At 66.1% G+C, this 57,135-nt stretch carries 47 protein-coding genes, 2 tRNA genes and 2 pseudogenes; 16 read left to right on the top strand and 35 right to left on the bottom strand.

What is annotated here, in order from left to right; genetic code table 11:
• Nucleotides 1–130: 130 nt before the first annotated feature.
• The 7 genes from QNJ30_13305 to QNJ30_13335 form a co-directional block, all read right to left on the bottom strand.
• Nucleotides 131–946, bottom strand: a complete 816-nt coding sequence (locus QNJ30_13305; GenBank protein ID MDJ0944443.1) for a hypothetical protein — start codon at nt 944–946, stop codon at nt 131–133.
• A gap of 107 nt (nt 947–1,053) precedes the next feature.
• The gene (locus QNJ30_13310) at nt 1,054–1,647 is read right to left on the bottom strand and encodes a hypothetical protein (GenBank protein ID MDJ0944444.1); all 594 of its coding nucleotides are present in this window, start codon (nt 1,645–1,647) and stop codon (nt 1,054–1,056) included.
• Between the two features lie 7 nt (nt 1,648–1,654).
• Nucleotides 1,655–2,335: an SCO family protein gene (locus QNJ30_13315; GenBank protein ID MDJ0944445.1), complete on the bottom strand. Its 681-nt coding sequence runs from the start codon at nt 2,333–2,335 to the stop codon at nt 1,655–1,657.
• 4 nt (nt 2,336–2,339) lie between these two features.
• Complete coding sequence (locus QNJ30_13320; protein ID MDJ0944446.1) at nt 2,340–2,933, bottom strand: hypothetical protein; 594 nt, start codon at nt 2,931–2,933, stop codon at nt 2,340–2,342.
• A gap of 11 nt (nt 2,934–2,944) precedes the next feature.
• On the bottom strand, nt 2,945–3,403 hold the full coding sequence (locus QNJ30_13325; GenBank protein ID MDJ0944447.1) for a hypothetical protein: 459 nt from the start codon (nt 3,401–3,403) through the stop codon (nt 2,945–2,947).
• Nucleotides 3,404–3,629: 226 nt separating this feature from the next.
• Nucleotides 3,630–3,950, bottom strand: a complete 321-nt coding sequence (locus QNJ30_13330; GenBank protein ID MDJ0944448.1) for a hypothetical protein — start codon at nt 3,948–3,950, stop codon at nt 3,630–3,632.
• Between the two features lie 134 nt (nt 3,951–4,084).
• Nucleotides 4,085–7,471, bottom strand: coding sequence for an AAA family ATPase (locus QNJ30_13335; GenBank protein ID MDJ0944449.1), 3,387 nt, complete (start codon nt 7,469–7,471; stop codon nt 4,085–4,087).
• Nucleotides 7,472–7,779: 308 nt separating this feature from the next.
• Between QNJ30_13335 and QNJ30_13340 the strand changes: the two genes are divergently transcribed.
• Together QNJ30_13340 and QNJ30_13345 are read left to right on the top strand one after the other, a co-directional pair.
• On the top strand, nt 7,780–8,532 hold the full coding sequence (locus QNJ30_13340) for a hypothetical protein (GenBank protein MDJ0944450.1): 753 nt from the start codon (nt 7,780–7,782) through the stop codon (nt 8,530–8,532).
• A 1-nt stretch (nt 8,533) separates the two neighbouring features.
• On the top strand, nt 8,534–9,922 hold the full coding sequence (locus QNJ30_13345; protein MDJ0944451.1) for an MFS transporter: 1,389 nt from the start codon (nt 8,534–8,536) through the stop codon (nt 9,920–9,922).
• Nucleotides 9,923–9,932: 10 nt separating this feature from the next.
• Here the strand turns inward: QNJ30_13345 and QNJ30_13350 are convergent, their stop codons facing one another.
• From QNJ30_13350 to QNJ30_13380, 7 genes are read right to left on the bottom strand one after another with little or no spacing between them, the layout of a single operon-like run.
• Nucleotides 9,933–11,051: a YwqG family protein gene (locus QNJ30_13350; GenBank protein MDJ0944452.1), complete on the bottom strand. Its 1,119-nt coding sequence runs from the start codon at nt 11,049–11,051 to the stop codon at nt 9,933–9,935.
• Between the two features lie 49 nt (nt 11,052–11,100).
• Nucleotides 11,101–11,781: a fumarate hydratase C-terminal domain-containing protein gene (locus tag QNJ30_13355; protein MDJ0944453.1), complete on the bottom strand. Its 681-nt coding sequence runs from the start codon at nt 11,779–11,781 to the stop codon at nt 11,101–11,103.
• Nucleotides 11,742–12,707 (bottom strand): fumarate hydratase, encoded by a 966-nt coding sequence (locus QNJ30_13360; protein MDJ0944454.1) that lies wholly within the window; start codon nt 12,705–12,707, stop codon nt 11,742–11,744. Before QNJ30_13360 ends, QNJ30_13355 begins: the two co-directional genes overlap by 40 nt.
• Nucleotides 12,708–12,711: 4 nt before the next feature.
• A complete protein-coding gene (locus QNJ30_13365) occupies nt 12,712–14,445 on the bottom strand; it encodes an FAD-binding protein (GenBank protein MDJ0944455.1) in 1,734 nt (577 codons plus the stop codon).
• Between the two features lie 2 nt (nt 14,446–14,447).
• Nucleotides 14,448–14,786, bottom strand: a complete 339-nt coding sequence (locus tag QNJ30_13370) for a succinate dehydrogenase (GenBank protein MDJ0944456.1) — start codon at nt 14,784–14,786, stop codon at nt 14,448–14,450.
• A complete protein-coding gene (locus QNJ30_13375; GenBank protein ID MDJ0944457.1) occupies nt 14,783–15,112 on the bottom strand; it encodes a succinate dehydrogenase in 330 nt (109 codons plus the stop codon). The genes QNJ30_13370 and QNJ30_13375 overlap by 4 nt, the downstream gene beginning before the upstream one ends.
• Nucleotides 15,109–15,834, bottom strand: coding sequence for a 2Fe-2S iron-sulfur cluster-binding protein (locus QNJ30_13380; GenBank protein MDJ0944458.1), 726 nt, complete (start codon nt 15,832–15,834; stop codon nt 15,109–15,111). Before QNJ30_13380 ends, QNJ30_13375 begins: the two co-directional genes overlap by 4 nt.
• Nucleotides 15,835–16,181: 347 nt before the next feature.
• Between QNJ30_13380 and QNJ30_13385 the strand changes: the two genes are divergently transcribed.
• On the top strand, nt 16,182–17,165 hold the full coding sequence (locus tag QNJ30_13385) for an NAD(P)-dependent oxidoreductase (protein ID MDJ0944459.1): 984 nt from the start codon (nt 16,182–16,184) through the stop codon (nt 17,163–17,165).
• A 162-nt stretch (nt 17,166–17,327) separates the two neighbouring features.
• Entirely contained in the window at nt 17,328–18,254 is a 927-nt protein-coding gene (gene ccmI / locus QNJ30_13390; GenBank protein ID MDJ0944460.1) for a c-type cytochrome biogenesis protein CcmI, read from the top strand.
• Between the two features lie 151 nt (nt 18,255–18,405).
• Here ccmI and QNJ30_13395 read toward each other — a convergent pair whose 3' ends face one another.
• The 5 genes from QNJ30_13395 to QNJ30_13415 form a co-directional block, all read right to left on the bottom strand.
• Entirely contained in the window at nt 18,406–18,813 is a 408-nt protein-coding gene (locus QNJ30_13395; GenBank protein MDJ0944461.1) for a septal ring lytic transglycosylase RlpA family protein, read from the bottom strand.
• 171 nt (nt 18,814–18,984) lie between these two features.
• Nucleotides 18,985–19,767: an amino acid ABC transporter ATP-binding protein gene (locus QNJ30_13400; GenBank protein MDJ0944462.1), complete on the bottom strand. Its 783-nt coding sequence runs from the start codon at nt 19,765–19,767 to the stop codon at nt 18,985–18,987.
• A 49-nt stretch (nt 19,768–19,816) separates the two neighbouring features.
• Entirely contained in the window at nt 19,817–20,932 is a 1,116-nt protein-coding gene (locus QNJ30_13405; protein ID MDJ0944463.1) for an amino acid ABC transporter permease, read from the bottom strand.
• A 3-nt stretch (nt 20,933–20,935) separates the two neighbouring features.
• A complete protein-coding gene (locus tag QNJ30_13410; protein ID MDJ0944464.1) occupies nt 20,936–22,126 on the bottom strand; it encodes an amino acid ABC transporter permease in 1,191 nt (396 codons plus the stop codon).
• A gap of 120 nt (nt 22,127–22,246) precedes the next feature.
• Nucleotides 22,247–23,260 carry an amino acid ABC transporter substrate-binding protein gene (locus QNJ30_13415; protein MDJ0944465.1) on the bottom strand — a complete coding sequence of 338 codons (1,014 nt, stop codon included), beginning with the start codon at nt 23,258–23,260 and terminating at the stop codon, nt 22,247–22,249.
• Between the two features lie 365 nt (nt 23,261–23,625).
• On the opposite strand from QNJ30_13415, the gene metC reads away from it, so the two are divergent.
• Genes metC through modC form a run of 5 tightly spaced genes read left to right on the top strand, consistent with a single transcriptional unit; the run spans nt 23,626 to nt 27,978 of the window.
• Nucleotides 23,626–24,843, top strand: coding sequence for a cystathionine beta-lyase (metC, locus tag QNJ30_13420; protein ID MDJ0944466.1), 1,218 nt, complete (start codon nt 23,626–23,628; stop codon nt 24,841–24,843).
• 37 nt (nt 24,844–24,880) lie between these two features.
• Nucleotides 24,881–25,312, top strand: coding sequence for a phosphoribosyl-AMP cyclohydrolase (gene hisI / locus QNJ30_13425; GenBank protein MDJ0944467.1), 432 nt, complete (start codon nt 24,881–24,883; stop codon nt 25,310–25,312).
• A gap of 33 nt (nt 25,313–25,345) precedes the next feature.
• Nucleotides 25,346–26,134: a molybdate ABC transporter substrate-binding protein gene (modA, locus tag QNJ30_13430; GenBank protein ID MDJ0944468.1), complete on the top strand. Its 789-nt coding sequence runs from the start codon at nt 25,346–25,348 to the stop codon at nt 26,132–26,134.
• Between the two features lie 33 nt (nt 26,135–26,167).
• Entirely contained in the window at nt 26,168–26,848 is a 681-nt protein-coding gene (modB, locus tag QNJ30_13435; protein ID MDJ0944469.1) for a molybdate ABC transporter permease subunit, read from the top strand.
• Between the two features lie 11 nt (nt 26,849–26,859).
• The gene (modC, locus tag QNJ30_13440; GenBank protein ID MDJ0944470.1) at nt 26,860–27,978 is read left to right on the top strand and encodes a molybdenum ABC transporter ATP-binding protein; all 1,119 of its coding nucleotides are present in this window, start codon (nt 26,860–26,862) and stop codon (nt 27,976–27,978) included.
• 24 nt (nt 27,979–28,002) lie between these two features.
• On the opposite strand, the pseudogene QNJ30_13445 reads toward modC, so the two are convergent.
• Nucleotides 28,003–28,188: pseudogene (locus QNJ30_13445) on the bottom strand (OmpA family protein).
• 52 nt (nt 28,189–28,240) lie between these two features.
• On the opposite strand from QNJ30_13445, the gene QNJ30_13450 reads away from it, so the two are divergent.
• Nucleotides 28,241–29,560 (top strand): adenylate/guanylate cyclase domain-containing protein, encoded by a 1,320-nt coding sequence (locus QNJ30_13450; protein ID MDJ0944471.1) that lies wholly within the window; start codon nt 28,241–28,243, stop codon nt 29,558–29,560.
• Between the two features lie 6 nt (nt 29,561–29,566).
• On the opposite strand, the gene QNJ30_13455 is transcribed toward QNJ30_13450, so the two are convergent.
• The 4 genes from QNJ30_13455 to QNJ30_13470 all read right to left on the bottom strand — a co-directional run bounded on the left by QNJ30_13455 (nt 29,567) and on the right by QNJ30_13470 (nt 35,558).
• Nucleotides 29,567–30,337: a methyltransferase domain-containing protein gene (locus tag QNJ30_13455; protein ID MDJ0944472.1), complete on the bottom strand. Its 771-nt coding sequence runs from the start codon at nt 30,335–30,337 to the stop codon at nt 29,567–29,569.
• 463 nt (nt 30,338–30,800) lie between these two features.
• Entirely contained in the window at nt 30,801–31,472 is a 672-nt protein-coding gene (locus tag QNJ30_13460; protein MDJ0944473.1) for a hemolysin III family protein, read from the bottom strand.
• 439 nt (nt 31,473–31,911) lie between these two features.
• Complete coding sequence (locus QNJ30_13465) at nt 31,912–33,153, bottom strand: ABC transporter substrate binding protein (GenBank protein MDJ0944474.1); 1,242 nt, start codon at nt 33,151–33,153, stop codon at nt 31,912–31,914.
• The gene (locus tag QNJ30_13470) at nt 33,150–35,558 is read right to left on the bottom strand and encodes an MFS transporter (GenBank protein ID MDJ0944475.1); all 2,409 of its coding nucleotides are present in this window, start codon (nt 35,556–35,558) and stop codon (nt 33,150–33,152) included. Before QNJ30_13470 ends, QNJ30_13465 begins: the two co-directional genes overlap by 4 nt.
• A gap of 721 nt (nt 35,559–36,279) precedes the next feature.
• Between QNJ30_13470 and QNJ30_13475 the strand changes: the two genes are divergently transcribed.
• Nucleotides 36,280–38,928, top strand: coding sequence for a PAS-domain containing protein (locus tag QNJ30_13475; protein MDJ0944476.1), 2,649 nt, complete (start codon nt 36,280–36,282; stop codon nt 38,926–38,928).
• A gap of 40 nt (nt 38,929–38,968) precedes the next feature.
• Here the strand turns inward: QNJ30_13475 and QNJ30_13480 are convergent.
• A tRNA-Arg gene (locus QNJ30_13480) sits at nt 38,969–39,045 on the bottom strand.
• A 300-nt stretch (nt 39,046–39,345) separates the two neighbouring features.
• On the opposite strand from QNJ30_13480, the gene QNJ30_13485 reads away from it, so the two are divergent.
• Nucleotides 39,346–39,681 (top strand): hypothetical protein, encoded by a 336-nt coding sequence (locus QNJ30_13485; GenBank protein ID MDJ0944477.1) that lies wholly within the window; start codon nt 39,346–39,348, stop codon nt 39,679–39,681.
• A gap of 209 nt (nt 39,682–39,890) precedes the next feature.
• On the opposite strand, the gene QNJ30_13490 is transcribed toward QNJ30_13485, so the two are convergent.
• The 5 genes from QNJ30_13490 to QNJ30_13510 form a co-directional block, all read right to left on the bottom strand.
• Nucleotides 39,891–40,196: an ETC complex I subunit gene (locus tag QNJ30_13490; protein ID MDJ0944478.1), complete on the bottom strand. Its 306-nt coding sequence runs from the start codon at nt 40,194–40,196 to the stop codon at nt 39,891–39,893.
• A 52-nt stretch (nt 40,197–40,248) separates the two neighbouring features.
• Nucleotides 40,249–40,325: transfer RNA gene (locus QNJ30_13495), tRNA-Pro, on the bottom strand.
• Nucleotides 40,326–41,093: 768 nt separating this feature from the next.
• On the bottom strand, nt 41,094–43,304 hold the full coding sequence (locus QNJ30_13500; protein ID MDJ0944479.1) for a hypothetical protein: 2,211 nt from the start codon (nt 43,302–43,304) through the stop codon (nt 41,094–41,096).
• Nucleotides 43,305–43,935: 631 nt separating this feature from the next.
• Entirely contained in the window at nt 43,936–45,219 is a 1,284-nt protein-coding gene (locus QNJ30_13505) for an adenylate/guanylate cyclase domain-containing protein (protein MDJ0944480.1), read from the bottom strand.
• 478 nt (nt 45,220–45,697) lie between these two features.
• Nucleotides 45,698–46,342: an NAD(P)-binding domain-containing protein gene (locus tag QNJ30_13510; GenBank protein MDJ0944481.1), complete on the bottom strand. Its 645-nt coding sequence runs from the start codon at nt 46,340–46,342 to the stop codon at nt 45,698–45,700.
• Between the two features lie 95 nt (nt 46,343–46,437).
• Between QNJ30_13510 and QNJ30_13515 the strand changes: the two genes are divergently transcribed.
• Complete coding sequence (locus tag QNJ30_13515) at nt 46,438–47,337, top strand: LysR family transcriptional regulator (protein MDJ0944482.1); 900 nt, start codon at nt 46,438–46,440, stop codon at nt 47,335–47,337.
• 42 nt (nt 47,338–47,379) lie between these two features.
• Here QNJ30_13515 and QNJ30_13520 read toward each other — a convergent pair whose 3' ends face one another.
• Nucleotides 47,380–48,645, bottom strand: a complete 1,266-nt coding sequence (locus QNJ30_13520; protein MDJ0944483.1) for an adenylate/guanylate cyclase domain-containing protein — start codon at nt 48,643–48,645, stop codon at nt 47,380–47,382.
• Between the two features lie 1,960 nt (nt 48,646–50,605).
• On the opposite strand from QNJ30_13520, the gene QNJ30_13525 reads away from it, so the two are divergent.
• Together QNJ30_13525 and QNJ30_13530 are read left to right on the top strand one after the other, a co-directional pair.
• On the top strand, nt 50,606–52,927 hold the full coding sequence (locus QNJ30_13525) for a S8 family peptidase (protein ID MDJ0944484.1): 2,322 nt from the start codon (nt 50,606–50,608) through the stop codon (nt 52,925–52,927).
• A gap of 538 nt (nt 52,928–53,465) precedes the next feature.
• A complete protein-coding gene (locus QNJ30_13530; GenBank protein ID MDJ0944485.1) occupies nt 53,466–54,164 on the top strand; it encodes a winged helix-turn-helix domain-containing protein in 699 nt (232 codons plus the stop codon).
• A 36-nt stretch (nt 54,165–54,200) separates the two neighbouring features.
• On the opposite strand, the gene QNJ30_13535 is transcribed toward QNJ30_13530, so the two are convergent.
• From QNJ30_13535 to QNJ30_13545, 3 genes are read right to left on the bottom strand one after another with little or no spacing between them, the layout of a single operon-like run.
• On the bottom strand, nt 54,201–54,554 hold the full coding sequence (locus tag QNJ30_13535; protein ID MDJ0944486.1) for an antibiotic biosynthesis monooxygenase: 354 nt from the start codon (nt 54,552–54,554) through the stop codon (nt 54,201–54,203).
• A 2-nt stretch (nt 54,555–54,556) separates the two neighbouring features.
• On the bottom strand, nt 54,557–54,913 hold the full coding sequence (locus tag QNJ30_13540) for an antibiotic biosynthesis monooxygenase (protein ID MDJ0944487.1): 357 nt from the start codon (nt 54,911–54,913) through the stop codon (nt 54,557–54,559).
• Nucleotides 54,910–55,335, bottom strand: a complete 426-nt coding sequence (locus QNJ30_13545; GenBank protein ID MDJ0944488.1) for an NIPSNAP family protein — start codon at nt 55,333–55,335, stop codon at nt 54,910–54,912. The genes QNJ30_13540 and QNJ30_13545 overlap by 4 nt, the downstream gene beginning before the upstream one ends.
• Nucleotides 55,336–55,743: 408 nt before the next feature.
• Here QNJ30_13545 and QNJ30_13550 point away from each other — a divergent pair.
• Nucleotides 55,744–55,854: pseudogene (locus tag QNJ30_13550) on the top strand (integrase core domain-containing protein).
• A 20-nt stretch (nt 55,855–55,874) separates the two neighbouring features.
• Here QNJ30_13550 and QNJ30_13555 read toward each other — a convergent pair.
• Nucleotides 55,875–56,768, bottom strand: coding sequence for a hypothetical protein (locus QNJ30_13555; protein ID MDJ0944489.1), 894 nt, complete (start codon nt 56,766–56,768; stop codon nt 55,875–55,877).
• Nucleotides 56,769–57,135: the final 367 nt, after the last annotated feature.

Below are 57,135 nucleotides of genomic sequence, written 5' to 3' on the forward strand. Positions count from 1 at the left end.
GGATGACATTAAGCCAATCCGGCTTCATGTCTGAATCCCGCTCTACTTCAACAGTTTAGAGCACGATTCAGATATGAGGTTGGTTCAACCTCATATCATCGTGCTCTAGCAACGGCCGGGCTGGCCCGCCTCACTCCGCCAGGGTCAGCATCCAGTCGTAGCCCTCGCCGACCCACTCCGCGGGGATGGAGTGGCCGCCGGGGTGGAGGCAGAGCTCGAGGCTGCGGCCGCTGGCGCAGGAAGACCAGATCTCGCAGTCGTAGCGAGGGTGGCTCTCCTGGGCGCTCGCGCCAGCCGGGCAGCGGTTGAGGGCCTGCAGGATCGTCATGCCCTCCGGGATGGGCATGGAGTTGTAGATGCCGACCTCGTCCAGGGCGACGACCCTGTCGGCGCGGCCGTGGATGTGGCGCAGGTCGACCGGGCCGCCGGGGCAGCGCTCCGGGTTGCTGCGCCAGAAGCCGCCGGCGATGGGCAGGTAGGCGCGGAACAACGCGCCGTCGTAGCAGGCCAGGTTCCAGACCAAGGAAGCGCCGCGCGAGAAGCCCGAGGCGAGGCTGCGCGCCCGGTCCAGCGGCCAGCGCCGCGCCAGGTCGGCCAGCACCCGGCGGACGTAGGCCAACTCGTCGCGCCCGCCCTCGGCCCGGCCATTGCCGATCTGGCGCCAGTAGCCGGTCTGCGCCCAGGGCGCGACGAAGAGCGCGCCGCGCCGGGTGATGCCCTCGACCAGGGCGCGGTTGCGAACCATGCCCTCGGGCGAGGAATTCCAGCCGTGGAAGAAGACCACCAGCGGCAGCGGGCTCTCGCCGTCCCAGTCCGCCGGTGCCTCGGCCAGGTAGTAGCCCTCGGAGACCACGCAGCGCTCGCCCTCGCCGCAGCCGCCTTCGGCGCGGGCGGTCGCGGGGAGGGTCAGGAGGACGAGAAGCAGGGCCACGATCGCCGTTCTCATCTCCCTCGACCTCTCTTCTGTCGGCCGTCACCCCTGCTGTCATTGCCGGGGCGCTTACGCGCTCCGGGCATGACCGAGGAGAAGGCAGCAAGCGTTAGAATCACGGGCTAGGCGGCGCTGCGGTAGGGATGGAAGACATAGTACTTCGGCCGGGTGTCCAGGCGGAGGTGGAGCCAGGCGACGCCCAGGCCCGAGGTGCTGACCCAGAGCGGACGCTCGGACAGGAGCCGGATCACGGCCTCCCCGGTCTGCCGCCACAAGGCGGCTTTCTGCCCCGCCGGCGCGGTGCGCAGGAAGGCGGCGAGGTGCGGGTAGTCCCCGGCCTCAGGCAGGGGGCGCGGCGCGACCAGCCAGGCGTCGCGGCCGAGGTTCTCGAAGGTCACGGCCTCGTCCTCCGGCGCGGCGGCGAAGGCACGCGCGAAGGCCGCCGGCTCGGCCTCGAGACGGGCCAGGGCCGGGCTGTCGATCAGCACGCATTCGAAAGCCTGCCCGAGGGTGTAGGCGGTCACCGGCGGCGTCTCCCAGAAGAAGGCCGGAAAGGGCGCCGCGGCCAGGAGGTCGGAGAAGAAGGCGTTGAAGGCCTCGTCCCGCCGCCAGTTCTCGGCGACCTCAGCGTAGGACACGGCGGTGCCCGCCCGGAGAAGCGTGACCTTGCGGGCGCGCCCGCCGTCGAAATCCTCTGTCGCCGCCTGCCAGGTCACCGGGACCTTAGGACGCGCGGATGTACTTCAGGATCAGCTCGGCGATGCGGTCCTCGCCGAGGATCGGCGGCAGGACGGTCAGCACCTTGGCGTCGCCGTCCAGCAGGTAGATGAAGCTGCCGTGGCTGTAGACCGGCGTGCCGTCGACCATCTCGTGGAGCTTCTTGGCATCGACCTGGAAGGCGGCGCGGGCAGCGGCGAGCTCGGCCTCGGTCCCGGTCAGGCCGAGCAGACGCGGGTGGATCTTCGGCAGGGCCTCGGCCAGGGCCGCGGGCGTATCGTTGACTGGATCGACGGTGATCATGATCGGCTGGAGCGCGTCCGCCTTATCGCCCAGGATGTCGAGGGCACCGGCTAGCCGCGGCAGGGCGACCGAGCAGATCGCCTCGCAGGAGGCGTAGCCGAAGAAGATCAGCATCGGCCGGCCGGCGAAGTCCGTCTCGCTGCGCCGGGCTCCGGTCTGGTCGACCAGGTCGAAGGAAGCCTCGATCTCGATGGGGAAGGGCAGCGCCGGCGTCTCCGGCAGCGGCGACCGCGCCTCTGGCGCCTGCGACTGAGCGGCGTGGGCCGCAGCCTCCTCCGGGGTCTCGTGCTCGACCCCGTCGTGCGCCGCCGCCGGACCCGCGATCAGCAGGACCGCGGCGGCGAGGAGACAAGCGCCCCACGCCAAGCAAAGGCGGCGCCTCATCGGCTCATTCCTCGAAGAGGTACTTCTTGAAGGCCTCGTCGGTCTCCAGGCCCAGGCCGAGATAGCCGTCGCGTTCGATCAGGGCGTTGACCCGCGGGTCCTTGCGGAACCAGGGGCCCTTGACCTTGGCCGCCTCGGGGTTGGCCGCGGCCCAGTCCTTGGTCCAGCGGTTGGTCTTGGACCACTCGGCCTCGCCCTTCTTCCTGATCAGCTGCACCTGGTACATCTTGGCCGGGGTGTACTCCTCCAGGCCGACCAGCAGGCCGTCGACCTCGACCTCCTGGTTGCAGTAGGGCAGCAGGTCGAGGTTCGCGCCGGTGAAGGCCGGCTGGGTGTTCTTGTTGGCCAGGACCAGGACGCCGTCCGCCGCGCGCAGCAGGCCAAGCTGGCGGCGGCCGTCGCCGCAGTTCTCCGGACAGTCGCCGGCGACCTCGCAGAAGACGTCGACCACCTTGGCCTCGAAGCGGGCCTTCTCCTGGCCCAGAAGGTTCCAGTTCTTGGCCTGGCTGCCCTCGGAGAAAGGTCCTTCGTCCTCGGCCCGGGCCGGGCCCGAGGCCGCAATCAGCGCCAGGGCGGCGACCATAATAAGCTGCTTCATGGCGGCCTCCCCTACTTCTTGGGCTTGGGAATGGCGAAGGGCGGGATGACGTCGTAGTCCTCGTGGCTGAGGTTCACGATGCCTTCGTTGGCCGTCACCTTCTCGACCACGAGGTAGTTGATGCCGTCGCGCCGGTAGAGCAGGCCGTCGGCCGTTATCAGGTTGGACTGCACCTCGAGGATGGTGTCGCCGCCGGTGACGTGGTCGTCGCCCTCGTACTTGAGGACCATGTAGACCGTACCGTCCTCGGCCAGCACGCCGACCGGGATCCCGCCGGCCGCGCACCACAGCGCACAAGTGTGGTGCGCCGAGCCGACCACGGAGTCCGGGCCGCCCATGACGCCGGAGAAATAGCACCAGGTGTCGATGACCTCGCCCTTGATCTTCACCCTCTCGCCCGTGGCGGCCGCCGCAGCGCCCGCCGGGAGTGCCATCATGGCCAGCAGCAGACCGGTGATCACGCCGCGCATGCCCCGCCTCCTCTTCGATAAGGTTCGAGCCCCGGTCAAGAGATAGCAACTTTGCGGAAGCAGCGGAAGGAAACGGGGCCGGCAAAGCACGCCGCTCACGCAGACGTGTGCGGCCTGGCGCCAAGGGCCTCCGGCAAGGGACGGCGCGCGCCTGCCCGCAGCGGCAAAGCAAAAGGCCTCGGCAAAGCGCCGAGGCCTCAGCCGTTCACGACCTGCGAAGTCCCGTCTACTCGCTGATCAGGACGCAGTCGACGGAATCGATCTTGACCTCCAGCGGCTTGCCGTTGCCGTTCATGATGCCGAAGCTCCGGACCGCATCGGTGTGCATCCCGCCCGACTTGGAGCTGTCGATCTTGCAGCGCTCCATCTTGGGCCAGGACCGGACGCTCAAGCGGTTCGCGTAGAAGGACGCGCCGCTGTCCGGATCGGTCAGGCTGAAACGATAGACGGCCCGGATGATGGCTTCCGCGGAAGCGGGCCCTGCCGACACCACCAGGACGCCAAAACCCATAACCAGCAGGGCACAGAATGCCTTTACGCTCTTCACGATCACCCCCTGTGACGAGTTAGTGTCTAAAAAGTTTGGCAGAGCAAACAACTGGAGGTCAAGAGTTCGAGCTGTTGTACAACCGTCTTGTTCGGAGCCCGATAGAGGCTTCGTAGCGATGGAGTATCGAAGCGCTACACCATGAGGTCGAAGTTGCCCGCGAGCACGCGGTCGAGGCGGCCACTGCGCCAGTCGCGCCGGGCATCGCGGACCAGGGGCGTCGGCTTCTCGCGGTAGCGGCGGACCACTGTCAAGTCGCCCTCGCCCGCCCCCTGCAAGCACTCCTGCGCCTGGCGCAAGAGCGCACGGCGGTCTTCCGGCGGCGGACCGAGCGCTTGCGGCGCCACGCGGACATGAACGCCGACGCGCTCGAAGTTGCGCGGGCGTTCGGCAGGCCATTCGAAGAGATGAAGCCCGTGCTCGCCCGCCAGGAGGCTGTGGGCGCCGAAGCCCATGACCGCATAGACCTTGCGGAATGCGGGCTTGCTCTCTTCCTCGAGGCATTCCAGGCAGGTGAAGCGCATGCGGCGCGCGGTGGCCCAGGCCTCGTACATCGCCGCAAGCTTGCCGGCGAAGTCCCGACACGACGACCAGTCCTGCGTGCCGTCTGCGCTGGCCTCGACCATGAGAAAAGCCTCGGCGGGCCGCGCTTCCAGAATGTCGCGGCAGGCCTCGTCCAGCAGAAAGAGGTTCTGGGCCAGGACGCCGACCATGTTGGCCGGCACCTGGCCCCGGGGCGCATTGCCCTCCAGGCGCCGCAGCAATGAGCCGGCGCGGCGGCAGCCGGCCTGCACGCGGTCCAGGTATTCGGCCAGGCCGAGAGTCGCGAAGCGCTCGGGCAAGGACCAAAAATCCGGGCGCTCCATCTCCGCCATTGCGGTGTCCTTACGTGCCTGCCAGTCGGCCGAGGTCAGGATCGCGTCCAGCAACTCGTAGGCCTGGCGCAGGGCGGCGAGCTCCTCGGCCTTGCCTCGGGGGTCGAGCAGGATCGCCCGCGGGCTCAGTCGGGCCGGCGCCGCCTCGGCGGCCACATCCCCCTCGTCCTCCGGCGCCGGCGCCGGCGCGTCGGGATCGACGAAGGTCACCTCGAGCCGGTCCTCGCCGGACGAGACGAAGAGGAACTGGTCGCCCTCAGGAGCCTGGTGCCGGACGATGGTCACCGCCAGCGGCGAGAGCAGGTAGCGTTCGATCGCCCGCTTCAGCGGCCGCGCGCCGAGGTCGGGGGTAAAGCCCTTCTCCAGGAGGAACTCGATCGCGGTCTCGTCCCACTCCACGGCCCAGCTGCGGTAGCGCAGGCCGCGCCGCTGGAAGGCCGTGACCAGCTCCTTCTGAAGGATCTCGCGCATCAGCTCGCGGCTCAGCGGGCGGAAGACGACAACGCGGTCGAGGCGGTTGATGAACTCGCGCCGGAACTCACGGCCGACGGCGCGGCGCACCTCGCCGACGTCGAAGCCCGGATTGCCGGCACCGAAGCCCAGCGAGACGCCGGTCGGAATCCGCGCACCGAGATTCGAGGTCAGGATGATGATGGCGTGGCGGAAGTCGGCGACCTTGCCATCGCGGTCAGTGATCCGCGCGTCGTCAAAGACCTGAAGAAAGGTGTCCCAGACTTTGGGATGGGCCTTTTCGAACTCGTCCAGTAGGAGGATGGAGAAGGGCTGGCGCCGGATCTGGTCGGCCAGGGAAAGGCTGTGCTCCTTCTCCGACTGGCCGATCAGACGGTCCAGGCTGTCCGGGGTCTGGAACTCGCTCATGTCCATCCGGATCATCCGTCTCGGATCACCGAAGAGCCATTCGGCCAAAGTCTTGGCGAGCTCGGTCTTGCCGGTGCCGGTCGGCCCGGCGAAGAGGAAGACGCCGACCGGCCGGGTCGGGTCGGTGACTCCGGCCTTCAGCATCGCCACCCGTTCGACGAGGCAGTCGACGGCCTCGTCCTGGCCCATGACCTGGCCGGCCAGGAAGTCCTTGAGCCCGTCGAGGTCGAGGCCGCGGCGGTGGTCGAGCAGGCCGATCTGCAGGCCAGTCTGCCCGGCCAGGGTCGCGAGGACATCGTCCAGGCTCAGCCTCGGTCGCGCCTCGCCCGAGCCCCCCCGCAGCCGGTGCAGGGTCGCGTCCAGCAGGCCCAGGAGGTTGCCGGGCGCCGCCCGGTCGCCGAGGTACTGTTGGGTCAGGTCCCAGGCCTGAGTCACCAGTTCGGGATCCTCGGCCTCGACCTCCCGCTCCATCCAGAGCCGCCCGAGCGCCAGCGTGTCCGCCGGCGGCAGAGGCTGGACACGTAGCGCCGCCAGCGCGGTTACCGCCTTGGGCTGCTGCTGAAGCAGCCTCTCCAGGGCTGCGGGCTGGGTCTCGCCGACGATCTTCAGCTCGCCCTGGTCGATCAGTGGCAGGATCGCGTCGAGCGCCCCGGTCGGGCTGTACTTGTGGCGGCCCGAGACTGCGAGGGTGTGGAACTCCGGGATGAACCAGACGACGCGCCGGTCGCCGCGGAGCTGGGCGATGACCTCCTTCAGGCGCTCTTCGAACTGGCCGATGTAGATCTGACCGGCAACCAAGTCGTTGTGCCCCGAGGTGAAGATCACCCAGCCCTTCTCGTGCAGCCGGCTCGCCAGCTTGCGCAGGATCGTGGTCTTGCCGACCCCGGCCTCGCCGACGATCAGGCAGGACTGCGGCCGCTCGGCGAGCAGCGCCGCCTCGAGCTGTTCGACGGCATCGCGCAGCTGATCGTGCTCCAGGATCCCGGCCGCCGCCCTGCTGTCGGCCTCGTCCCAGATCTGCCCGGCCGAACGCAGCAGGCCCTGGTCGACCTGGCGCGCACGCCAGGTCTTGTAGTTTTCCAGCAGTGATGCCGCAAAGGGCGCATCGAGGCTCTCCAGGAACTGCTCGAGCGTCGCGCGGTCGTCGCCGTCGAGCTTGGCCCGGACGCCGTCGAAGCCGGGCGCCTCGCCGGCCTCGATCCGCTCCGCGCAGAAGTCCGTGATGAAGCCGCGGGACAAGCGATAGTCGAGATAGCCCGCGGTGCGGACCAGGACCTCGCCGACCAGCGGTCGCGTGCTCGGGGTCCGCCGGGCCAGGTAGCGCAGGGCGAAGTACTGCGGCCAGGCCGCGATGGTTCCGATGCAGCCGAGCACCAGGGCCTGCTGCCCGCCGGCATCCTCACGCCGGGTCATGGCCTCCAGCGCCATCGAGGACAGGATGGCGTTGTCGCCGGTGACGTAGGTCCCGAGGCCGGTCACCGGGATTTCAGGCGCGCAGAGCAGGCGGACGCCCGCTTCGAAGTCGGCGTTGCTCTCGAGCAGGTCCGTGGGATGCGCCGAGGCCCGGTAGAAGTCGGCCAGGCGGGACGCGATGTCGTAGATCTCCGACCCGGGCGCCGATGCTTCGCCGTCCTCGTCCTCTGCCTTGGCGGAGCCCTCTGCGGCCTTCGTGGCCTCGGCCTTGCCGCTTTGACGCGCGGCGACGTGCCTGGCGAGGAAGAGCAACAGCATCGCGACGCCGATGAGGATCGCTGCGAGATAGTCCACTGGTCTTCCCCTGCCGTCCCACCCGCGCCGCCCGGCGGCATCGATGCTCCCTTCGTCGGAGCCCTGAGTCGGCGGCGCCGGGCCCGCCGTCCCTGGCAACGCCTGAGGGGTTCTAGTCCAGCGGGGTCCGGGAGGAAAGCCTGCCGCAGCAGGGTACTAACGCTTCTTCTTCGCGAAGTCGGTCGCATCCTTGGCAATGGCTGGAAGAACATCCGCCTCGACATCCCGTTGCCAGGTTGCACCGGGGCCTGTAGTGCTGGCGGGCGGGCTGCGATCCCACGCGGCGCGCTGGGCGATCCGGAGCCGAGATGGACCTGGACTGGCTGCAGACACCGCTGCGGAGCCTCCTGCTGCTCCAGAAGGACGTGCAGCAGGCCTTGGGTGGCGCCTTCAAGGACGCGACCGCCAGCGACGACGGCGTGCAGTCCGCCATCCTGGTCCTTGTCGCCCTGGTCTTCGGGATGCTGCACGCGATCGGGCCGGGTCACGGCAAGTCGGTCATGGTGGCCTACTTCGTCGGTCAGGCGGCGCCGCTGCGCCAGGGCCTGACGGCGAGCGTCAAGCTGATCGCCGTCCACGTCGGCTCGGCGGTGCTGCTGGTGCTCGCGGCGGTCACCCTGCTCGAGGTCTCCTTCGGCCTGCGCCCCGCCGACTTCCCGCTCGTGCGCCAGGTCAGCTATGCCGGCGTCGCCATCCTGGGCCTGTTTCTGCTGGTCCAGGCCTTGCGCGGCGCGCCCGGCAAGAGCCACGCCAGGGGCGGCGGCCTGCTGCCCTATGTTGTGGGCCTGTCGCCCTGCCCGCTGACCACGATCATGATGCTGGCGGCGGTCGGCACCGGGGCCATCGCCCTGGGTCTCGTCGTATCGGTCGCCATGGCGCTGGGCATGGTGGTGACGGTCAGCGCCTTCGCGCTCCTGGCGATCCTGGCGCGGCGCTGGATCCTGGCCGCCTTCGAGCATCACCAGGCGCGGATCCTGCGGATCGCGCGCGGCTTCGAGGTCTTCGGCGCCCTGGCCGTGACGGCGCTCGGCCTGCTGCTGCTCGCCGGGGAACTCGCCTGAGATGGCGAGCGCCGGGCTCTCACCCTTTGCGGAGCCAAACTTCCGAAGGCTCTTCGCGGCCCAGGTCACGGCCCTGATCGGCACCGGGCTGTCGACGGTCGCGCTGGCGTTGCTCGCCTACGACCTCGCCGGCGGCCAGGCCGGCCGGGTGCTCGGCACCGCCCTCGCCCTCAAGATGGTCGCCTACGTCCTGGTCGCCCCGCTCGTCGGCGGCCTCGCGCACCGCCTGCCGCGGCGGGCGCTCCTGGTCTCGCTCGACCTCGCCCGCGCCGGGCTGATCGCCTGCCTGCCCTTCGTCACCGAGGTCTGGCAGGTCTTCGCGCTGATCTTCCTCATCAACGCCTGCTCGGCCGGCTTCACGCCGAGCTTCCAGGCGACGATCCCCGACCTGCTGCCCGAGGAGGCGCGCTACACCCGCGCGCTTTCGCTCTCGCGCCTGGCCTACGACCTCGAGGCCCTGCTCAGCCCAAGCCTCGCGGCGGCCGCGCTCCTGGTGCTCAGCTACGACGCGCTCTTCGGGTTGAACGCACTCACCTTCCTGGTCTCCGCCGGACTGATCCTTTCCGCCGGCCTGCCGGCGCCGAAACCGCGCGAGCGCGCCGCGGGCTTCCTCGCCGAGGTCAGCTTCGGCAGCCGCGCCTTCCTGGCGACCCCGCGCCTGCGCGCCCTGCTCGCGCTCTACATGTCGGTGGCACTGGCGGGCGCGATGGTGATCGTGAACTCCGTGGTCTACGTGCGCGAGATCCTGGGCGGCGGCGAGACCGAGACCGCCCTCGCCTTCGCCGCCTCGGGCGCCGGCTCGATGATCGTTGCGCTGCTGCTGCCGCGCTGGCTCGACCGCCATCCCGATCGGCCGGCCCTGCTCATCGGCGGCGCGCTGCTCGCGGCCGGCCTGCTCCTCGGCGCGCTCGGACCCGGCTACCTACTGCTGCTGCCGTTGTGGTTCCTGCTCGGCGCCGGCGCGTCGCTGGTGCAGACCCCGGCCGGCCGCCTGATCCGCCGCTCCTGCCGCGAGGCCGACCGCCCCGCCCTCTTCTCGGCCCAGTTCGCCCTGTCCCACGCCTGCTGGCTGGTCGCCTATCCCCTGGCCGGCTGGCTCGGGGGGCCCGAAGGCCTCACCGTCGCCTTCCTCCTGCTGGGACTGTTGGCCGCCGTCTCGACGGCCCTGGCCTGGGGCCTCTGGCCTGGACGCGACCCCGCCCGGCTGCGCCACCGCCACGCCGCCCAGGACCACGCGCACCTGCACGTGCACGACGCGCATCACCAGCACGCCCACGAGGGTTGGGAGGGCCCGGAGCCCCACAGCCATCCGCACCACCATGACGAGGTCGAGCACGCCCACGACTTCGTCATCGACGACCACCACTGGCGCTGGCCGCGGGCGTCTTAGCTCTTCGATATCAACTGCACTGCAGAACCACGCGGGCGGCCTCGAACCGTCGCGCGATCAGATCCTCGCGCCGGATCCAGACATAGAGGTTGCCCGAATCCCCCCACATCATGTCGGCCTTGTCGTCGGAACCGATTTGAGTGATCAGGATCCACTCGCTGGCCGTAGCGCGTACCGCCGCCGCGTCCTGAGCGCGAAAGGCGTCGGCGTTGCCGCAATAGTACCCCGCGCTGACCAGAGCGCACTCGGTCTGCATGTCGCCTTGGATCGGTACCGGCCAGCCGCCGACGAGGTGGAAGTTCCAGAGAGACTCCGCGCCATCCTCGGGGTCGATCACCTCCCACCACCAGTCGTAGTAGAGGTCGCGGAGCCCGTCGGTCAGCTCGAGGTCCCGGAAGACCGCGGATCCAACTGGAAGAGGCATCAGACAAGCCTGCCCCTGGCAGGACAACGGCGCGATCGGCTGATAGCGATCCAGTGCGGCAAGCTCCTGTGGAAAGTCGCGCCGGGCCAGCCCCTCCGTACCTTGGTCGTGAAAGTGAACGACCCATCCGGCACTGTCGGCCGGATCGAACCCCCAAGGCATCTCGAGAACATCGTAGAAGACCGAAAGCAGACCCCACTTCGGGAAGTCCGGGTCGAGCGGCCCCCTGGACCACATTTCCGCGAAGTCGATCTGACAAAGAAACTGCAGAGGAAAGGGACCCTCGACGACCTTCATCATCTGGGCATAGTCGTCGCGGAAGGTCTGGCATTGCTCGGCCGTGGCCCAACTCCAGCGGCTATCGGGCGCTTCCGATTCCTCCCGGTAGCGCGCAACCCGCTTTTCGGCATCCGCATAGGTCGGCCGAAGGGGCCAGCTCGTCTCGGCTGGCAGATCCGGACGCCCGCCGAACTTGGTCGCACCGAGGGCGATCTCTGCCTCGTCTTCGACCTTTCGCGTCTCCAGCCAAACACCAGGCCTTGCGAGGGCCGCAAGCCGCCGCGCCAAGTCCTCCGGGAATCCCCTGGCAGGCGGCTCGAGACGGAAGAAGGCGGCGGCCCGCTGCGCCCATGAACCTGCATCCCCGGACGCCTTGGGCGCGGCGGCGCGCAAAGAATCAGCAATCTCGTCTTCGGACTTGAACACCTGGTCTCTCGAAGGATTGATGTCTGTGGATTTCGACGGCCATCCGCCGCTAGATCACCTCGTCCTCGCGGGAGTCGGTTTCGCCGTAGCGTTTCATGATCGCCGGGCGGGTGCCTTCGTAGAGCTTGCCGAGGCCTTGGGCGACCTTGGCGTTCTCGCGCTCAAAGAGGCTGTTGCCCTGGAGGTCGCTCTCGACCAGGAAGGGGCCGAAATTCTCGACGTCGAGCACCCACAGGGCCTGGGCGATGCCGAGCTCCTCCAGCCAGTGGGCGGCGACGATCTTCCTGATGCCGCGGCCGAGCAAGGCGCCGGTGCCGTAGCCGACCGTCGTGAGATAGACGGCGCCGTTGGGCACGAACTTCTCCCGGTAATCCCGGGGCGACATGCCGCCCTTGCCGATGATCACCTTGCAGCCCGAGATCTCGAACCAGCGGTCGAGCCACTGGGTGAAGCGGAAGGAGGCCGTGGCGGTCACCGCGCCCATCTCGTAGCTGCCGTCGGGATGCACCGTCGCGGCCGGCGAGCAGTGGAAGTTGACGTTGCCCAGCTCGGCCAGGTCGGCCGGCAGGCCCGCGCCCTCTGCAATGGCCTTCTTGTAGACGCCCTCGCGGCCGGTGAAGACCCGGCCGTCGAGGTAGACCACGGTGCCGATCTCCAGGCCCTTGAGGTCGGCCGTTGCGACCGGCGCCTTCAGCCGGACTGTCTTGAGGCTTCCACCGGTGCTGTCCATTCCACCGTTTCCCGCCGCATGTAAGGGGTGAACCAGCCCGGGTCCCTGCGGCCCTCGACCCGGCCGTCGGCCCCAACCCGCGCCGTCGCCCGGCGCGAGGAGAGGCAGAACATGTGCACCGACATCGGCATCCCGCCGGTGTGGCAGTAGCCCGCCTCGATGTGGCAGTCGACCACCATGTTGCTGCCGACGAAGCCCATGGCGCCCATGCCGATGCCGTTGCCCAGCGCCTTCAGCTCGTCTTCCAGCTCGGCGATCTTCGGATCGGGGTTGCGGTCGCCGACGATGCGCAGGCAGGCGGCCTGCTTGCCGAGGACCATGCAGGTGTCCTTGGAGCCGCCGAGCCCGATACCGACGATCGCGGGCTGGCAGGCCAGGCCGCGCTTGCCGAAGGCGATCAGGGTGTCGAGGTAGAAGCGCTTGATGCCCTCGATGCCGTCGCCCGGGAAGAGCATGCGGTAGTCGCTGCCGAAGAGCCCGCCCTTGTGGACCGTGGTCAGCTCGATCCAGTCGGCCTCCGGGTGGAAGCTGTACTCGATCTCCGGCGCGTTGATCCCGCAGTTGTTGTTGTGGTCGGTCCGCCAGAGCGGATGGACCCGGTTGGGCCGCAGCGGCACGGCGGTCGTTGCCCGGGCCGTCGCGCGGCGCAGGGCCGCCTCCAGGGCGACCGGGCCGCCTTCGATGCGCGCCTCGTTGCCGATCTTGACGTACCAGCGCGGCACCCCTGTGTCGGCGCACATGGCGCGGCGGTCCTCTTTCGCAGCCTCGTAGTTCTCCAGCATGGCGCGCAGGACGAAGGCCGAGAGCTCGCCGCTCTCGCTCACCGCCGCCGCGCGGATTCCGGCCAGGTAGTCCTCGGGAATCTCGATCGCGGCCTTGGCCATCAGTTCCTCGGCCGTGCGCTCCAGCGCCGAGAGGGGAATCATGGTTTTACTCCGCTGCCGCCGCGTCCTTCAGCAGGGTCTCGCCCGGCCGGACGCGGGTGAATTCAACGGCTTCTTCCTCGATCTTCAACTCACCACTCACTTGCCGCACCAGGGTGAAGCGCGAGGTCTCGAGGTCGCCGGCCGCCGGAAAGTCCTCCCGGTAGTGCGCGCCGCGGGAGTCCTGTCGCTGCAGGGCCGCCAGGGCCATGACCCGGCTGACCTCGATCAGGCTGCGCAGGTTGAGCCAGTCCTGCCAGGTTAGATTGAAGGCCAGATCCATGTCGGGCAAGCCGGTCCCGAGCAGCTCCGACTCCAGCGCTTTCAAACCGGCAATGGCGCGGGTCAGGCCCTCGGCCGTGCGGATCACGCCAACGTCGTCCCACATCAGGTCGAGCAGGCGCAGGCGCAGGGCGTTGAGGTCGCCGGGGGCCGGCCCGAAGGCTTGCCGCGCCCGGGCCACCTCGGCCTCGATCACCGCCTCATCCGGCGCCCGGTGGCCCGGGTTGGCCGCGATCCAGCGCGGCAGGACATCGCCCGCGACGCCGCCGAAGACCGTGGAGTTGGCGACGCCGTTGCCGCCCAGGCGGTTGGCACCGTGCACGCCGCCGGCATCCTCGCCGGCGACGAAGAGGCCGGGCAAGGCCGTGCCGGTATCGGTCTCGCAGACCACGCCGCCCATGAAATAGTGCGCCGTCGGCACCACCTCGACCGATCCTTCGGCGAGGTCGAAACCGCAGTCGGCACAGCGCTCGACCATGCCCTTGAACTGCTTGCGGACGTTCTCCGGCCCGAGGTGCGCCATGCGCAGGTGGACGCCGCCGTTCCGGGTCGTGCGGCCGGCGCGCATTTCTTCGGTGATGGCGCGGCTGACGATGTCGCGGGTTGCCCGCTCGGCCTGGGGATGGCTCTCCAGGAAGCGCTCGCCCGCGCCGTTCAGGAGATGGCCGCCAGCGCCGCGCAAGCCCTCCTCCAGCACGGTGCCGGTCATGCGGGTGTCGAGCCCGGCGAGCAGGCCGGTGGGGTGGAACTGCACCATCTCCATGTCGCGCAGGGCGAGGCCGGCGCGCAGGGCCATGGCCAGGCCGTCCATGGACTTGTCGCCCGAGGGCGTGTGGTAGCGGTACATGGTCGGCCCGCCGCCGGTCGCCAGCAGTACCGCCTGGGCCTCGACGAAGCGGAAGGCGCCGCTGCGTATGTCGAGCATCAGCACGCCCGAGAGCGCCGAGCCCTCGCGGTCGGGCACCAGGGCCAGGGCGCGGTGCTCCTCCAGCCGGGCGATGGGCCGGGCCCAGACCTGCTCCATCAGGCGGTTGATGATCTCGATGCCGGTCAGGTCCCCCTTGTGCACCGTGCGGTCGAAGGACTGCCCGGCGAAGGCCTTGCCGTGCAGGCTTCCGTCGGGGTTGCGATCGAAGAAGCAGCCGATTTCGTTCTCCAGCTCGCGGACCCGCTCCGGCGCGGTCGCGCAGAGGGTCCAGGCCAGCTCCTGGTGCGGCAGCCACTTGCCGCCCTCGATGGTGTCCATGAAGTGGCGCTCGACGGAATCGCCGGGGTGCAGCGAGACGTTGTAGCCGCCCTGGACCATGCGGGTGCAGCCGGACTTGCCCAGCAGGCCCTTGGTGGCGACGGTCACCGAGAGCGCGGGCGCGGCCGCCTTGGCGTGCAGGGCGGCGAAGAGCCCGGCGCCGCCGCTGCCCAGGATCAGGATGTCGGTTCTTAAGCGCTCGACTTGAGACATGCCTAGAATACCCTGAAAAGAAACGCGAAGGCGACCAGAAGCGAGGCGCCCGCGGCGAGCGAGGCCAGGGTCTTCTGTCCCTCGCGCCAGGCGAAGTTTTCCAGCACCAGCAGCCTGAGTCCGCCCAGCAGGTGAACGGTCAGCAGGAAGACGAGGCCCATCTCGGCCGCCTTGACCAGGGGATTTTCGGTCCAGGCCAGGGCCCTGTCGAGCCCGGCCTCGCCCGCCAGGCTCTCGCCCAAGAGCAGGAAGTGCAGCGGCAGAAAGGCCGCCAGGGCCAGCCCGGAGAGCCGGTGCAGCAGCGCGGCACGCCAGAGCGTCTGCCGTCGCGGCGCGGTCATGCCAGCACCACGGCGTAGACCGCCCGCGCGCCCAGGCCGGCCAGGACTAGGGCGAAGAGCAGGGCTGCGAGGTCCAGCGCCCACCCCTTCAGCAGCGTCCACTCGCCGAGAACCGTGCGCAGCCCGATCGCCGCGTGGACCGACGCCGCCGCGACGAAAAGGCCGTAGAACAGGCCCCAGAAGAGGCTGCCCCGGGTGCGGGCGAGGATCTCGGCGGCGGTCAGGCCAGCGTCGACGGCGTAGAGGATGGTGCCCAGGTGCACCAGGATCAGCGGCAGCATGACCGCCGCCGAGATCCGCTGCGCCAGGTAGAGCCGCAGGCTCACGGCCGTCCCCGCAGGGCGCGCAGGGCCGTCGTGCGCTTGAGCCCGGCGATCGAGGCCGTGGGGTTCAAGGCCTTGGGGCAGTAGGCCGTGCAGCTCTGGTGGCTGTGGCAGGCGTGGCAGCCGCCGGCCGCGGAGACGGCGTCCAGGCGCAGCCCGGTCTCGGCGTCCCGCGTGTCCTTGACCAGGGTCCAGGCCCGGTTCAGGGCCGCCGGGCCGAGATAGTCGGCGTTCCAGCGCACGGTGTCGCAGGCGGCGTAGCAGACCCCGCAGTTGATGCACTCGATCCCGGCATCCACGGCGCGGCGCTCGGGCGTGTCCGGCGGCAGGACCTCAATCGCGTCCTCGCGCGTCTTGCGGCCGGCGAAGCGGCCCTTGGCCTGCTGCCACTTCTCGAAGAAGGCGGTCATGTCGCAGACCAGGTCCTTGATCACCGGCAGGTTGCCGAGCGGCGCGATCTCCAGCCGGCCGGCCTCCTCGACCTTGGCGACGTGGCTGCGACAGGTCCAGCGCGGCGCCCCGTTGACGGTCATCGCGCAGGACCCGCACATCCCGACCCGGCAGGCGAAGCGGTAGGCCAGGGTCGGGTCCAGATTCCGCTGCACCCAGGTCACCACGTCCAGCACCGTCTGGCTCTCCTGCCGCGGCACGGCGTATTCACGAAACCCGCCGTCGGCCCGGCCGCGCCAGATGGAGACCGTCAGATCCCTGCCCGCCTGCGCCATCCCGCAACTCCACTCAAAGCCAAGCGGCACGCCACCCCCGGCTCCCTCTTCTGTCATGCCCGGACCTTGTCCGGGCATCCATCGCGCCGCCGGCACCATGGATTGCCGGGTCAAGCCCGGCAATGACAGCGGAGGACGCAACTCAGCCGAGACAGCATAGATCTGCGAGATCGAGAGCAAAAACGATTCTCGACACTCACCGGGCGGGCCGCCCATGCCAAGGCATCGGAGCTTTGCTTCCGTCTACAGCGATGATTGCTTTTCAGCGGCCTTCACGGGCAGTCTCAGCCCACTGAAGGGTCCCGCGGCCGGCCACGGCCTGCGGGGCCAGAGGAGAGGACGGCGCCATGAAGATCGGATTCATCGGGCTCGGCAACGTCGGCGGCAAGCTGGCCGGGAGCCTGCTGCGCAACGGATTCGACCTGACCTTGCGGGACCTGGACCGGGATCGGGCGGCCGCGTTGCTCGAGCGCGGGGCCCGTTGGGGCGACTCGCCCAAGGCCATGGCCGAGGCCTGCGACCTGGTGATCACCTGCCTGCCCAGCCCGGCGGCCTCCGCCGCGGTGATGGAAGCCGAGGACGGCGTCCTCGCGGGGCTCTCGGCGGGCAAGATCTGGGCCGAGATGTCGACGACGGACGAGGCCGAGGTCAAGCGCCTCGGCGCCCTGGTCGAAGCCAGGGGCGCGGCGCCGATCGACTGCCCGGTCTCGGGCGGCTGCCACCGCGCGGCAACCGGCAACATCTCGATCTTCGCCGGCTGCGAGCGGGCCGCCTTCGAGGCCGCGCTGCCGGCGCTCAAGGCCATGGGCCGGCGGATCCTGCACACCGGCCCGCTGGGCTCGGCCTCGGTGCTCAAGGTGGTCACCAACTACCTGGCGACCGCCAACCTGGTCACCCTCTGCGAGGCCCTGGTCACCTCGAAGCTGGCCGGCATGGACCTGAACACCACCTTCGAGGCGATCCGGATCTCCTCCGGCACCTCCTTCGTGCACGAGACCGAGAGCCAGGTGATCCTCAACGGCAGCCGGGACATCAACTTCACCATGGACCTGGTGGTCAAGGACATGAGCCTGTTCCAGGCCGTGGCCGAGCGCGCCGGGGTCCCTTTGGAGATCGCCCCGCTGCTGCTCGAGATCTTCCGGGACGGCCTGGACCGCTACGGCGGCCGGGAGTGGTCGCCGAACATCGTGCGGCGCCTGGAGGAAGCCTGCGGCGTCGAGATCCTGGCCCCGGGCTTCCCGCCGGAAATGACCGACGACGAGCCCGAGGCGCCGGGCCGCGAGGTGATCCCGACCGGCGCCGAGGCGTCTCCGGGGGGCGAAGCGCCGTAACCCAAGGACCGTCGTCCTAGATTCCCGGCCGGAATGGCCGGGCCGGCCGCCGGGACACAGTTTTGTCCCAGGAGGTTCCGAGATTTGCTCCAGGACAAGCGCCGAGACGGCGATATCTTGGAAGGTCATATGGACACCCCAAGTCCGAGATTCGCTTAGACGATGACCTCGTGGCTCAGCATTGGCGCCCTCGCGCTCGTCGCGCTCAGCGCCCTCCTGCTCATCCTGGTCGGCCGACGCCGGGTCCGGGCCGAAGGCGCGCGCGAGGATCACCGGGCCTTCCGCGACCGGCTGCGCGAGATCGAGCGGGAGGTCGACTGGACTCTCAGCAGCGGGTCCGAGGTCGAGGCCACCCTGGTCGATATCAAGCGCCGCCTGCTGCTCGCCGCCCGCAGCGAGGGGAGCCTGATCGGTAGCGCGGCCCGGGGCCTGACCCGGCCCAGCCGTGCCTGCTTCCTGGCCCTGATTCCCGGGATCGCGCTGGGGACCGCCCTCGCCCTCAGCGATGCCGAAGCGCCGGCGCCCCTGGCCGAGGCCGGGAGCCTGGAAAGCCCGGACGCGAGCGGCATCGAGAGCGTCGAAACCCTGGTCGTGCACCTGGCCGCCCGGCTCCAGGCGAAGCCGGAGGACGTCGCGGGCTGGCGCAAGCTTGGCTGGTCCTACGCCAACCTTGGCCGCTACCAGGACGCCGCCTGGGCCTACGGCAAGGCCGCGGCCCTGCAGCAGGACTCGGCGGCCTTCCACTCGGCCTACGGCGAAGCGACCGTGCTCGCGGCGGAAGGCAGGGTGACCGCCGAGGCGCTCAGGATCTTCGAGACCGCGCTGGCCCTGGATTCGGCGGAGCCGCGGGCTCGCTTCTACCTCGGCCTGGCGCAGCACCAGGCGGGCAACAAGATCGAGGCGCTGGCGATCTGGAGCAGCATCATCGAGGACGCGGCGCCGGCGGCCGCCTGGCTGCCCGACCTGCATTCCCGGCGCGCCGCCCTGGCCAAGGAGCTCGGCGTCACCGAGTCCGAGGCCGTTCCGGCCATCGCCGATGCGGTGGCCGAGCCGGCCGACGATCCCGTCGAAGGCCTGGGCGACAGCTAGATCAAACTGCGCACAATTGGACTGAATTGAGCGCAGATAATTCGATCTATTCCACATAGATGGAGCAGCTTATCTGCGTTCGAATGAACGCAGATAAGCTGCTCTGGGCCGCCACCCCGGAACGATCACGAGCGACCGGAGTGTCTGAGGGTCAGGAACTGCGAGTGACCCGGCCGATGGCTTCGACCCGGACCTTGGCCACTCCTTGCTTGAGCATGCCCAGACGGCTCGCCGCAGCCTTGGAGAGATCGATGATCCGGCCGCGGGCGAAGGGGCCGCGGTCGTTGATGGTCACCACCACGCTGCGCCCGTTCCGGACGTGGGTCACCCGGACCTGGGTCCCGAAGGGCAGGCTGGGATGGGCGGCGGTCAAGGCGTTCATGTTGAAGCGCGCGCCGCTCGCGGTCTTGCGGCCCTGGAAGCCGGGGCCGTACCAGGAGGCCACTCCGACCCGGTCGTAGTCCGGCACCTCTCCCGGCGCGTAGCGCACCTCCTCGCGCCCGCCGGCGCAGGCGGCCAGGCCCAGAACCAGGACGATCGCCAGGAACGGATTTCGCAAGGCACCCCTCCTCCGGCTGCGCGGGATCCGCAGGTCGGGCGGAACTATAGCGCCCGTCCGGCACCCTCGGTGTGGCAAATCGGAGGCCGGGCCCGCGGCTGCGGGGGACCGGGGCGCTGCCGACCGGGCCAGTCTGCCCGGCCGGCCTTGCGCAAAGGTTACCGGCGCGCCTCAGTGGGTCAGGATCTGGCTCAGGAAGAGCTTGGTGCGGTCGGACTGCGGGTTGTTGAAGAACTCGTCCGGCCGGTTCTGCTCGATGATCTCGCCCTCGTCCATGAAGATCACCCGGTCGGCGACGGTCTTGGCGAAGCCCATCTCGTGGGTCACGCAGAGCATGGTCATGCCGCTCTCGGCCAGCTGGATCATGGTGTCGAGCACCTCCTTGATCATCTCCGGGTCCAGGGCCGAGGTCGGCTCGTCGAAGAGCATGATCTTGGGGTTCATGCAGAGCGAGCGGGCGATGGCGACGCGCTGCTGCTGGCCGCCCGAGAGCTGGCCCGGGTACTTCTTCGCCTGCTCGGGGATCTTGACCCGGGTCAGCATTTCCATGGCCGCTTCGTCCGCCTCCCCCTTCGGGGTCTTGCGGACCCAGATCGGCGCCAGGGTGCAGTTCTCCAGCACGGTCAGGTGCGGGAAGAGATTGAAGTGCTGAAACACCATGCCGACCTCGCTGCGGATCGCGTCGATCTGCTTGACGTCGTTGGTCAGCTCCACCCCGTCTACGACAATCTGGCCGCGCTGGTGCTCCTCCAGGCGGTTGATGCAGCGGATCAAGGTCGACTTGCCGGAGCCGGAGGGACCGCAGATCACGATCCGCTCGCCCCGGTTCACCGTCAGGTTGATGTCCTTGAGGACGTGGAACTCGCCGTACCACTTGTGGACCTCGATCATCTGGATCGCGATCTCCTCGGACATGCTGGTCTGTAAGGGGCTGGCCTGCGCCGCTTCTGACATTTTCCGCGTCTCCCCGTCGTTCTTGCCTTTGTCTCTGAGCGGCCTGCGCTCAGCGCTTGTGACCGGTCTCCAGCTTGCGCTCCATGTACATGGAGTAGCGCGACATGCCGAAGCAGAAGACCCAGAAACCGACCCCCGCCACGACGTAGCCCTCGACCGCGAAGCCGAGCCAGTCCGGGTTGGTCGCCGCCAGCTGGACCACGCCCAGCAGGTCGAAGAGGCCGATGATCAAGACCAGGGTGGTGTCCTTGAACAGGCCGATGAAGGTGTTGACGATGCCCGGGATCACCAGCTTCAGGGCCTGAGGCAGGACGATGAAGCCCATCACCTTGGGATAGCTGAGCCCCAATGCCTGGGCCGCCTCGTACTGGCCCTTGGGAATCGCCTGCAGGCCGCCGCGGACGACCTCGGCCATGTAGGCGGCCGAGAACATCGCCACCCCGATCAGGGCGCGCAGCAGCTTGTCGAAGTTCACCCCCTCGGGCATGAACAGCGGGAACATCACCGAGGCCATGAAGAGCACGGAGATCAGCGGTACGCCGCGCCAGAGCTCGATGAAGGCCACGCAGATCGCCCGGATGATCGGCATCTTGGAGCGCCGGCCCAGGGCCAGCACGATGCCGATCGGCAGCGAGGCGACGATCCCGACCTCGGCGATCACCAGGGTGACCAGGAGGCCGCCCCAGCGCGAGGTCTCGACCGCTTCCAACCCGAAGGCCCCGCCGTAGAGCAGGATGAAGGCGAGGATCGGGTAGGGCACCAGGAGGAAGATCCCTGTCCACTTCTTAAAGGGCACGCCGGGAATCATCAGAGCGGCCAGACCGACGAACTGGATGATGAAGGTCAGGTTGACCCGCCACAGCTCCTCCACCGGATAGCGCCCGTAGACGAAGACCTTCGACCAAACCCGGGCGAAGACCCAGCAGGCGCCCTCGCGCGAGCAGTCCTCGCGGGTCTCGCCCGACCAGTCGGCGCTGAAGATCATCCAGTCCAGCGCCGGCACCACGAGCAGGTAGATCAGGTAGACGGCGAAGATCGTCAGCGCCCAGTCGAGCGGGGTGGCGAAGAGGTTGTGCCGGAGCCAGCCGATCAGACCGACCTCGGAGGCGGGCGGCGGCAGATCGGGGTGCGAGCCGGGCGTGTAGTCTTGCGTGGTGTCAGCCATGGCTCAGCGCTCCACCAATGCGATCTTCTTGTTGTACCAGTTCATGAACAGCGAGATCAGCAGGCTGACCGTCAGGTAGAAGGCCATGGTGAGGCCGATGATCTCGACCGCCTGGCCGGTCTGCATCAGGACCGTGCCGGCGAAGACCAGGACGATCTCCGGGTAGGCGATCGCGGCGCCCAGGGAGGAGTTCTTGGTCAGGTTCAGGTACTGGCTGGTCAGGGGCGGCACGATGACCCGCAGGGCCTGGGGGATTACCACCAGGCGCAGGGTCAGCCCGGGGCGCAGGCCCAGGGCGTAGGAGGCCTCGGTCTGGCCGTGGCTGACCGCCAGGATCCCGGCGCGCACGATCTCGCCGATGAAGGCCGCCGTGTACATCGACAGCGCCACCAGCATGGCGACGAACTCGGGCTGGATCCGCAGGCCGCCGACGAAGTTGAAGCCCCTGAGCTCGGCGTACTCCCAGGACAGCGGGAAGCCGGTTACCAGGAAGGCCAGCAGCGGCAGGCCGAACACCATGCCGAGCGTTGCCTTGAAGACGGGGAACTGCTCGCCGGTCGCCACCTGGCGCTTCTTCGCCCAGCGCGCCAGCACCACCGAGCCCACCACCGCGACGAGGAAGCCGATCACAACCAGGGAGAAGCCGGATTCGAACAGCGGCCGCGGCATGTAGAGCCCGCGGTTGTTCAGGAAGAAGGAGTCCCAGGCGTTGAGGCTCTGGCGCGGACCCGGCACCGAGCGCAGCACCGCGAAGTACCAGAAGAAGATCTGCAGCAGCAGCGGCACGTTGCGGACGATCTCGATGTAGACCGCCGCCAGCCGGCTGATCAGCCAGTTGTGCGAGAGCCGCGCGACTCCGAGCAGGAATCCCAGGATGGTCGCCAGGATGACGCCGAAGGCGGAGACCAGAAGCGTGTTGATGATCGACACCACCATCGCCCGCCAATAAGGCGACTCGGCGTTGTAATCGATCAGGGTCTGGCCGATGTCGAAGCCGGCAGTCTTGGTGAGGAATCCGAAGCCCGAGGAAATTCCGCGGGCCTCCATGTTCGCGATGGTGTTGTTGACGAGATAGGCGCCGAACGCGATGACGCCACCGAGCACCAGCACCTGATAGATCACCGCGCGGAAGCGCGGGTCGTTCCATATCACCGGCTTAGCCGGGGGTAACCCCTCTTGGGCCTGAACGGCCATGGCGCTGCCTCCCTGTTACGGCTGTGCCATGTTGGCCAAAGGGTTCGAGCATGCCCGGGCCCCCGCCCGGACATGCTCTACCCGTTTCTTGTTTCTTGCTCCGCTTTGGGCGGAGGTTCCTCAGCGCACCGGCATCGCGTACTGCAGGCCGCCGTCCTTCCACAGCGCGTTCAAGCCGCGCTCGAGCTTGAGCGGCGTGTTCGGCCCAACGTTGCGGTCAAAGCTTTCGCCGTAGTTGCCGACCTGCTTGATGACGTTGTAGGCCCACTCGTTCGGCAGGCCGAGGCTCTTGCCCATCTCGCCCTCGACGCCCAACAGCCGCTTGATGTTCGGGTTGTTGCTCGACTTCATCTCGTCGACGTTGGCCGAGGTCACGCCGAGTTCTTCGGCTTCGACCATCGCGAACAGGGTCCAGCGCACCACGTCGCCCCAGGCGTTGTCGCCGTGGCGCACGACCGGACCGAGCGGCTCCTTGGAGATGATCTCGGGCAGGATCACGTGGGCATTCGGATCCTTCAGCTTGATCCGCTGGGCCGCCAGGCCGGAGGCGTCGGTGGTGTAGACGTCGCAGCGGCCGGCGTCGTAGGCGGCGACGACCTCGTCGGCCTTCTCGAAGACCACCGGCTTGTAGTCCATGTTGTTGGCGCGGAAGAAGTCGGCCATGTTCAGCTCGGTCGTGGTGCCGATGTTGACGCAGACGGACGCGCCGGCCAGCTCCTTGGCGCTCTTCACGCCGAGGTCGCTGCGCACCATGAAGCCCTGGCCGTCGTAATAATTGACCCCGACGAAATCGAGGCCCAGCGAGGTGTCGCGGACCAGGGTCCAGGTGGTGTTGCGCGGCAGGACGTCGATCTCGCCCGACTGCAGGGCGGTGAAGCGCTCCTTCGCGGACAGCGGCGTGTACTTGACCTTGTTGGCGTCGCCGAAGATCGCGGCAGCCACGCCGCGGCACACGTCGACATCGAGGCCGGTCCAGTTGCCGGCGGTATCCGGGTTGGAGAAGCCCGGCAGGCCCTGGCTCACGCCGCACTGCACGAAGCCCTTGCCCCTGACGTCGTCGAGAGTGCCGGCGGAGGCCGCCGTCGAGAGACCAACAGCCGCAGCCGCAGCGAACAGAGCTTTGACGAATTTCATCAGATTGACCTTCCCTGTTGAACCGAAATCCTTGTCGGCGGGATGTCACCGCCTTGGGGACGAGCCGGATCCTTCGCGTCGGCCCATCCCCCGATGGCGCTCCCACAGTGACGGAAGATGTATCATTCGATCGGGAAAGGCAACAGCCGCAAGACCCAGGCTTTCCCTGGGGTCTTAACGCTTTTGTTAACCCAAGGCTGAAGAGACTCCCTCCTTTTGCCAGCGTCGCGGCAGGACTCCGGCGCCGGTTTGGCGGCGCTGCGGCCCCGATCGGGTCGGCGCCGTCTCGCGCGCCCTTTGAAACAGCTTCGCCTTGCTGGCATAACTGGCCCGGCAGAGCCCGCCAAGCGAAGGAGCCGCCGCACGTGGCCAAGAAGGACCGGACCGACAAGGACCTCAAGCCGGACACCCTGCTGTCGCACCTGGGCCGCGATCCGGCCCGCTTCGGCGGCGCGGTCAACACGCCGGTGTTCCGCTGCTCCACCGTCCTGACCGAGGGCATGGAGCAGTGGGAGCGCGGCCGGCAGCGCCGCTTCGAGAAGAACCAGTTCGTCTACGGCCGGCTCGGCACGCCGACGACCTTCTCGCTGGAGGACGCCCTGGCCGGCCTCGAGGGCGGCTACGGTACGGTGCTCGCGTCTTCCGGCCTGGCGGCCATCGCCTGCGCCCTGCTGGCCTTCGCCGAGGCCGGCGGCCACATCCTGGTGACCGACAGCGCCTACGAGCCGACCCGCCGCTTCTGCGACGGGCTGCTCGCCCGCTTCGGGGTCGAGACCGAGTACTACGATCCCCTGATCGGCGCCGGGATCGAAGCCCTCCTGCGGCCCGAGACCAAGGCGGTGTTCTGCGAATCCCCGGGTTCGCTGACCTTCGAAGTCCAGGACCTGCCGGCGATCGCCGCGGCGGCCAAGGCCGAGGGCGTGCCGGTCCTGATCGACAACACCTGGGCGACCCCGCTGTTCCTCAAGCCCTTCGATCTGGGCCTCGACGTCTCGATCCAGGCGGCGACCAAGTACGTCGTCGGCCATTCCGACGCCATGCTGGGGTCGATCACGGCGGCCGACGAGGCCCTCTACTGGCAGATCCGCAAGACGGTCTATGCCCTGGGCAATGCCGCCGGCCCGGACGACGCCTACCTCGGCCTGCGCGGCCTGCGGACGCTGTCGGTCCGGCTCGAGCGGCACCAGGAGAACGGCCTGGAGGTCGCCCGCTGGCTCCAGACCCGGCCCGAGGTCCACCAGGTGCTGCATCCGGCCCTGCCCGACGCACCGGGACACGCGCTCTGGCAGCGCGACTTCACCGGCGCCAGCGGGCTGTTCAGCGTCGTCCTGGCGGCGGACTATCCGCGGGCCGCCCTGGCCGCGATGGTCGACGGGCTCGAGCTTTTCGGCATCGGGGCCAGCTGGGGCGGCTACGAGAGCCTGGTCATCCCGGGCCATCCCGAGCGGACCCGGACGGCGACCGCCTGGGAGGCCCCGGGGGCGCTCCTGCGCTTCCACATCGGCCTGGAGGACCCGGAGGACCTGATCGCCGACCTGGAGGCCGGCTTCGCCCGCCTCACCGCCCGCGCCGCCGCCGAGTGACGTCCGCGCCCTTCGGGCGCGATCGAGGAAGACCGACATGAGCCAAGAGCCCGAAGCGCTGCCCCGGAGCCTGGAAGAGGCCATCGCCTTCGATTCGGACGGCCTGGTGCCGGCGATCGCCCGGCAGCACGACAGCGGCGAGGTCCTGATGATGGCCTGGATGAGCCGGGAGTCCCTGGCCGCGACCCTGGCGAGCGGCCAGGTCACCTACTGGTCGCGCAGCCGCAAGGGCCTGTGGCGCAAAGGCGAGCGCTCGGGCCAGACCCAGGTCCTCAAGCGGCTGCTGATCGACTGCGACGGCGACACCCTGCTGCTGGAGGTGGATCAGGCCGGCGTCGCGTGCCATACGGGACGGCGCAGCTGTTTCTACCGGGCCCTCGACGGCGCGGCCCTGGTCGAGGTGCTGCCGGTCACGGCGGACCCGGCGCGGCTCTACGGCGCGGGCCGGCCGGAGGGAAGCGAATCCTGAACCTGGACGGCGGTCGTGGGAGGACAGGACAGAATGGCTTTGCGCCGCGTTCCGGCCGGGCTCGCCGGCGCTCTGCTGGGGCTGCTGCTGACCACCGCCCCGGCATGGGCCGAGCCCGAGACCGTCACCCTCTTCGCCGCCGCCAGCACCACCGACGCCGTCGCCGAGATCGCCGAGCTCTACGCGGCCGAGACCGGCAACCCGGTCCGGCCGGTCTTCGCCGCCTCCTCGACCCTGGCCCGGCAGATCGTCCAGGGTGCGCCGGCCGACCTCTACCTCTCCGCCAATCCCCGCTGGATGGACCATCTGGCGGAACGGGGCCTGGTCGAGCCCGGGTCTCGCCTCGACCTGCTCGGCAACGCCCTGGTCCTGATCGCGCCCCTGGACTCCGGGGCCGAGGTCGAGATCGCGGCGGGCTTCGACCTGGCGGGCCTGCTCGACGGCCGGCCCCTGGCCCTGGCCGATCCGGACCACGTGCCAGCGGGGCTTTACGCCAAGGCGGCCCTGACCCGCCTGGGGGTCTGGACCCGGGTCAAGGGGCGGATCGCCTATGCCGCCCACGTCCGCGCCGCCCTGGCCCTGGTCGACCGAGGCGAGGCCGCGGCCGGCATCGTCTATGCGACCGACGCCGCCATCGCCCGAAAGGTCAGGGTCCTGGACCGCTTTCCGGCCGAGAGCCATCCGCCGATCCGCTATCCCCTGGCCATGATCGCCGGCCGGCGCCGCGCCGCGGTCGAGGCCTTCCACGACTTCCTGCAGGGGCCCGCCGCTGCCGGGCGCTTCCGCGCGCGCGGCTTCACCCGGCCGGCCGCCGGTTCCTGACCCGGGCCTCGTGAGCTGGATACGCGCGCGCCGATGCTGACGCCCTTCGAAACCGAGGCCCTGGGCCTCAGCCTGCGGGTCGCCTTCTGGAGCGTCACCCTGAGCCTGCCGCTCGGCCTGCTCGCCGCCTGGGCCCTGGCGCGCTGGCAGTTCTACGGCAAGACCCTGCTGAACGGCCTGATCCACCTGCCCCTGGTGCTGCCGCCCGTGGTCGTGGGCTACGGCCTGCTGGTGCTCTTCGGACGCAAGGGCCCCCTTGGCGCCTGGCTCTACGAGACCCTCGGCATCACCCTCGCCTTCACCTGGCGTGGCGCCGCCCTGGCCGCCGCGGTCATGGCCTTTCCCCTGATGGTCCGCGCCATGCGGTTGTCGCTCGAGGCCGTGGACCGGCGCCTGGAGGCGGCGGCGCGGACCCTGGGCGCCGGGCCTGTCAACGTCTTCCTCACCGTCACCCTGCCGCTGATGGCGCCCGGGATCCTGGCCGGGGCGATCCTCGCCTTCGCCCGCAGCCTGGGCGAGTTCGGCGCCACCATCACCTTCGTCTCCAACATCCCGGGGGAGACCCGCACCCTGCCGATCGCGCTCTACACCCTGATCCAGACCCCCGACGGCGAGGCCGGCGCCCTGCGCCTGGCCCTGATCTCGGTGGCCGTCGCGTTGATCGCCCTGGCCGCCTCCGAGGTCATCGCCCGGCGGCTGACGCGCACGGCCTGAAGCCCGGGACGATGCTGGAGATCGACGTCACCAAGGCCTTCGGCGGCTTCGCCCTGGACGCCCAGGTGCACTGCGAGGCCCGGGGCGTGACCGCCCTCTTCGGCCGCTCCGGCGCCGGCAAGACCTCGCTGGTGAACCTGCTGGCCGGCCTGAGCCGGCCCGACCGCGGGCGCATCGCCGTGGCCGGCTCGGTCCTCTTCGACTCCGCCGCCGGCATCGACCTGCCGCCGGAGCGCCGGCGCCTGGGCTACGTCTTCCAGGAGGGCCGCCTCTTCCCGCACCTCTCCGTGAAGGGCAACCTGAGCTACGGCCTGCGCCGGGTGCCGGCGGCCGAGCGGGTCATCGGCCTGGAGCAGATCGTCGGGCTGCTGGGCATCGCCGGGCTGCTCGAGCGCCGGCCGCGCGACCTCTCGGGCGGCGAGAAGCAGCGGGTCGCCCTGGGCCGCGCCCTGCTCGCCAATCCGCGGCTGCTGCTGATGGACGAGCCGCTCTCGGCCCTCGACCAGGCCCGCAAGGACGAGGTCCTGCCCTTCATCGAGCGCCTGCGCGACGAGCTCGAGGTGCCGATCGTCTACGTCACCCACGCCATGGAGGAGATCGTCCGCCTGGCCGATACCCTGGTCCTGATGTCCGAGGGCAAGGTGGTCGCGGTCGGGCCGCTCGAAGAGGTGACCGGCCGCCTAGACCTGCGCCCGCTGACCGGCCGCTACGAGGCCGGCGCGGTGTTGCGCGCGAAGGTCGCCGGCCAGGACCTCGCCTTCGGCCTGACCGAGCTGGCCTTCAAGGGCGGCCGCCTGCGGGTACCGCACCTGAAGCTGCCCCTGGGGACCGAGCTCAGGGTCCGGATCCGGGCCCGCGACGTGGCCCTGGCCCGGAGCGCGCCGGCGGACGTCAGCTTCCTCAACGTCCTGCCGGCCCGGGTCGAGGAGATCGGCAGCGAGGAAGGCCCGCTGCGCGACGTCAAGCTCGCCCTGGGCGGCGAGACGCTCTGGGCCCGGATCACGGCGCGCTCCTGCCACGAGCTCCAGCTGGCGCCGGCGGCCGAGGTCTTCGCCCTGATCAAGGCGGTCGCCCTCGACCGCCACAGCCTGGGGCGCCGCGCCAGCCGCAGCCGCTTCCTGGAGGGCTGAGCCCAACTCTCCAGGCGCGGACCCCTATTCTCGCCGCTCCCAGACCAGCTCGACCCGGCGGTTCTCGGCCCGCCCGGTCTCCGTCCTGTTGCTCGCCAGCGGCGCGGCGTAGCCGACGCCGACAGAGCGGAGCCGGGCCGGCGAGATCTTCTTCTCCGTCTCCAGGTACGCGATCACGGCCCGGGCCCGGCGCTCCGACAGGGCCAGGTTGTCGCCGTAGCCGGCCCGGGTGTCGGTGTGCCCGACGACGAGGTAGCGGTCCGTGGATTGGCCGCGCCGCGCGCGCGGCGGGGACCGCGGGCGACGGAAGGGGCTCGAACTTCGGCTCTCGGACCGCTATCTCTGTGCCATGACCGAGCCGGACCCGACGCAAGACGCCCTTGCCAAGCTGGCGCCCCTCAATGATTGGATCGTGACCGCCGGCCTCGCGGGCGAAGAGGGCGGCGCGCTGATCGAGGGCTACTGCCGGCGCCTCTGCCAGGCCGGGGTGCCGCTGGACCGCTGCGCGGTCGGCGTCGACACCCTGCACCCCGTGCTGCTCGGCAGCAACTTCATCTGGTCGGCGCAAGCGGGGATCTCGCGGCGCGACTACGAGCGCAGCGAGGCCGAGACCGCCGACGAGCTTTGGCTACAGAGTCCCTTCTACTATTTGGCCGAGCGCAAGGAGGCGCGGCTGCGCCTCAAGCCCGGCGGCGTCCAGGACGCCGGCCTGCCGAACTTTCCGATCCTCGCGGAGCTCGAGGCGGCGGGCACGACAGACTACCTGGTCCTGCTGACTCCGCTCTCCGGGGAGGAGGCGATCGGCGACTTCGACACGCTCTACTCCTCTTGGACGACGCAGCATCCCGAAGGCTTCTCGACCGGCCAGCTCGCGATCATCGAGGGCTCCCTGCCGACGCTCTGCCTGGCCCTCAAGTCGGCCCTGACCCGCGGGATCACCGAGACCCTGATGCAGACCTACCTGGGCCAGGACGCCGGCCGGCGGGTGCTGAGCGGCAAAATCGAGCGCGGCACCGCCGAGGCCATCGAGGCGGTGCTCTGGTACAGCGACCTGCGCGGCTTCACCCGGATCGCCGACACCGCGCCGAGCGAGACCCTGCTGCGCCTGCTCAACGACTACGCTGCCTGCGTGGTCGAGACCCTGCACGCCCACGACGGCCAGGTCCTGAAATTCGTCGGCGACGGCATCCTGGCGATCTTCAAGCTGGACGACTCCCGCGCCGCCGGCGCACGCGCCCTCGACGCCGCGGAGGCGCTGCTGGCGCGCGTCGACGCGCTCAACACAGATCGCGGCGCGGCCGGGCTGCCGAGCAGCGACATCTACCTGGCGCTGCACCTCGGCGAGGTGCTCTACGGCAACATCGGCAGCCTTGAGCGCCTCGACTTCACGGTCGTCGGCCCGGCGGTCAACGAGGTCAGCCGGATCGAGGGGCTCTGCCGGAACCTGGACCAGCGGGTGCTGGTCTCCTCGGACTTCGCCGCCGGCGCTCCGGCGGCGCGGTCCCGGCTGGTCTCACTGGGACGCTACGCCCTGCGCGGCGTCTCCGAGCCGCAGGAGCTCTTCACCCTGGAGCCGCGCTGAGCGGCCTCACTTCGCTTCCGGCTTTTCCAGGATCAGGGCGAAGATCCGGTGGTCGACGGCCAGGGGATCCTCCGGGAAATGCCGCGCGAGCTCGGCCGCCAGCTCGGCGTCGAAACGCGCCAGGGTCTGCGGGTCCATGACCGGAGCGACCCGCGCGCTGGCTCGGACCCGCCCGCACCAGGCCTCCCGGCCGTAGCCGAGCGCCTCGCTGTAGGCGAAGGCCTCGTAGTCGGCAAAGCCGGCCGCGACGAGCGCGCCGAGCCATTTCGGGAACTCGAAGGTGTAGCGGCCGGCGGGCCGCCGGGGCGAGAGCCGGTCGATCACCCGCGCCGTCACGTCGACGACGTTGCCCGGCCTCCCCTGCCAGTCCAGATGGGCGATCAGAAGCCGCCCACCCGGCCTGAGCAGCCGGAAGGCCTCCCGCGCCGCCGCCGCCCGGTCGAACCAGTGCCAAGCGGTGCCGGCGGCGACGACATCGAAGCCCGCCGAGGCCAGCCCGGTGTCCTCGGCCCGGCCCAGGCGATAGGCGACCTCGAGGCCCGCCGCCTCAGAGGCCGCCCGGGCCTCGGCCAGCAGGGCCTCGGAGCGGTCCAGGCCGGTCACCCGGGCGCCAGCGGCGGCGAAGGCCTGCGCCAGGAGCCCGGTCCCGGTCCCGAGGTCGAGGACCGCCTGACCCGGGGTGCCGATCCGATAGTCCGAGAGCCGCGAGAAGAAGCTGGGCGGAAAGCCCTGGCGGAAGCGCGCGTAGTCGGCCGCCGCCTTGCCGAAATCAGCCATCGCTCCGCTCCCGAAGCGGCAGCCTCGGAACGCTCTGGCCGCAGCGGCGTCGCACCTGACCACGGCGAAAGGCGCCGAAGGGCTGTCGTGCGCTCAAGGACGTCCGGCCCTGTGGCGGAAACATTAAGCCTGTGGCGGAAATACAACAAATGCAGGATTTCTGTGACAAGTCCAACATAGTTAATAACAAGTTACCCGATCTGCGCTACATATACCCTCGGTTGGCTGCAGGCGTGCGATGGAGACCAACTGGGGGAGAACGATGAGCACGACTGAACAGCTCATAGAGAAGGCAGCGGCCGTCGTGGCCGGCGTTTTTCTTGTCTGGGCTTTACTCGAGCAGACGTCGCTGTTCAGCGCCTACGCGCTGTTCTGACGAAGACCGCACGATCCTGGCGCCAGCCCGGAGCTTGCGAGCCAATTTGCAATTCCAATGCGTAGCCGGCCGCGCCGCAGGTTGTAATCAGCCTGCGACGGCCGGTAACGCATAGATCGCAATCGCCAAGAAATGGCAGACGCTGCCGCCGATCACGAAGAGATGCCAGATCGCGTGATTGAAGGGCAGGCTGCGCCAGAGGAAGAATACGACCCCCGCCGTGTAGGCGAAACCGCCGGACAGCAATAGCCAGGCGCCGCCGGTCCCCAGGCTGTCGAAGATCGTGTCGCTCCAGGGGAAGCCGAGCCAGCCCATACCCAGGAACACGGGGATGAGACCCCAGTGCAGGCGGCCGAACCAGAGCCGGACCCCGATCCCAATCAGGGCCATGCTCCAGATCACACCGAAGAGGACCCAACCCAGCGGCTTCGGGAAAGCCAGCAGGGTAATCGGCGTGTAGGTCCCGGCGATCAGCAGAAAGATCGCGCAGTGGTCGGCGGCCAGAAAGATCGACTTGGCCGCCCGATGCCAGGTGCCGTGATAGAGCGCGGAGGACAGGTAGGTCAGAAACAGGGTGGCGCCGTAGATTGCCGAGGTCACGATCGCCCAGACGCTGCCGGTGAAGGCGGCCAGAACCACGATCAACGCCAAGGCCGCCGCGGAGAGCACGGCCCCGATGCCATGGGTCACGGCATTGGCCAGCTCCTCGTAGAGGCTCTCCCCGTCCCGCTCGATCGCGCTGCGCAAGTCCCGGTCCACCCGTTTCAAACGTCACCTCCCTGCTGAGGATCACACGATAGCCAGGGCCGGCCCGGGGTGCCAGTGCCGTCTTGATGATCAATTCGTGAACCGCTGCGCCAGGCTCAGGGAGGCAAAAAGATCCATAAATTTGAATAAATAATTCGCCCTTTCTAAGTGATCAATTTAACTGAGCAATAGAAAAAGCGACAATATACCTAGAGCCTCGACTGGGGTTTCGAAAACAAAGTTCCCACCGTGGCAGCGAAAAAACACGACATAGACTTAGACGCGCGGGAGAGGCTCGCCCTCCGGTTTCGTTCGGCGGAGGCGATCCTGGACATCTGCCTGGTCGCGGCAATCTGTCTGGCCCTGCTGTTGGTGACCTGGGTGGTGACTCAGGGCACATAATCCGGGGCGAGCGGGCCGTGCCGCCCGCCCGTCCCCTTCCGGGCGCGACCTACTTCGGCTTGGCCGCAACCGGCTTGCCGCCGGCCGGAGCGCTTCTCACCGGCTTGCCGTTGTCGCGCACGATCCGCCCTTCGTAGTCGTAGACGAAGCTGGCGCTCTCGAAGAAGCTGAAGGGAACCTCGAGGCCGATCTCGCGGGCCTTCAGGAAGTTGATGGCGATGTCCGGCGGCGACACGATCCCGACCGGCAGGTCGCCGACCTCCACCCGCTCCTGCAGCACGTCGGCGCCGTAGATCGCCGCAAGGTGGGCGTTGCTCTCGAAGCTGACGCCGATCGAGAGCACGGCGCTGTTCGGCCCGGGCATGACGACGTCAGGCACGACGCTGAGGACCGGGACCCGGTCCGCGTTCTCGTTGATCGTCGCGATCTCGCGGAACACCACCGTGCTTCCGGTGATCCAGAAGGCGCTATTGCTGAGCGTCGGGTCGTTCTTGCGCATGACCGCGACCGCTTTGGCGACCAGAGTCTCGAGCTCCTCGGCAGCCCCTTCGGGCGTCTCGACGGCAAGCTCCTGGACCCGGATCCCGAGGCGCTCGGCATAGCGCTTCATCGGCTTGGCCTGGGTCTCGACGGCGCTGACGTTCTTGCTGTTGACCAGGATGCCGAGGTTCTTGAGATCGGGCTTCAGCTCCTTGACGTAGGCCATCTGGACTTCGATCGGCATGTTGAGCGAGGTGAAGGCGAAGTTGGAGCCGGTGCCGACCTCGTAGCTGGGCGCCTGCCCCAGCACCACCGGGTCCTTCGAGCAGACCGAGACGATCGGGATCTCCCCGCCGCGGTAGTTGTCCCACAGCCAGGCGGTGGTTTCCGAGCCCATCGAGAAGACCAGGCGATAGCCCCGCTCCTCGGCGATCTTGAGCCCGCGCTTGCCTCGCCCGTGGTCCTTGCCGAAGTTGTAGAGCAGGAACTCCGCGTTGATTTCCTTCTCCTCGAAGACGTCGAGGATCTTGTTCATCGCGATGTCGTAGGCCGAGGAGGGCCGCGGGAAGATGACCATGACCGGCAGGACCGGTCCGGTGACATCCGGCTGCTTCTTGCGGATCAGGACCTGGCTGTCGTCGTCCTCGACCTCGACGAAGTTCCAGGCGCGAAGGCTCTGCTCGGAAGGCGTGAACCAGGTCTCATAGGCCGGCTCCGCCCGCGCGGACAGGCTGCAGACAGCGACCAGAAGAAAGGCCGAAAGGAAGGCTGCGGCGCTCGACAGCCGCTTCGTTGCGAGAGGCATCATCATCTTGCGATCTCCCTGGAAGCAGTCCCCCCCGGGCCGGGCAGGGACGGCAGCGCGAAGAGGATCCCGAAGGCCAGCACGGCGCTGCCCAGCCAGAGCAGCACCTGGGTCCCCTGCCCGCCGATCAGGAACAACTGCGCCACAATCATGGGACCGGCGATATGTCCCAGGCGCTCGAGGAAACGATAGGTGGCGGTCAGCGAGCTGGCCCCGACCCTCGCGGCCAGCCGCGAATCCGCGACATGGGTCACCACCGGCGCGTTGATCAGGCCGTGAGCGATCCCGATCGTCGCCACGCCGACGACCAGGACCGGCGTGACCAGCGCGGAGTCGCCGCCGGCCGCGCCGGGCGGCAGCCAGCCGATCACGCCGATCAGGAACAGGCCGGCGCCGCTGACGACCGCGCCGAAGAAGAGCACGCCCTGAGTCCGACCGGTCCGGTCGACCACCCGCGCGGCGAAGAGGCTGGCGACGACCACGCCGGCGGCATAGACCATGATGATCTGGCCGATGTCCTCCTGGGCGTAGTGGTACTGCGACAGCAGCAGCGGCAGCGCGAAGATGATTACGCCGGTCAGCACCGCCTTGGCCGGGATGCCGATCAGCAGCATGGTCTTGAGGAAGTCGAGGCAGCGCAGGACCTTGCCGATGTTGGCGAGGATCTGGCCCGGCGAGAAGCCGATCGGCGCCTCGAGCACCTCCTCGCGGGGCACGGCCGGCACCAGGGTCAAGGCATAGACCGCCAGGCTGAAGGCGATGACCCCGCTCAGCAGGAAGACCCCGGTCGGGCCCATGTAGGTGACCAGCAGCGAGCCGATCGCCATCCCGGCGATCATCCCGCCCTGGAAGCCGAAGACGATGATCGCCGCACCCTGGGTCCGGCGGTCCGGCGGCGCCATGGCCAGAATGTAGGACTGGACGCCGATGAACAGCATGCCCTGCCCGATGCCCGAGAGCGCCCGTGCCGCCAGGACCAGGCCGAAGCCGCCGCCGGAGGCGAGCAGCAGCAGGCCGCCGCCGGCGAGCAGCAGGCCGAGGTAGATCAGGGGCCGCGGCGAGTGGTGCTGCGCGAAGTGGCCGGCCGGCACCAGGGCCAGGGCGAAGCAGAGGTAGAAGGCGATGAAGGGCGCCGAGCCGAAGCCGGCGGACAGGCCGGCGGACTCGACCACCTGGTAGACGAACTGGGGCAGGAAGGCGTAGTTGAGGTGCTCCAGGAAGACCGCGGCGAAGAACACCGGCTTGATCAGGTTCAAGGCCAGGGCCTGGTGGCGGCGCCGTTCGGCGGGATCCGGCGGCGTCGGGGCCGCGGACACACCCCGCTTGACCGATCCTGCGAGCTGCAGGAACAGCCCGGCGAAGAGCGCCGAGGCGACGAAAAGGGCGGCGAAGTTCTTCACGCTGCGGGCGATCTCGCGGTAGACCAGCGCCGTCGGCAGGGCCACCGCGACCCGGATCTCGCGCGGGCTGCCCGGCGGTGTCAGGTCGACCACGTAGTCGTAGGTGCTGCGGCTCGAGCGCCAGGGCCGGCCGACCTCCCCGGGATCGGTGTGGATCGCGACCCGGCCGTCCACCGTCAGGCCGGCCGCGCTGATGTCCGGGTTGAGCCGGACGTAGTCGCCGAAGGTCCGGTCGAGACCGCCGATCTCGTCGATGTCGATGTTGAAGGCGACCAGACCCGAAAGCCGCTGGCCCAGGGAATCGGCCAGGGCCTTGGCCTTGACCTGGGCGCCCTCGGAGTAGAGCGAGACCAGGGTCCAGATGACCGCGGCCGCCATGATCAGGAAGGTGATGGCGTAGGCCATCTGCAGCCAGGGCAAGCGCAGCGACCGGGCCGTGGGCACGCCGAAGAAGACGAAGAGCGCAAACAGCAGCGATAGCCCGAGCGCCACTACGAGCAGCGGCCGGAAGCCCTCCGCGACGCGCTCCTCGACCACGGCGCGGGGCATGGTCACGGCCAGACGGCCCACGGTCTCGAACTTGTTCCGGAGGGGCAGGACGATCTGATACTCGGCCGCGCTCTCACGAAGCTCGTAGCCCGAGTCGGCCGGCGCCCTCATCGGCGGCTTTTCGAGCAGCACCGCGCTCGCGCTGCCGCTGGCGAAGACCGGCTCGTCGTTGCGGTCGAAGGTGGTCATGGCGGCGACCGCCGGGTCCGCTTCCAGGATCGGCTCGGTCAGGGTGGCGAAGCCGACGAACTGCTTGAGCGGCAGCCCGGGCCGGAGAAAGGCCTCCATGGTGCTCTGCACGACCCGCGCCTGGGCCACCAGCTTGTCCAGGTAGAACTGCTGGTAGGTCCGCTGCGCCTCGCCGAAGCCGATGTACATCAGCAGGAAGAGTGACAGGCCCGAGACCAGGAGCATGGTCACGGCATCGACCGCACGCTTCCGAAAGCTGGCCTCGGACGTCATGGCGCAGGCCTTAGGGTCAGTCGATCAGACCGGCCTGAACGACCGGCGCGGCCTTGGGCCTCGGATGGCGGATCCGGCAGGGCAGGCAGCGACGCCGGCCGCGGCCGGTCGGGTTCGCCGGAGCCGGACCGAGCGGGTTCAACCTGAGAGAATACATCCGAACCCCGAAACAATGCTTGGTGTACTTGAATAAATTACCTATGCTTAGTTAAGATTGGCCTAAACCTCCTCGCGACCCAAAAGTCATACCCAAGCAAAACTTGCCTGAATGCTGATTCGGAATACGGGGCCGAGCACCCTGGCATCCCCTTGTTCGACGGGAGCTTGTGGCTTTTGCCACTGTCGGCGGCGCCGCATTCGAGGAATGCTTCCAGAGTGGAAAGCGATGAGGTCTTGGGCCCGACCCCAAAAGGAGTAGCTAGAGCCTTCATTTCACTATGGAATATTTTACTTTGTGCTTTATTTAGAAAACATTGACGGTAACTAAGACTTCATTAATTTCTCACGACTACTTTACTTGTAAGTTTGTGTTTACTGAACACCCGATCCTCGTGACAACCGGCAGGTTCGGTGGAGGTCGGGCGTTCCCGGACGGCGCCGGGCCCGCTGTCGGCCCCTGCGGCCGACGCGGCGGCAGCCGGGGGTCGGAGGCGGCGTCGGCGCCTTTGCGGAGCCCGGCAGGGCATCGCCCGACTCGGCGCGAAGCAGGGTGGGAAGGACAGTGGTCGAGACGGAGGACGCCGCTTCGGTGAATGGCACGCCGCTGGCCCAGCTGCTGCGGCGCCAGGGCGCGCTGTTCCGACTCTCGGCCCGGGGCGACGCCCTGGAGACCGTTCTCGAGGAGCTCGCGCTGATCTGCGAAGCCGCCTTGCGACCGGCGCGCTGCACGATCCACCTGCTGGAGCCGGCCGCCGCGGCTCTACATCTGGCGGCGGCGCCCGGCCTGCCTTCATACCTGCGTGCGGCCCTGCGTGAGGTCCCGGTCGACGCCCCCGCCTACCCCTTCACCAAGGCGGTCCGCCGCGACGAGCTGGTCGCCGTCGAGGACCTCTCCGGCGAGCGGTGCTGGCGGGATCTGGCCCGGCTGATCGCGCCGGAGGGCCTCGGCGCCTGCTGGGCGCAGCCGATCCGCGACGCCGAGGGCAAGGTGCTGGGCGCCGTCAGCCTGTTCTTCGAGGCCGCGCCGCCGCCCGGTCCCGAGGACCTCGGCTTCCTCGACGCCGTCGCCGACCTGGCCGCCTTCCTGGTCCACCACGAGTCCAACGAGCGCTCGCTGCGCCGTGCCGACGAGCGCCTGGCGACGCTGGCCGGCACGCTTCCCGGAGTGGTCTACCAGCGCCTGGTCACGCCCGAGGGCAACATCCGCTACACCTACATCAGCGAGGGGGTGAAGGACCTCTTCGGGGTCACGCCCCAGGAGATCCTGCGCAACCCCAACGCCCTCTTCGACTGCCACGGACCGGCCTACAAGGCGACCTTCCGGGAACGCCTCTTGAAGGCCTCGCGCGAGCTCAGCCTGTGGGACGTCGAGGCCCAGATCATCACCCGCGACGGCGAGGAGAAGTGGACCCACGCCATCGCCCGGCCGAACCGCCGGCCCGACGGCTCGGTGCTCTGGGACGGCGTGATCCTGGACGCCTCGCGGATCAAGGAGGCGGAGCGCGCCGCCGCCGCGGCCTCGGCGCAGACCCGGCGGATCATCGTCGAGAGCCTGTCCCAGGGCCTGATCCTCTTCGACCCCGAGGACCGGCTGGTGATCTGCAACGCCCGCTACCTCGAGCTCTATCCGGGCATCGAGGAGGTCGCCCGGCCGGGGGCCGGCTATGCCGAGGTGGCCCGGAGCGAGATCGAGCAGCTGGACCGGAGCGCGGGCCCGGACAGCGTGGCGCAGCGCCTGGAGCGGCGTCTGGCCAAGCACCGCAAACCTGCCCACCAGGTCGAGCGGCAATGGCCCGACGGCCGCTGGATCCTGATCGACGAGCACCGGACCCCGGACGGCAGCACGGTCTGCCTCTACACCGAGGTCACCGACCTCAAGCGCCGCGAGGCCGAGCTGCAGCGCGCCCGCGGCGCGGCCGAGACCGCCAACCTCAAGCTGGAGCGCACCAACGCCCAGCTCGACATCGCGCTCGCCCAGATGGCCCAGGGGCTCTGCGTCTTCGACGCCGAGCAGAAGCTGGTGCTCTGTAACCGGCACTACGGCGAGCTTTTCGGCCTGCCCGAGGCCCTGGTCCAGCCGGGAGTCTCGGTGCGCGCCCAGATCGAGCACAGCTTCGGCGGCGGCGCCCGGGCGGAGGTCTGGCAGCAGCGCCTGGTCGAGGAGCGGCTCGAGCAGGCCGGCCGGCCCTCGGAGACCAGCTACCTCCTGGAGCTGCCGGACGGCCGGGTCATCGAGGTCATGCACCGGCCGCTGGACGACGGCGGCGCGGTCGAGACCTTCACCGACGTCACCGAGAAGGCGGCGACCCAGCGGGCCCTACACGAAAGCGAGGACCGGCTGCGCGGCCAGCTCGCCGAGCTGATGGAGAACCGCGAGCGCCTGGAGGAGCAGCGCGAGGAGCTCAGGAAGCTGGCCGAGGGCCTGGCCTGGGCGGTCGAGGAGGCCGAGGCCGCGAACCGGGCCAAGTCGGAGTTCCTGGCCAAGATGAGCCACGAGCTGCGCACCCCGCTGAACGCGGTGATCGGCTTCTCGGAGGCGATGAAGGCGGAGATCTTCGGGCCGATCGGCAACGCCCGCTACCAGGGCTACGTCGACAACATCTGCGACAGCGGCACTCACCTGCTGGGCCTGATCAACGACCTGCTGGACCTCTCCAAGGTCGAGGCCGGCGGCTTCAACCTCAACGAGGAGACCCTCGAGGCCGCCAAGCTCTTCGAGGTCTGCGAGCGGCTGATGGAGGAGCGCGCCGAGTACGCCGGCCAGCGCCTGGAGGTGCGCTGCCCGCCCGACCTGCCGCGCTTCCGGGCCGACGGCATGCGGCTCAAGCAGGTCCTGCTGAACCTCTTGTCCAACGCGATCAAGTACACCCCCGAGGGCGGCCGGGTGACCATGGCGGCCGGGCTCCTGGACGACGGCGGCCTGGAGCTGAGCGTCGCCGACACCGGGATCGGGATCAGCCCGGCGCAGCTGCCGCTGGTCATGCAGCCCTTCCGCCAGGCCGAGAACGCCATGTGCCGCGGCCACGAGGGCACCGGCCTCGGCCTGCCCCTGGCCAAGGCCCTGGTCGAGCTGCACGGCGGCAGCCTGGTGATCGAGAGCGCGCCCGGCCGCGGCACCCTGGCCCGCATCCAGCTGCCCGCGTCGCGGATCGAGACCGCCCTCATCGAGGCCGCCCCGCTCCAGCCCGAAGCCCTGCAGAAGCCGGCCTGACGGGCCCCAGCGCAAAGGACGTCTCAATCGGCGGGGGACGTGGCGCGCCCGGCAGGATTCGAACCTGCGACCCCAAGCTTAGAAGGCTCGTGCTCTATCCAGCTGAGCTACGGGCGCGCGGTGAGGGCAAGAACCCTGGAATACCCCGCCCGGCGGGGGCCGTCCAGCGGCAAGGCAGGCGAACGCCCGGCCCGGCGCGCCCCGACCGATGCGGCCGGCGCAAAATCGGGGCGTGTCCGCCCGGCCACCCTGTGTCTCTCATGCAACAGTCCCGGGCCGATCGCGGCCGTTCTGGCGGAAGCCGCTCGACCCTTACCTTGCGTTAACCAATCTTAACTTAGCTGGAGAAAGTGAGCTGCCCCCGCGTCGGCTTCGACGGCGGTCCCCGAGGCGGGCGCAAGACCGAGGATGAGAGACATGCCCTTCCCAGCCCGAGACCTGATCGACCGGCTCCGCGCCGAGGCCGCCGCAGCCGCAAAGACCCTCCTGGACTTCGCCACCCCGCCGCTGGTGCCGGCCGTGGCCGGCAACGCCGCCCCCTGTCCCGCCGACACCGGCCCGACGCGCGGCTCTCTGCTTGTTCCAGCGCCCGAGCTGACCCCTGACAAGGCCGCGATCCTGGCCGACATCCGGGCCCTGACCGAGGAACTGGACCGGCAAAACCGCCGCGCCGTGCCATTGACCGTCACGCATCGACCCAACGGCCCGCTCGGAGCAGCGGTCGCCGCCGGCTGCCTCTGGCTCGAGGGCTAGATCAAACTGCGCTCAACTGAGATCAATTGAGCGCAGATAATTTGATCTATCTCAAATAGATAGAGCAGCGCATCTGCGTTCGAACGAACGCAGGCTGCTCGAGGTTTTACCGGTCCGAAGACCCGTTGGCCCGTTCCTTTCAGGAGGCGTGATCCGTCGCCACGACGGACGCGCCCGAAGTCCGCAAGGTCCCTTCGCGCATCTCCGGCCTAATGGGTCCAGCGCAGCGGGCGGTTGGTGGCGAAGTTGGCGGCGTAGGACTTTGGGCGCAGCTTGCGCTTGTGCGGCTCTTCCACGGTGTACATGTAGCCCTGGGCCTTGGCGTAGGCGACCGCCTCCTCCTTGCTCGGGAACCAGAGCCGGAGCTGGCCCTTGGTGTCGTCCGAGGAGGTCCAGCCCATCAGCGGCTCGACCCGGCGCCGGGTCTCGGGCTCGAACTCCAGCAGCCAGCGCTCGGTCTTGGCCCGGCCGGACTGCATGGCCGTCTTGGGCGGCTGGTAGATCCTCACCTGCATGACCTTGAACCCCCGTCGTCGTCAGAAGCCTTTGGGCGCCGGCGTCCCGGGCTGGTCGGGGCGACTGGATTCGAACCAACGACCTCCTGCTCCCAAAGCAGGCGCTCTACCAGGCTGAGCTACGCCCCGCGGCGCAGAAGCTATGCGGTTTTCCGGGCCTCAGCAAGGCGCGAAATCGGACCAGGAGTGGCACCCGGGTGCCACGAGAGGTCACAGGGTCCAGGAATGCGTTCTTCCTGTGTTCAAGTTTCGATGCGATGCCATCCCCAGGTGCCTGGCGCACCCCTTTCACACCTCCGAGAGACCGGCGCCGCCGCACCCCTTGCTCGGTGCCAGGGCTGCCACTTGGGCGACAATAGCCACCTCGAGACACCGATCGCGCGTCCGGTGGCCGACGACCCGGTGCCGCAGGTGGTGCGGAAGAGGCGCTGCAGCCGCTGTGGCGGGAAGTCGATCAAGATGCGGCCAGCGTGGCCGACCCGGACTTGGGCTTCTCATGTGACGTCCGCTCTTGGGGGATCTGCCGACGTGCCGATGCCTGGCTACGGCCGGTAAGATCCAGCCAACTCCGGAAGCTCATCTGTTCCTTCATTTCGAGGATTGCGCTGAGAGCGAAATTACCAGTTGCACCTTCCCTCATTGCGCAAAACCGCATGAATGTCGGCCGTGTACGATCTCGAGGGTCGCGGCGCGCATAAGCTCAAGTAACTTTTAGACACGATCCCCGTATGGTGGGTGATTGGCCTCGTGTCTGTCAGGCGGCTTGTCGAGTTGACAGCATCATTCGACCCAGTCGAGAACATCGCGGAGCACACTTCAGCGCTTCTTGGACGTGGCTTCGTTGCGGCCGAGGATCCAATAGTTGAAGAGCCGCTCGCTGGTGCCATCGGTTGCGATTTACCGCGCTTTGATCGGTTCAGTAGAGAGCGCTTGCTGGAAGTATGGCGCGCAATCTGGGCCGGAATCTGAGAGACGGACAGGTTTATGGCGAGCCAAGCCAATCACCTCTTTGACCTTCCGGAGAGCACACTGGTTTCGCTGCGACTTCCATTGATCCGAGATGTCTTGCTTGTCGGCCTCGGAAAGGTGCCAAGAAAGTGGACTTTCTTTGTCGAGCTGGAACGTCGCGGTTTCAAGTATGATGTTTTCTTGGGCCCAGCGATCCTTCAAGGCCTCGATGATTTGGTCATTTCGCGAGACTTGGCTCGGTGTGCGAACGTTGAGCAGTGTAACGAGAGGTCCCGTCAGGATTGACAGATAGCTCTGGTTTGAGTCGGGCTCCTGCTCTTCCTCGGGGTTCGAAGCCCGTATTTGCACGAGGAGCACCTTCCTGGGCCTGGGCTTCACAATTCGCTTGGGATCCCCCGGCTCATGCTTAAGTTCCAGGAACATACCGCGGAGAAACTCTACCGCGCTCAGGATCCCGAAGTTGTCGTAGTACCCACCGTCTGCCGCATGGTACTTGTTCTCGTCGCAGGTATCCGGTAAGTCCGGCCTGGAGATGGGAGTCACGTAAGGAAACGTAGCCGATAGGCGGGCAGCCGTGGCGACCTGGAGGTCGTCACCCCAGTGTAGAAGCTTGCTGGCTCGCCAGGCGGTGTCAACAGCGGTATTGGTGGGCACGTCAATCGGCGCTATAGCCAGCCGCTTCCCAGTCTCGACCTCTGTAGCATTGAGGACCAGCACTGGACGCCATCCGTTCCTAATGTCACCGCGCCACCCAAGAAATGTAGGGGAACCGTGAAGAGCTCCGGCTGCCCAGCGTTCCTGCAGAGCCCAACCTCGGTCCAGATGCTTAGGAACAAAAAAATCGATAAAGGATCGCCAAAAATCCGGATAAACGAAACCCCATCCGACAGCGCCCAAGCTGGAACGGCTAGCCTGTTCAACGACCCTTTCCAACTTCTCACCCTTTGGCGGGCCTTGGTCCGAGTAGGCATCAACAAAGTACATCGTGCCTACCGAGCTGCCCGATACGGCGCTGATCAAGATAATCGACTTCCCGAACCGCTCGGCAAGATCATCGTCTGATAGCAGGTTTACCAAGACCTGTGACGACCAGCGCGCTGCGGTGATTCCACCGCCGCTAGCAGCGACCGCGACGACGACCGGATAGCGATCGGGATGTCGTGACTTTGCCCAGTCAGCAAATACCTGCTCGGGACCATAGGACGCGGCTCCTTGGCTTGGATCGGGACAAGCCTTGCGGCTTAGCTCGTAAAAGTGATCTGTGTCTGAGAGCATGTAGTTGAGGGATGCTACGCCCAGCAAAGTGAAAAGCAAGGGCACTCGATACTTGTCGAGAAACAGACTAAGGCCGGACAAGACCCAGACCAGCAGCATGAGAAGAATCAACAAATACGCTATGGCTGGCACCCACTCGGTGAGTTCCGTTATCTGGTCCGGACGCAGCCGGTCCCATCCTAGGAAATAGATCAAGGCCGTCACGAACAGAAAGGCCCAGGCGCGCGAGCGCGTGAACGTATCGTCGTGCTCCGTCTCGTACCCCTTGAGAACGGATTCATAGCCCACACGGAGGGTTCTCATCGCCGCGACCTTGTCGGTCTCCAGCTTCATCCAATTGACGGCGCGCTCCGGAAAAAGGTGTTTCAGCAAATGGCCCGCCAAGGTCTTAACCCTGCGCCAGGCCGCCATTCGCCAATCTACGGTCATTCCGTAGAGCTTGCGCACCACAAAAGAGAGTAACAGCACTGCGATACCGGCGAGAAGCCCGAAGCAGACAGCGAGGGCCTTTTCGAATGTCGTCAATAGCTCATCGGTGCTTTTCCAGCACATGAAGACTATCGGCACCGCGAGCAGGGCAAAGATCGGATGTCTAAACCGCTTCAGCCATCTGGGTATGTTGTTTCCAGGTTTTCGTCCGTCCTGAATTTCAGTGCCGCTTGGGGCGTCATCCGTTTCTCGCATGAATGGTAGGTCGTTTCGAAAAGCCACGTGGACGAAAATCAAACCCAGCGTGTGCATGACTGCCCACGCAAGCATCACAGAAAACCAAGTCGCGATAGCCAACCCGACAAAGTCCAGTTCGAACAAGTTCTGCAGGATCTTTGGATCGTCCTCCCCGGCAAAGGAAGGCAGCCAGATCATGGCCATTCCTATGAGTAAGGGACAGCGAAGGAAGTAAATGTATTGAACGATGTAGGTCTTGGCCTGGAGCCATAGGATAATGCCCAAGGCAATAACGCAAACCAAAACCCCAGCCGTGATCGACATAGCAGTGCAGTCTACAAAGCCGGCAAGAGTAAGGGATGTGGGATTTCTCACATCCACTGTCACTCAGAACCCCATGCACGAAGTTTGTTAGAGATGTGATATGCAAGGAACAAACGGTCGAGGTTCTGAGTGGTAGATTCGCGAGCGTGTGCACCGTGTTCGCTATCGAACGCGGGGGGAGGCTCGTGCCGATCCTTTCGATTACATCGAGATTTTCTACAACCAAAAGCGATGCCATGGCTACCATGTAAACGTGAGCCCGGCCGACTCCAAAGTGCATTCAGCCGGCTTTTTTGAAGTGTCGACTAACATGGAGCAATGCCAATATGCGGCCCTCTGCCAACAGGACCGAGCACTTTTGGGCCTGTCGGGCGATCGGACGGAACAAGGGCGGTTTCGAACATTCACGCTCACTGATCTAGAGTTTGGAACATAGGGTTCGTCCAACACGCGTGCTAAGAAGGTCACGGTATAGACAGAACCGGTCCTGCCCTAGACATCTGCACTACCTTAGCGGACTGAAGATCGAGACCGGATTCGCAACACCGCGTAAGGCATGTTGACCGAGATGCTCCAGATCTCGGTCCAATCTACGGGCCACAGGTTCAGTGACGAGAATCACCCTCTCGAGCACTTTACATAGCGCTTCCACTCTACTCGCCTCATTGACGGCGCGACCGATGACGGTGAAATCCAGGCGGTCCGGTGCCCCGACGTTGCCAAAGAAGACATCACCCTCGTGTAATGCGATGCCCGTGCGCAAGGGCCGCCAACCCGCAATAGCCTCTAGCGAAGCCGACGGCTCGGAATTGAGAACATCTATGGCGAGGAGAGCTTCCTCTGCTGCCGCAAGTGCCGCATGAGCGGCATCTCGCCCTTCGCCGTACTCGGAGGCCAATGGAAAAACAGCCAAGAGACCATCACCGATGAACTTCAGGACCTCGCCACCGTGAGCGAGAACTGCTCCTGCCAAGACCCCGAAATACTCATTGAGTAGGGTGGTCACTTCCGGACCGCTCAGGCGATCCGTCAGATCGGTGAAGCCACGCAGATCCGAGACCCATATGACCGCGTGGATCGCATCGCCTGACCCGCGCTTGATCGTGCTGTCGAGGACCTGTCGACCCGCCAGGTGGCCCAAATACGTGTCCAGCACGTTCCCAGCGATGCGGAGTGCGATGTGGCGCTCGACATGCAAGGCGAAGAGGCTCAAGACGCCTTCCAGTGATGCAAATTCATCATCGGAAAAGCCACCGGATCGCTTGGTCGCGACCGTTGCGGCGTTGTGATATGAGGAGCCGCCGCCGATCGGCAGCGCGATATACTCCATGATCCCCTGCGCCGCGAGATCCTTCAGAAGCGGGCACCTTTCGGCCATCGCCGAATCCTGAGTATCACCTCGAAACGATTCGCCATACTCAATGACGCGAAAGAGCGGATTCTTCCTATAGCTGTCGGATTGAAGAGCGGCCTCGGCAACCCGCACCTCATCACACAAACCGTCGGCACGCTCCCAATTCCAAGCAAAGCCAAAGAGCTGTGGATGCAGCGTGCCGACATGCAGGCTCGCCCGATCGAGTGGCAGACCCGACGCCACCAAGTTCCATATCAGGGATTCGAATAGAAGAAGCAGATCGTCCTCACGGGTCGCTGGACCCAAGAGCCATGCCTCTATCTCTGCGACGCTGGATCGCTTGGGCGCCGCTGACGCGCCCCGCGCGGCCCGACGCATGAAAGTAACTGCCGGCGGGTATTTCCGGGGATCGGGGTCGATTTTCGCGGCAGTCAAGATTTAGGGTCCATGGATTGGTTCCTCCCAAAGAGGGGATGGTACCGCCTAGATGGAGGGCGGCGGCAAGGACCGATGTCGGATTGGGGTCTTATTCCCGGTCAACTGGTGCCGTCACACACGTCCGGAAACGGGGGCAGAGTGGTCGTTCCAGGCTCTTAGGTCAGAAAGCAGGCGTTAACCGGACCTTGCGTTCAAGAAAGCGAATATGGCCGCTCGGACGTCGGGTATAGGACCCGATCGACCGGTTGCAATGCGCCCGTGGATTCCTGCATCGCCTCGCGTGCCCTCGGGTCCGACCGGCCGGATGCTTCGGACCGCACCATACCCGGCGAGCGGCAAGTGATCCGAAGCTTCGGGCCGAGGTCCATGGCCAAGCCGCGCGTCGGCGCCCCGACCGCGCCGTCGACCGCGCCGATGCCCGAGCCACCGCCCACGACGCCGATCCTCTTTCCAGTGAACTGCAGGGTCGCCTCGCTTAGCGGATCGGTTTCGTCTCGGGCCGAATGAAATTGAAGATGGTGTGCGGATCGGCGCCCGCGAACAGGAACTTGATGACCATCGCCGCCGCGGCTTCCAACTGATAGGCGTGCGCGTTGCTGCCAAGGTGCAACGGCTCGGCGCCGACATCGGCGATCAACTCCGCGATGGCTGCGCTCGCGCCCTCGTCGGCGGTGTAGAGCGTCACCATCCGCCGGCCGTCATAGGTCATGTCCGGATCCTCCCAGACCGCGACCTGCGCCATGTTGAAGGCTTTGCCCAGATGAGCGCCGGGCAGCGCATCGGCGATCGCCTCGGTCAGAGACCGCCCATCGGTCCGCGTGGTCAGGAACTCGTCCGTGTCGATCGGGTTGTTGATGTCGACGACGACCTTGCCCCGGAAGGTGTCCGCGCCGCCTGCCGCTTGGATCGCATCGAAGACATCCTCGCTGCGCGTCGCGAGGACGACGACGTCGCCGAAGGCGGCGGCCTCTGCCGCCGTGCCGGCCTGCGCACCGACGGCGGCCGCCGCTTCTCGTGCCCTCTCCGGCGTCCGGCCCGAAAGCATCACCTCATGCTTGCCGGCCCACTTGCCCGCCAGCGCCTTTGCCATGCCGCCCGCGCCGATGAAACCGATCTTCATGGTCGCCTCCATAATTGCGTGATGCTTGGCAGATAACGGCTCTCGAGGCATAAGGCAAATCGATGTGATCGATTGCTGACATAAAAAATATGGATTTGAAGCAGAGCGAAATCAGCCTCCTCATCGCGCTGGACGCCTTGCTGGCGCACGAGGGCGTGACCCCGGCCGCGCAGCAGCTGGGCATCAGTCAGCCAGCCATGTCGGCGCAGCTCGCCCGCCTGCGGAGCTTGTTCAACGATCCGCTGCTGAGCGCCTCGGGGCGGCGGCTGGTTCCGACCGCGCGGGCTCTGGAGATCAAGCGGCCCCTGCGGACACTGCTGGCCGAGTTGGACCTGCTGGTACGCGAGAGCGCGCAGTTCGACCCGGCGACGACCGACAAGACCTTCCGCGTGATCGGCACCGACTATGTCCACGGGGTGCTCGCGCCCGCGCTGTTCGACGCCGTCGCGCGGCAGGCGCCCGGGGCGCGGCTGGCGCTGCTGCCATTCGACCCATCGACGGTCTGGCGACACCTGGAGGAGGACGGGGCGGACCTCGTGCTGGGCACCGGACTTGCCTTGCCCCAGGCGCGGCGGCGCGCCGGACTGACCGAGGATTTCGTGGTAATCCAGCGCAAGGGCCACCCGCGCGGCACCGGGCCGCTTTCGCTCGAGGCTTTCTGCGCTGCCGAGCATGTCCTGGTCTCGCCCGAAGGCGGGGGCTTCGTCGGCGCGACGGACAAGGTTCTGGCCGGGTTGGGCCGCAGGCGTCGGGTCGCCTGTTCGATCCCCAGTTTCCTTCTCGCGCCGGCTTTGATCGCCAGATCGGACCTGATCGCCCTCGTTCCCGGCCGGCTGGCGCGCCTGTACTCGGGATTGGTCGACTCCGCCGCACCTCCCTTCCCATCACCGACCTTTTCGGTGGATCTCTACTGGCATCCCCGGCGACATCACGATCCGGCGCACCTTTGGCTCAGGAGCGTCGCGGGAAACGAGGCGACCAGACTGAGAGGCTGACAAAGCGCTGGCATCCGGAGCCCCAAGGTTGGCTTCGAGGGTTCAGAGTGAGCCAGCGCCCTGGGGCCGGCCGTCCGGATCATGAGATACGCCCCGCCGACCGAGAAGATAATAGGTCTTCATGTCCGCTTTTCCCTTGACGGTGATCGTCCCGCGTTCCTCGCAGACATAGTCCTCCTTCAGCCGGCGATAGGCGTTTTCCGTCAGCTGGATGTGATCCTTCACGCCATGGGACTCCATGCGACTCGCCGTGTTGACCGCGTCGCCCCAGACGTCGTAGGCGAATTTCCGGGTGCCGATGACGCCGGCCACTGCTGGCCCGGTCTCGATGCCGATGCGCAGGCCGAGCGGCTCCCCGAGCGCTGGTACCAGCCTCTCCATCTCTGCTCGCATGTCCAGAGCCATCTCCGCGACTGCCGCGGCGCTGTCGGCGCGCGGCTCCGGCAATCCGCCGGCGACCATGTAGGCATCCCCGATCGTCTTGATCTTCTCCAGCCCATGCCGCTGAGTCAGGCGATCGAAAGCCGAGAACACCGTGTTCAGTAGGCTCACCAGCTCCTGCGGCGTCTTACGGGCGGTGAGCGGAGTGAAATCGACGAGATCGGCGAATAGGATTGTCACGTCGTCATGGCCGTCGGCGATGCTCTCCTCGCCAGATTTCAGGCGCTCGGCGATTGTCTCTGGAAGGATGTTGAGCAACAGCCCCTCCGAGCGCGCATGCTCCCGCTGGAACGCGTTGACGAAATACATCATGGATAGGAAGAGCGCGACCGACGGCCCAATAACGTTCATGCCGAAGAACAGCATCGATGTCGCATGCGAGGTCGATACCGCCCAGTGCTGGATCCGATCATCGACCAACAGGGACAGGGCAAGCAGCGCGATATAGGCGAGGAACCACCACGCGGCGGCGCGTAGGCTCTGGAACATCAAGGCGCCGACCGGCGCCAGGATCGACCACGTCATGAGCACGCCGGAGGCCGCGAAACCGCCCAGGCTCCACTGCATGGAAATCGGGTTCCACAAGATCATCAGGAACAGCGGATAGAGCAGGAATGCGAAGCGCTTCGTTATCAGGAAGACGACCAGCGCGGTCCCCACAAGCAGTGTGAAGCCGAAGGTGATGGCCACCGTGATGGTCGGACCGAGGATCGCGAAATAGAGTGTGCCCCAAATGATGCTGGCAACGACGCATATGGCGCTCAGCACCACCAAGGTCACTTTCCGCCGCCGCTCATCCACGGGATCGGTGTCCCGGGCGCAGATCCCTTCCAGGTCGATCGGCAGCCTGCCGATGAGGTGGTCCATTTGTCGCCCCCTTGGCACGCCTCGCCTTCGCCGCCGTCAGTGCGCTCAGCATCCTTTCCGTCGGCTGATTGAGTGCAATCAGACGCAACGGGCGGTGTCCACCCTATCGGTGGCGGTTGGCACCATCCATTTCTACACGCAATCCTCTGAGCAACTCGACGCTCCGCCGAAGGTGATCTTTACCGCCGGCGTGTTTTCCATTCTCGCGGGCTCGGTGCCATGGCTCATAACGGACGGCTCGCCCGCCGCGCGCACGTGCCAGGCTCAAGGAGGGTTCACCCTCGCACGGTCATGATCTGCGGCGAGCCGGAGAGTCCGCATCGGGTGAGGCCTGGGCCTCACATGCCCACCCGGGTGATGCCTGGAGTTAGGGGTCTATCCGGCGAAATGGGCCGGAGAGTCTGCTTTCGGGCCTTTCGACGCCGTCGCCGCAGTTGTTTTGCCAGGACCGGGTATAACCAGAAGCTGACCTCGGAGCAACTAACCACGAGTTCGCGATGTTCGACTTGGTAATGTTGAATTAACGTGCACGACGCAAATTCGTGAAGCGCCATCGTCTCGCTTTTCGAGACTCCCATTCGATGCGGCGAAATCCGAGAGGTAGACGCCATGCTGGGCATAGACACCATGCTGGTGTTAGCCATTGGTTCCTGGACTATGGGGTTCATAATTGGATATGGAACCGGGTCCTCTCAAACCCCGGGCACATTGTTGAAGGTACTTGGAGTGATCGCCGGCCTAGAGCACGATGATATGAGGTTGAACCAACCTCATATCTGAATCGTGCTCTAAACTGTTGAAGTAGAGCGGGATTCAGATTTGAAGTCCAATTAACTTCAAATCATCCCGCTCGAGTGGGAGCTGTGGCAGCCTGGATAGAGGCCGGGGAACAAATGGGGATAATCCTACCTGGCCTGGGAGTAGGTATCTCGACAGGTATTATTACGGGACAAATCATACTTAGAAAACCAGAATGGGATACGATCAAATCGCTCATGACATATGGCGAAGAAAGAAATTTTACACATTGGCAAATGTCAATAATCCAATCATTGTCCTGGGGAGAAATATTGGGGATTCCTTTCTTCTTATTGGTTCATTTCTTCAGATAATTCATTTCTTAGATCGCTCTGTGGTGAATTTTCGATTTGTAAACTCTTTTGTAGATCATTCAACTCGGCTAACTCGTCGTTGAGATCAAACCGCGAAGAACATTCCACATGTAAGTATTGAAATCAGTAAACAAAGATACCGCGCTTGCGCTGCAGACCTTGGTGATAAGCCTCAGCGTCCGCGGTCCGGTCAGGGTCATCCTCGGGCTTCGCGAGCCTCGGCAGGCCACGACGGCTTTCGGGTGGAGATCGGACCTTGAGGCCAGGAAAGCGGACATTTCTTCGGGAAACTCCGTTTTTGGGGGAGGAGCGGACATCGGAAGTCTCTGGATGTCAGGACTGGGTGTAGCCAAGATGAGACCTGCCCGATTTGACAGCGCTTGTCCGGAACGAGATGGAGTTGCGGTCCCCTGACTGCGTTCATAGAATGGACGTGTTACCCGAGCTAGATCGAGCCAGATGGACTGGAACAGATCCCAGGAGGATTATTGCGTGACGCGGTTCCCGCGGGGTTTAGTGTGAGTTCTACGTTGCATTAGAGGCCCGAAGAGCGCCTTAGCGCTCGGCATTGTTCAACGAAATTATCTATAGTGTTACGGATATGCAGAGGTCCGCTATAACCCTATCCGCACATCTCCGGGGACAATCCTATTACTGGCAGAGCTCTATGCCTTTGGCAGGTGTGTTGCGTAAGAAAATTCGGCGCTGTATGTGACAAAGCTCACAGATTCCCATTACGGTCTGTTTAGACTCTTCTCGTGACAAATGTTATCCTATGCAATTGAAAATGCGACGTCCTTGATTGAACCATTCCAAGGTCGAATGGGATAAAGTTGGGGGAGCATTCTATGACGGAACGGGCAAGACCGCGGGTGATCATCCGCTTGTACGAAGATCCTTCGCAGGAGGGGTTCAGCGACAGCATCAACTATCTCGAAGAGCGCGATCCAACGGCGCTGCGCCGTATTAGAGCTGCAATCGGGGAGTTTCGCCTTCTGCCGGTCTTCTCAGACGAGGTGCGTGAACGTCTGCCCGAACTCCAGAAGCGGGCGAGCGAGCTCGATCCGACCTACGAGACCGAACCGCTGAGCACCTTTTTTTATGTCGAGGCCGAGCAGGCAAACGATCTGGAGATCGTACGCAAGGTCTTCAACACCTCCTCGGTCGTTCGGAGCGCCGATATCGAGATCCCTGGCCCCGACCCGGTCGTCAATGCCGCAGATGACCCGCGCTCGCCGCAGCAGACTTATCTCGACCTCGCACCCGGCGGCATCGACGCCCGCTACGCTTGGACCTTCACCGGCGGCGACGGCGCGGGCCAGACGGTCGTCGATATAGAGCAGGGGTGGACCCTGGATCACGAGGATCTGGTGGCCCATGGCGCGACGCAGCTCAACGGTACCATAGTTAACAGCTCGCGCCGGCACGGCACCTCGGTTCTCGGTGAGCTCTGCGCGGTTGACAACACGCTCGGCTGTGTCGGTATTGCGCCAAATGTGGCCAAGGTTTTCGTCGCGTCCCGCAATCCGAGCCTTGCAAACTCAATCGTCGACGTGCTCTCGAGCGTCGACTTCGGGGACGTGATACTGCTCGAGACCCAAGACGGCGTCGCTGGATCAGACCCGATTATGTACGGCCCGAGCGAGATCATAGATGCGGTCTGGGAATCGGTCAGGCTCGCCACTGCTCTCGGCGTGATTGTGGTCGCGGCCGGCGGCAATGGCACGAATAACGGCTCCACGCCCGCAGTCAATCTCGACACGCTTACCGACTCGATGGGGCAGCTCAAGCATTTCCGCGACCCGGGCAATCCTGAGTTCCGCGACTCTGGAGCGATCATCGTCGCGGCAGCAACCTCAGCAGCACCACATACAAGGCTCGACTATTCGACCTTCGGGCAGCGGATCGACTGTTACGGCTGGGGGCAGAACATCGAGACCTGCTCCTCCGACCCACTAGGCGCGACCGATCTCTACCGCAGCAATTTCGCCGGCACGTCTGGCGCCTCGCCTATGGTGGCGGGTGCGGCCCTCTGCGTGCAGGGCATCTACGAGGCGGCGACCGGCGGCCGGCTGAGCCCGCGCCAGATGCGCGAGATCCTGAGCAACCCCGCTAACAACACCTCTCCTGCCGCAAGCGAGGCCACCGCCATGGGGGTGATGCCGGATCTGCGGGGCATAATCGACAGCATGCTGGCCGTCGTGCCCGACATCTATATCCGCGATAACGTTGGCGATATCGGCGATCCGCATACAGGGGCAATCTCGTCCTCGCCCGACATCATCCTCCTGCCAACGACGGTCGCGAACCCGCAGGCGGCCTTCGGCGAGGGCAGCGGGACGGAGAATGACGCAAGCTTGGGCTTCGAGGCAACCGCGGGGCAGGACAACTTCCTCTACGCACGGGTTCGCAATCGGGGCGGCACGCCTGCGATTAACGTGAGCGCGGAGATCTTTTGGTCCCCGCCCTCGACCCTTGTCACGCCGGACCTCTGGACATCCGTTGGAACCGTCACTATCCCGAGCGTGCCCATTGGCGACATGCTAACTTGCTCCGACGCGCTGACATGGCCCGAGACCGAGATCCCCGCTCCGGGCCATTACTGCTTCGTTGGGCTTATTGGTACGGACGGCGACCCGGCGCCAGCGCCGGCCGATTTCCTTGACTTTAATAACTTCCGCAACTTTATCCGCAATAACAACAACGTCACCTGGCACAATTTCAATGTAGTGCCCCGCGATCCAGGCGACCCAGAGGCCGAGTTCGCGCTGCCCTGGCTGATGCCCGGTGCGCCGGAGGAACGGATCCAGTTCGCGCTCGAAATCACTCTGCGCCTGCCGAAACGGGCTGAGGTGCTGCTTGAGATGCCGTTTGGCTTCCTGCGCGACTTCGATGCTCAGGTGAAGCTCGTCGACATCGACAAGGAGAATGACCGCGGCACCGCGCAGCTTCCGCCGATGGGGCGGCTGCTCTTCGGCCCGGCGCTGATGCCGGCCCGGGCGCGCTATCAGATGAGCTTCCGGGTGCGGCTTAACTCGAAGGACGAGGATACGGTCTACCCGATCGATGTGCGCCAGCTCTTCGAGGGTAAGGAGGAGGTAGGGCGCCTCTCTTGGCGCTTCGACCCGCGCGCGAAGCAGCGGCGCAAAGAGATCCTTGCGCTCGACTGACCCCAGCCAATTCAAGCGCTGGCCCAGCGGCCTTGAAGTGCCCGCATTATGTCGGAGAAGTCGACTGCTGCCATATCGTCAGGCCGGCTCTAGAAGGACAACGGTCGTCCTGCTGGACGTAACGGGCGTCCATTTTTTTGATGGCGGCGCGACCGCATGAAACAGAGTTGCCAATTCTGTTTCAGCAGGAAAGAGCCTTGGCGGAAGCGGGCAGGCTTGATCTCAGCTCCGTTCGGCATACGGTTGCTGCCGGGGCTGATTTCTGGATTCGGATCTCAGAGCGGCCATAGTAGTGGCGCCAGCCTCAATTCAGCTTCAGGTCATTGTTCCCCGTTGCCCGCGGCGTCACTCAGGTCCGGAATTGGGTGCAGAGCGGTCGTCGTAGGCTCTTTGGTCTGATGCCGGGTTCAAACCGGACCTGATGCAGGCATGCGGCGGACGGCAAGGTGTAGCCATAACCGAGCCTCGCCATACTTCGATGGTGATCGTAGCATTACTTGCTCGGCCCCCGTACACTCCTGGTCTAGAGGGAACCGCGATGGTCAACACGAACCAGATTGCCGAGATTGGGCTGTTGGTCGGCGAGCCGGCACGTGCAGCAATTCTCACTGCGCTGATGGATGGTCAAGCTCTGACCGCGAGCGAGCTCGCGCGATGCGCAGGCATAACACCCCAGGCGGCAATCAGCCATTTGGCTCGTTTGTCGACCGCGAGACTCTTGAAGGTCGAGAAACAGGGGCGACACCGTTATCACCGGCTAGCGAACGCAGATATCGCGAAAATGCTGGAAGGCATGATGCAGATTGCATCTGATCGTTCGCCGACACCGCGCAAGATCGTAGCGGGCCCACGCGACGCGGCGCTTCGCAAAGCCCGGACCTGCTATGACCATTTCACGGGGCAATTGGGCGTTTCCATCACTGCGGCTCTGGAGACGATGGGGGCAATCGAATTAGATGACGACGCCGGGCTGATTACGAGCGAAGGGCTGAAGCTTATTGACCAACTGGGTATTGAATTGGATCCTCAGGGGGAACGGTCAAAACGACCGCTCTGCCGACCGTGCCTCGATTGGAGTGAGAGACGGCCTCATGTCGCCGGCAAACTCGGAAAGGCAATCAGCACCCATTTTTTCGACAGAAGACTCGTCCGTCGGATCAAAGATACGCGCGCGCTTAGTGTGACGCCCGCGGGCCGGGCCGCACTTCGCGAAGTTTTCAACATCCGCGATTTCTGAAGAGTCTGTCGGTGGCACCTCGAAGGGAGCGTCGGACTATTGAAGCTCATCTTGTGCTGTTTTGCTATCGGACGGCGCCTCTGCGCGATCGCTCTTGGTGTAGTCTCGCGTGACTGTCGCCATGCGAAGGCGATACTCGGTGAAGTATCGCGCTCTACCCAGCTTTTGTGCTTTTCGGTGCTCCAGGCTGTTTCGCCACAATGCAACCGCATCTTCGCTTTCGAAGAACGCTAGCGCGAGAATCTTGTCTTCGTCAGTGGCACTATTGAAGCGCTCGAAAGTCAGAAAGCCATTCACCTGCGTCACGAGTTCTCTCATGAGAGCGGCAGGGCTTTGGTAGAAGTCGCGATGCCGCTCATCAACTTTGTACTCGAAGATCATTGCTATCATGATCAGGTCTCGGACGTATCGTGTTGCGCCTTGCTATCGATTGGTGCCTGCTCACGATCGAACATCCCGTAGTCTCGAATAACGCCGGCAACCCTCAAACGGTAGTTGTCGAAGATGCCGCCGCGACCCGCTCGCTGCGCATTGCGATGCTTCTCAAGTGACCTCCATGCCGCGACCGCCGTTTCGTCGCGAAAGAATGACAGTGAAAGAATCTTGCCCGATTGGGTTAGGCTTTCAAATCGTTCGATCGATATGAAGCCGTCGATCTGATCGAGCAACGGCCTCAGGTCCGCGGCGATATCGAGATAGGCCTGTCGCTTTCCCTGTCTCGGCTTGACCTCAAAGATAACCGCAATCATGGCCTGATCAGTTCCGCATGGGGAAGAGACGCATTCCTCAGGAACATGCGGTCTTCACGCAAGATAAACTTTTCACGCCGTGCGAATTCGTAGTTCTCACGTCCTAGCGGGTCTGCTGCCAAGCGCGCGCGGTAGGCTTCGTAGTCTGCGAGGCTGGCGATGTTGTAGACACCGTAGCCGATCGTGCTGGAACCCTCGTGCGGCGAGAAATAGCCGATCAGGTCAGCGCCGCTGCGAGGGATGGCCTGGCCCCAAGTTCTGGCGTACTGATCAAAATGGGCCCGCTTGTATGGATCCAGCTCGTATCGAATGAAGCAAGTGATCATGTTGTCCTCCTTTGCCGAACGCTTGAAGGATGACAGGGACAGACCCGGTAATGCTTCGGGCTGCACCGAAGTGTTGTGGAGGCCGCTCAGGATCATTAGTCCTGGCCAACCGGTGCCGTCACACACGTCCGGAAAAGCGGACAGAGCGGTCGTCGTAGGCTCATTGGTCTGATACTGGGTTCAAACCGAACCTGATTCAGGCATGCGACGGAAGGCAAAGTGTAACCAAAAGCGGGTTTGAGATGGGTTTGGTCGGCAACGGCATATCTAGCAACCTGGTGAACGCGGACGGCTAAGCGACGTTGGCTTCTCGACACAAGAGGGCTTCGGCCGGAACGTCAAGCCGCGTGGTCTGCATCCAAAAGATTGGACCATTAAACGGGGCAGGCCACGTGACGCTGTTGCAAACGCCCCACGCGGGTGCACCAGCGTCCAGCTATGGGCCGCAGCCAGTCAGGGACTCAAGTCGTGTGCTTAAAGGTAGAAACCACCGGCATACAATGGCAGATCTTCTACACCCTCAAGGAAGCCCAGATCGTCATCGCGCGATGGCGCAAGCACTACAACATGGTGCGGCCACACATCGCCCTCGGATACTGGCTACCAGCGTCCGACGCGACCATCCCAACGGCAGATCACAAACCTAGTCCCGTTCCATAACCGACAAGCATTGTTTCCCCATATTTCCGACCGAACCAAACGTGCATTCCTTGAGGGATAGGTCCCGTCGGTATCGATATCGTGTAGACACCCGGCTTAACAAAGGCCCTATTCTTAATAAGCTCCTCTCCGACCTTGCCCAATTTCTTGTACTCATCCATCAGCTTGATAACTTTTCCCACGTGTTTGAGACCTTCAATATAAGCCTTCAAAGAGCCGTATAATGCCAAGTCCCAGTCCAGATCACCCCAAGACCAATTAGTTCTGAATTTACTAGCCGATTCAACACCATGTGCGAAGATCAGGAGTGGTGCGTAGCTTCCTCCAAGTCCGCCACCGAGTTTCGCACCGTGTGATGAGAGGGTCGCCCATTCGACCTCCCCTGCCTCAGTAGCGCCGAGACGATAGACCCTAGCATTCCAATTGTAATAACCGATCGCAACCAAATCTCCAGAATGGCCTTCGCCAATCCCAAGCCAAGAATTCCACGGTTTACGCTTGACCCTCTCACGGATCTCCGGCTCGCCAATCTCCACCGATCCACGGTACGGAATTGCGACTTTTTCGCCTCCTTTAAAGCGACGGTTCTTATGGTCCACGGTCTCGGGAGAGTTGATAAAACCGTTGTGATAGTGCAAGTACCAGTTCACGATTTCGGGAACGATCTTCCCATTCTCCGACGCCCCTGGGAAGTTGAACTGGATGATGCGCTCCGCTGGGATACCGTATTTCTCCTGCAATGTGAGCCAGCTTTCCTTGCCCAACCCACTCACAATATGCCACGTGCTCACCTTCGACTCCGGCGGCCGATACGACTTCACGCCGTCCGGGTTGAGCGCGAGGTATTTAGGTGGTCGTTCAAGCGCCATGACCGTCGCCTCCAGTTCGATGGCATTCTTTTAATGAACCGGGATTTCCATGTGGAGGCCACCTAGCCCTTGAAGCATGGCTCGAAGCGCTTCAGTTCGCAACCCATCGTTGCCTCGTGGCTGGCTTGGGTCGTGGTGATCGAAAAGCTGCGAGGGGGCGGTGATTACAGCACGAAACTGGCTTTTCGCAAGCGATCCGGACACACCCATCCTGTCGGAGGTCCCGTTGAGCGATATCTCGTTGGTCATGCTGGAGCTAGTGTCGGTCTGAGCCCATCAATGCGGCCCAGGATGTCGGCGAACAACTCGCGTAGGGTTGCGACCTCTGCCATCTGGAGAACGACATAGCGTCCGTGGCGGACGACCT

It is taken from the genome of Kiloniellales bacterium (assembly GCA_030066685.1).
GTDB lineage: Bacteria > Pseudomonadota > Alphaproteobacteria > Kiloniellales > JAKSBE01 > JAKSBE01.

What these genes read in the sequence shown, in the direction of transcription:
- QNJ30_13305 (MDJ0944443.1), bottom strand. Translation starts at nt 946, where the DNA reads ATGAGAACGGCGATCGTGGCCCTGCTTCTCGTCCTCCTGACCCTCCCC.
- QNJ30_13325 (MDJ0944447.1), bottom strand. Translation starts at nt 3,403, where the DNA reads ATGCGCGGCGTGATCACCGGTCTGCTGCTGGCCATGATGGCACTCCCG.
- QNJ30_13525 (MDJ0944484.1), top strand. Translation starts at nt 50,606, where the DNA reads ATGACGGAACGGGCAAGACCGCGGGTGATCATCCGCTTGTACGAAGAT.
- QNJ30_13400 (MDJ0944462.1), bottom strand. Translation starts at nt 19,767, where the DNA reads ATGTCAGAAGCGGCGCAGGCCAGCCCCTTACAGACCAGCATGTCCGAG.
- QNJ30_13520 (MDJ0944483.1), bottom strand. Translation starts at nt 48,645, where the DNA reads ATGGACCACCTCATCGGCAGGCTGCCGATCGACCTGGAAGGGATCTGC.
- QNJ30_13380 (MDJ0944458.1), bottom strand. Translation starts at nt 15,834, where the DNA reads ATGGCGCAGGCGGGCAGGGATCTGACGGTCTCCATCTGGCGCGGCCGG.
- hisI (MDJ0944467.1), top strand. Translation starts at nt 24,881, where the DNA reads ATGAGCCAAGAGCCCGAAGCGCTGCCCCGGAGCCTGGAAGAGGCCATC.
- modC (MDJ0944470.1), top strand. Translation starts at nt 26,860, where the DNA reads ATGCTGGAGATCGACGTCACCAAGGCCTTCGGCGGCTTCGCCCTGGAC.
- QNJ30_13385 (MDJ0944459.1), top strand. Translation starts at nt 16,182, where the DNA reads ATGAAGATCGGATTCATCGGGCTCGGCAACGTCGGCGGCAAGCTGGCC.
- QNJ30_13365 (MDJ0944455.1), bottom strand. Translation starts at nt 14,445, where the DNA reads ATGTCTCAAGTCGAGCGCTTAAGAACCGACATCCTGATCCTGGGCAGC.
- QNJ30_13540 (MDJ0944487.1), bottom strand. Translation starts at nt 54,913, where the DNA reads ATGATTGCGGTTATCTTTGAGGTCAAGCCGAGACAGGGAAAGCGACAG.
- modA (MDJ0944468.1), top strand. Translation starts at nt 25,346, where the DNA reads ATGGCTTTGCGCCGCGTTCCGGCCGGGCTCGCCGGCGCTCTGCTGGGG.
- modB (MDJ0944469.1), top strand. Translation starts at nt 26,168, where the DNA reads ATGCTGACGCCCTTCGAAACCGAGGCCCTGGGCCTCAGCCTGCGGGTC.
- ccmI (MDJ0944460.1), top strand. Translation starts at nt 17,328, where the DNA reads ATGACCTCGTGGCTCAGCATTGGCGCCCTCGCGCTCGTCGCGCTCAGC.
- QNJ30_13465 (MDJ0944474.1), bottom strand. Translation starts at nt 33,153, where the DNA reads ATGATGATGCCTCTCGCAACGAAGCGGCTGTCGAGCGCCGCAGCCTTC.
- QNJ30_13455 (MDJ0944472.1), bottom strand. Translation starts at nt 30,337, where the DNA reads ATGGCTGATTTCGGCAAGGCGGCGGCCGACTACGCGCGCTTCCGCCAG.
- QNJ30_13470 (MDJ0944475.1), bottom strand. Translation starts at nt 35,558, where the DNA reads ATGACGTCCGAGGCCAGCTTTCGGAAGCGTGCGGTCGATGCCGTGACC.
- QNJ30_13530 (MDJ0944485.1), top strand. Translation starts at nt 53,466, where the DNA reads ATGGTCAACACGAACCAGATTGCCGAGATTGGGCTGTTGGTCGGCGAG.
- QNJ30_13545 (MDJ0944488.1), bottom strand. Translation starts at nt 55,335, where the DNA reads ATGATCCTGAGCGGCCTCCACAACACTTCGGTGCAGCCCGAAGCATTA.
- QNJ30_13500 (MDJ0944479.1), bottom strand. Translation starts at nt 43,304, where the DNA reads ATGATCTGGCTGCCTTCCTTTGCCGGGGAGGACGATCCAAAGATCCTG.
- QNJ30_13340 (MDJ0944450.1), top strand. Translation starts at nt 7,780, where the DNA reads ATGGACCTGGACTGGCTGCAGACACCGCTGCGGAGCCTCCTGCTGCTC.
- QNJ30_13370 (MDJ0944456.1), bottom strand. Translation starts at nt 14,786, where the DNA reads ATGACCGCGCCGCGACGGCAGACGCTCTGGCGTGCCGCGCTGCTGCAC.
- QNJ30_13345 (MDJ0944451.1), top strand. Translation starts at nt 8,534, where the DNA reads ATGGCGAGCGCCGGGCTCTCACCCTTTGCGGAGCCAAACTTCCGAAGG.
- QNJ30_13535 (MDJ0944486.1), bottom strand. Translation starts at nt 54,554, where the DNA reads ATGATAGCAATGATCTTCGAGTACAAAGTTGATGAGCGGCATCGCGAC.
- QNJ30_13490 (MDJ0944478.1), bottom strand. Translation starts at nt 40,196, where the DNA reads ATGCAGGTGAGGATCTACCAGCCGCCCAAGACGGCCATGCAGTCCGGC.
- QNJ30_13485 (MDJ0944477.1), top strand. Translation starts at nt 39,346, where the DNA reads ATGCCCTTCCCAGCCCGAGACCTGATCGACCGGCTCCGCGCCGAGGCC.
- QNJ30_13320 (MDJ0944446.1), bottom strand. Translation starts at nt 2,933, where the DNA reads ATGAAGCAGCTTATTATGGTCGCCGCCCTGGCGCTGATTGCGGCCTCG.
- QNJ30_13510 (MDJ0944481.1), bottom strand. Translation starts at nt 46,342, where the DNA reads ATGAAGATCGGTTTCATCGGCGCGGGCGGCATGGCAAAGGCGCTGGCG.
- QNJ30_13555 (MDJ0944489.1), bottom strand. Translation starts at nt 56,768, where the DNA reads ATGGCGCTTGAACGACCACCTAAATACCTCGCGCTCAACCCGGACGGC.
- QNJ30_13355 (MDJ0944453.1), bottom strand. Translation starts at nt 11,781, where the DNA reads ATGGACAGCACCGGTGGAAGCCTCAAGACAGTCCGGCTGAAGGCGCCG.
- QNJ30_13415 (MDJ0944465.1), bottom strand. Translation starts at nt 23,260, where the DNA reads ATGAAATTCGTCAAAGCTCTGTTCGCTGCGGCTGCGGCTGTTGGTCTC.
- QNJ30_13315 (MDJ0944445.1), bottom strand. Translation starts at nt 2,335, where the DNA reads ATGAGGCGCCGCCTTTGCTTGGCGTGGGGCGCTTGTCTCCTCGCCGCC.
- QNJ30_13405 (MDJ0944463.1), bottom strand. Translation starts at nt 20,932, where the DNA reads ATGGCTGACACCACGCAAGACTACACGCCCGGCTCGCACCCCGATCTG.
- QNJ30_13360 (MDJ0944454.1), bottom strand. Translation starts at nt 12,707, where the DNA reads ATGATTCCCCTCTCGGCGCTGGAGCGCACGGCCGAGGAACTGATGGCC.
- QNJ30_13410 (MDJ0944464.1), bottom strand. Translation starts at nt 22,126, where the DNA reads ATGGCCGTTCAGGCCCAAGAGGGGTTACCCCCGGCTAAGCCGGTGATA.